This is a genomic window from Polaromonas sp. YR568 (assembly GCF_943369675.1).
In the GTDB taxonomy this organism is placed as follows: domain Bacteria; phylum Pseudomonadota; class Gammaproteobacteria; order Burkholderiales; family Burkholderiaceae_C; genus Polaromonas.
The window spans coordinates 53,921-97,856 of the sequence record NZ_CALROB020000017.1; the positions used below are offsets into that span (position 1 = coordinate 53,921).

Consider the following 43,936-nt stretch of genomic DNA (forward strand, 5'->3'; position numbering starts at 1 on the left):
CGGCGGCACGTGCGAGTGGTAGCACTCCAGGCTGACCTGGCGTATGGTGCTTTTGGCCAGCGCCGGGAACACGGTTTCATACTGCCGCCATTCCTCGCCCAGCGAGGCCTTCCAGTCGGTGTTGGCCTTGATGCCGTAGCCGTAGCAGATGTGCACGGCCGTCGTGCAGGTGAGGTCTTGCGCCGCTCGCTCCAGCGCCTTCACGCCCCAGTCGGCGGCTTCTTTCATGTAGACGTTGAAAGCCGGCTCGTCGAACTGGATGATGTCCACGCCGTCGGCCTGCAGGGCCAGCGCTTCCTGGTTCAGCAGCTCGGCAAAAGCCATGGCCATCTTGAATTTGTCGCCGTAGAACTGGTCCGCCACGGTGTCGACAATGGTCATGGGCCCGGGCAGGGTGAACTTGATTTTTTTGTCGGTGTGCGCGCGCAGCAGGCGCGCCTCGGCCGCATGCACGCGGCCCTTGAGCTTGAGCGCCGACACCACCTGCGGCACCATGGCATCGTAACGGTTGTTGCGTATGCCCATCTTGACCTTGTGCTCGAAGTCTATGCCCTCGACCTGCTCAAGGAAGCCGTGCACAAAATGCTGGCGCGACTGCTCGCCGTCGCCGATCACGTCCAGGCCCGCATCTTCCTGCGCCTTGATCCACAGCAGCGTGGCATCGGCCTTGGCCTGCTTGAGTTCGTCGCCTTCGGCCTTCCACTGCGGCCAGAGCTTGTTGGTTTCGGAGAGCCAGGCGGGTTTGGGCAGGCTGCCGGCGATGGTGGCGCTGAAAAGCGGCCGTGCGGAGGGTGTGGTCATGGATTTGTTCCTTGTCTCAAAGTTTGTTGTTCATCGCGCGGTACTTCAGCAAATTCAGAAAAACTCGCGCGCCAGCAGTTCGTATGAGCGCCGGCGGGCCACCGGGTCGTGCGCCCAGGTGATCACCACCAGCTCTTCAACCTCGAGTGTATTCGCCAGTGTCCGCAGTTTGGCGGCGACCTGCGGGCCGCTGCCGACCAGCGCGCCGGCCCTGAGCTTGGCGGCCTCCACCTGTTCGGCCGGCGTATAGGGCCGCTGCGCCACTTCTTCGGGTGACGGCAAGGCCGCCAGCGCGCCGCGGTTGCGGTCTATCTTCCAGCGCTCGCGGCCCGAAAAATGGTGCCAGGCCTCCGCTTCGGTGTCGGCCGCAAGCGCCCACACACACAGTACGGCCTGCGGCGCGGGGTGCCGCGGGCTGGGGCGGTAATTGGCGCGGTAGAGCTCCAGCGCCTGCTCGGCGCCCTGCCCGTCGGTGATGAAGTAAGCAAACGCATAAGGCAGGCCGTAATGCGCCGCCAGCTGCGCGCCGTAGTCGGAGCTGCCCAACATCCACATCTCGGGTGTGGTCGGCCCCATGGGGTTGGCCGTCACGCCGCGGCCCGGGTGGCCTTCAGGCAGGTCTATGCCGGCCAGCCAGGCCTGCAGCTCGCGCACCTGGATTGGAAAATTTTCCGCGGACTGCCGCGGGTCGCTGCTGAGCAGGCGTGCCGTGCGCATGTCCGAGCCCGGCGCACGGCCCACGCCCAGGTCTATGCGGCCCGGCGCGATGGCTTCGAGCACGCGGAACTGCTCGGCCACCTTGAGCGCCGCATAGTGCGGCAGCATCACGCCGGCGCTGCCCACGCGGATGCGGCTCGTGGTCGCGGCAATCGCGGCCATCAGCACCTCGGGCGCGGAGCCGACGATGCTGGGGTGGCTGTGGTGCTCACTCACCCAGAAACGGCGGTAGCCCAGCGCCTCGCAGTGGCGGGCCAACTGCAGGGTTTCACGGATGGAGGCATCTTCCGTGCGGCCGGTGACGGCGACGGATTGGTCGAGAACGGAGAGCGTGATCATGGTCGGGTGACTATAGCCAGAGAGCCCAAATCCCGCTGGGCCGGGGTTACCTTGGGCGGCTCTGTTCCAATAGAGGCTTCACCACAAGAAACAGATCACGCCCGCTATGGCACTCAAAGCCACCATTTACAAAGCCCAGCTTGCGTTGTCCGACATGGACCGCAACATCTACGCCGACCACAGCGTGACGATTGCGCGCCACCCGTCGGAGGCCGACGAACGCATGATGATCCGCCTGCTGGCCTTCGCGCTCAACGTGCCGGCCGACGACAAAAAGGGCAACCTGGAGTTCGCCAAGGACCTCTGGGACGTGGACGAGGCCGCGCTCTGGCACAAGGACTACACCGAGCAGATCCTGCACTGGATAGACGTGGGCCAGCCTGACGACAAGCGCCTGATGAAAGCCGCCGGCCGGGCCGAGCGCGTCAGCGTCTACAGCTTTGCCAGCAGCACGCCGGTCTGGTGGAAGAACATCGAGACCAAACTCACGCGCGCTTCCAACCTGGTGGTCTGGCAGATTGACGCGGCCGAAAGCCAGGCGCTGGCCAAACTCGCCGAGCGCAGCATGCAGTTGCAGGTGACGGTGCAGGACGGCACGGTGTGGATGAGCACCGCGCTCGGTTCGGTGGAGATCACACCGCGGCGGTTGACGGCCGGCGAATAAAATTACCCGGCCTTAGTCTTCGCTTCCTGGTGCTGGTAAGGCGGCAGCTTCACGCCGCAATGAAAGCAAAAGTCCGCCTCGGGCAGGTGGCCCTCGGTCAGGCATTCGTGGCAGGTACGTGTGGTGGGCAGGGCCAAATGCTGCAGGCGCCGCTCCGCCGCCATTTCGGCGGTGACGATGCCGGTGGGCACGGCCAGGATACCCCAGCCCAGCAGCATCATGAAAGACGAGATCAGCCGGCCCAGGTCGGTCTTGGGCGTGATGTCGCCAAAGCCCACGGTGGTGACGGTGCTGATGGCCCAGTAAACCGAGGTCGGGATGCTGGTAAAGCCGTTCGACGGACCTTCGACCACATACATCACCGTGCCCATGACCAGCACCATCATGACCACGGCCGACAGAAAGACCAGGATTTTGCGCCCGCTGGCGGCCAGCGCCCGGCCCAGCGACTGGTATTCGGCCACATAGGCGGCGAGCTTGAAGATGCGAAACACGCGCAAGAGGCGCAGCACCCGCACGTCGATCAGCGCGTGCAGCTCGGGGAAGAACAGCGCCAGGTAGGTCGGCAGCACGGCGATCAAGTCGATGATGCCGAAAAAGCTGGTGGCGTACTGCAGCGGCCTGCGCACGCACAGCAGGCGCGCGAGGTATTCGGCGGTGAACAGCAGCGTGAAGATCCACTCGACCACCGCGAAGGTGCGCCCGTGCGAGGCGTGGATGGATTGCACGCTGTCGGCCATTACGACAGCGATGCTGACCAGGATGATGGCGATCAGCGCCTTGTCGAACAGCCTTCCGGCGCGCGTGTCGGCCTCGAAGATGATGGTGTACAGGCGCAGGCGCCAGCCGGCCAGCGGCTTGCCGCCGAAGTCTTCGGGTGTGGGTGGGGCGGGTTTTTGGGCCATGGGTGCCGCGCCGCGCTCAGGCCGTGGCCTGGCGGAACTTCGCCCAGGCCGCTTCCGTCGGCGTGGTGCTGGCGCCCGGCTGCTGCGGCAGGCTGAAGTGGCCGTCCACCACCTGGGCGGGCTCCAGGAAGCAGTCCTTGATCCAGGGGATGTATTCCAGCACCGTGCAAGCGGGGTGCGCGTAACTCAGGTGCACGTGCACCTGGCTCATGTCGCCCGCATGCGGCGCCACCGGCAGGCGGTAGGAATGCGCGGTGTCGCAGACCCGCAGCACTTCGGTGATGCCGCCCATGCGCGTCACGTCGGGCTGCACCCAGTGGATGGCCTCCTGGTGGAAGAACTCGGCGAAGGCGTCGTGCGTGTAGAGCTGCTCGCCCAATGCCACCGGGATGCTGGTGCCGCGCGCCAGCTGCGCGTGGCCTTTCACGTCGTCGTGCCAGAGCGGCTCTTCGATCCAAAAAATATCCAGGCATTCCGCCGCGCGGCAAAAGCGCTGGCAGGTGGGCAGGTCCCACTTGCCGTTGCCGTCGGTGGCCATGGTGATGGACGGGCCTATGGCGCGGCGCACCGCCTCCAGCCGCTTGAGGTCGCGGTCCACGCTGGAGCCTATCTTGACCTTGATGCCGGTAAAACCCTCGTCCACCGCGCGCTTCGCGCCGGCCACCAGTTGCTCGTCGGGGATGCTGAGCCAGCCGATGTCGGTGTTGTAGGCCCGCACCTTGTCGCGCACCTGGCCGCCCAGCAACTTCCACAGCGGCACGCCCGCGGCCTTGGCTTTCAAGTCCCATAGCGCGATGTCGATGGCGGCCTGCGACAGCGTGGTGATGCCGGCGCGCCCCACCCACTGCAGGGCAGGGTTGCGAGCGAGCTTGAGCCAGAGGCGGTTGGTGTCCAGCGCGTCCTCCCCTATCAGCAGCGGCGCGTGGCAGGTTTCAATGCAGCGCGTGATCAGGTGGTCGCTGGGCAGGTGCGCATGGGTGCCGGTAAAGCCGAACCCGCTGAGGCCGGTGTCGGTGTCTATCTGCGCGCCCACCACACCCCAGTGCGAGATGGTGTGCGTGCTGTCGGCGATTTGCGAGCCTGTCACGGGCACGTGCAGGATGAAGGGCTTGACCGAAGTGATTTTCAAAACGCTCTCCAGAAACAGGGCACGGAGGCCGGGCTCTCACGACTCGCGCTGCTCGGCTTCCTGCAGCGTGCGCCACATGACTTTGCCCGAGCCGCTTTTGGGCAGCGCATCGACAAACTGCACCACACGCGGGTATTTGTAAGCCGCCATGTTATCCCGGCACCAGCCGATGATGTCTTCCTCGCTGGTTTGCCCTTTTGCGGCGGGGCGCAGCACCACCACGGCCTTGACGGTTTCACCGCGGTAGGCGTCGTGCGTGGAGATGATGCAGGCCTCCTGGATGGCCGGGTGCTTGAACATCAGCGCCTCCACCTCGGCCGGCCAGACCTTGAAGCCCGAGGCGTTGATCATGCGCTTGAGCCTGTCAGTGATGAAGAAGTAGCCCTGCTCGTCCATGCGTCCCAGGTCGCCGGAGCGGAAGAAACGCTTGCCGTCGAGTTCGATGAAGGCGGCGGCCGTGGCGTCGGGCCGCTTCCAGTAGCCCTGGAAGTTCTGCGGCCCGCACATGACGATCTCGCCCTGCTCGCCCTGCGGCATCTCTTTAAGCGTGAGCGGGTCTATCACGCGCGCATCGGTGCTCAGGAAAGGCACGCCCAGGCATTGCTGTTTGGTCGCGTCGGGCGGGTTGCTGTGCGAGGGCGCGGCGGTTTCGGTGAGGCCGTAGCCTTCGGCGAAGCGCAGGCCGTATTGCTCCCACAGGCGCTGGGCCACGGCCTGCGGCATGGCCGCGCCGCCACCGCCTATGTAGACCAGGCTGCTCAAATTGAAATCAGCGAAATTGGGGCTGCCCAGCAGGTCTATGACCATGGTCGGGATGTTGGTCCAGTGCGTCACACGCCAGCGCGAGATCAGCCGCCCGGCCAGTTCGCGGTCCCAGCGCGGCATGATGACCAGCGTCGAACCGCCGTAGATGGACGCGTGCATCACCGACACCATGCCGGTGATGTGGAACATGGGCACCACCGACAGCACCACGTTCTCAAAGGTGCTGTTGCCCCAGAGGCAGCTGCCGACGGCGTTGTGCATCAGGCTGGCGTGGGTGTGCATGCAGCCCTTGGGCAGGCCGGTGGTGCCGCTGGTGTAGGGCAGCACGGCCAGGTCCTGCGGCGTGGCGGTGTGCGGCGGCAACTCGCCGGCATCGTAGGCCGCGCCCGCCGTCGCGTCGGCCCAGTCCATCACCGTGCCGCCTTCCAGCACCGGCGGCGCGTGGCGCGTGCCCAGCCACTCACGCCAGGCCGGCGGCATTGCGGTGTCGCCCGCGCCGGCCCCTTCCAGACTCATGTCGAAGGCATCGCTGTAATGCGTGACCACCATGTGCGCCAGCCGCTCGGCCGGTGCCAGCTGCGCGTTGGCCCTGGCCAGTTCACCCGCCAGGTCGGCCGCGATGATGGCGACTTTCACGTCGGGGTCGGTGATGTAGTGCTTCAGTTCCTCGGCCCGGTTCATGGGGTTGACCGGCACCACCACCGCATTGGCGCGCAGGATGGCAAAGTGCGCGATCACCCACTGCGGGCAGTTCTGCATGTCGAGCAGCACACGGTCGCCGCCGCGCACACCCAGGCGGTGCAGGGTGGCGGCCAGGCGCTCGGCCTGGCGCAGCACCTCGGCGTAATGAAACACACGGTTGAAAAACACCAGCGCGGGCTTGTCGGGAAAGCGCAGCGCGCTGACCGCCAGGTTGTGCCACAGCGAGGTCGCCGGCGGCGTGATGCTGCGCGGCAGGCGCTTGGGCCAGACCTGGTGGTGCAGGTTGTGCGGGGTGGTGACAGGGGCGGCGGGGGCGGCCCGGCCGCTATCGGATTCAGGGGTCAAGAAAGGGCTCCAGGCAAGTGCGGACTTGGGGTCTCAGCCTAACCCGAGTCGGCCTCCCCCACATCCGGGAAGCCCCCGATAAAACACTGTCGCTTGGGCGACCCGCGCTCACTATGATGAAACGGCACCGCCTGCACGCGCAACACACACAACAGGAGACTTCATGAACCGCTTCTTCGCCCTGCCCCGCAAGACCCTCACGCTGCTGGCCTTCACGGCGCTGGCCACTTCCACAGCCTTTGCGGCTTTCCCCGAAAAACCCATCCGCATCGTCATCGGCTTTCCGGCCGGCGGCCCGCTGGACCAGCATGCCCGCCTGCTGACCGAACGCCTGCAGGCCGTGCTGGGCCAGCCCATCGTGATCGACTACAAGTCGGGCGCCGGCGGCACCGTGGGCGCGCAGGACGTGATGAAGGCCGCGCCTGACGGCTACACGCTGATGCTGGCCAACACCGGCGTGATGGTGATCAACCCCGCGCTGTACAGCAAGCTGCCCTACGCCACGCTGAAAGACTTCACGCCGATCGCGCGCACCGCCATGCAGCCGCTGGCCCTGCTGGTCAACCCCAAGCTGCCGGTGAACAACCTGCAGGAATTTGTCGCCTACGCCAAGGCGCGCCCGGGCCAGGTCAACTACGGCTCGGCCGGCAACGGCGGCATCAGCCACCTGGTGCCCGAGATGTTCAAGAACGCCACGGGCTTGTTCATGGTGCACATCCCTTACCGCGGCAGCGCGCCGGCCTTCACCGACCTGATGGCGGGCCAGGTGCAGTTCATGGGCGAATCGATTCCGCAGGCCGCCAGTTACCACAAGCAGGGCAAGGTCCGCGCGCTGGCCGTGACCAGCAAGGAGCGCAACCCGGCCCTGCCCGACATCCCGACCGTCATCGAATCGGGCATTAAAGGTTTTGAGGTGGTCGGTTTTTACGGCTTCCTGGCGCCGGCCGGCCTGCCCAAGGACGTGACCGCCAAACTGAGCGATGCCTTCAAGCAGGTCATGAACAACCCGGACATCCGCAACCGCATGGTCACGCAGGGCGCCGACCCGGCATTCATGGGCAGCGAGGAGTTCACGCAGTTCCTGGCTTCCGAGATGCCGCGCTGGGCTGCGGCGGTGAAGGCTTCGGGCGCCAAGCTGGACTGACGCCGTTTCTACTCACTGCAGAAGAATTCATATCCGCAGATTACGCAGATTTACGCAGATTAAAGGCAATCCTGGTGCCAAGGCGCGTAACCAGCGCATGGACAGCGCATGGAGATGGGGATGAAGCCTCAAGTACAAATGCCTTTTCTTCAATCTGCGGAAATCTGCGTAATCTGCGGATAAATTTCTGCATCCCTTGGCACGCCCCGTCCCGGTGCGCCGGCCACCCAAAAGCCGCGGCCCGGTGCACGGCGCACGCCAGGCAGGTGCGCAAAGCTTGTATACCAGTTGATTAAACCAGTCATATAGGCTGGCACGGGATATGCACTACCGAGTGCATGGCCACCGCCCCCGACATCAGCAAACGCATCATCGAAGCCGTGATGGCGCAAAAGCTCGCGCCCGGCTCGCGCCTGGGCGAGCAGCAGCTGGCCCTGCTGTTCGACTGCAGCCGCACCATCGTCCGCGAAGCCCTGACACGCCTGGCGGTGCGCGGCATCGTCACCGTCAGCAGCCGGCGCGGCTGGTATGTGATCGAGCCCTCGCAGGAAGAAGCGCGCGAGGCCTTTGAGGCGCGCCGTGTGATCGAGATGGGCCTGATCCGCTGCACCACCGACGTCAGCAAGGACGCCATCAAACAACTCAAGAGCCACCTCACGCGCGAGAAAGCCGCCGTCAAGGGCGACGACGTGGGCCTGCGCAGCTTCTTGCTGGGCGACTTCCATGTGTGCCTGGCCGAATGCCTGGGCAACAACCTGCTGGCCGACACCCTGCGCGATTTCACCGCGCGCACCACGCTGATCGCCATGCTCTACCAGTCTTCGCACGATGCGGCGCAGTCCTGCGAAGAGCATGTGCTCATCGTGCAGGCGCTGGAAAAAGGCGACCTGGCGAAGGCCGAAAAACTCATGCAAACCCACATCGGCAGCGTGCAGGCCGCGCTCAAGCTGCAGGCCTCGGGCGGCGACCCGCTGGCGCAGTTGCGCAGCGCGCTGAGCCCGCTCGATGCGCAGGCTCCGGCCACATCCTCTTCGCCTCCCCGTGTTCGCAAGCCCGGCCGTGCTTCGGCCAAATCCACCGACGACTCTTCCACTTACCTAGGAGCCCTGCTATGAAGTCCAGCAAACGTGTTTTTTCTTTCGCCCTCGCCGCAGCCGCCGTGCTGACCGTCTCCGGCGTCCATGCGCAAACCGCGCTGGACGACATCATGAAGGCCAAGGAAATCAAGATCGCCATCCCGACCGACTTCCCGCCTTACGGCATGGTCGGCACCGACCTCAAGCCCCAGGGCCTGGACGTTGAAATGGCCGGCTACATCGCGCAAAAACTCGGCGTCAAGATTGAACTCGTGCCCGTCACCAGCGCCAACCGCATCGCCTACCTGCAAACCAAGAAGGCCGACCTGGTGATCTCCACGCTGGGCAAAAACCCCGACCGCGAAAAAGTCATCGATTTCACCGCCGCTTACTCACCCTTCTTCCAGGCCGTGTTCGGCCCCAAGAGCATGAGCGTGAAGTCATTCGCCGACCTGTCCGGCAAGACCATCAGCGTGACGCGCGCCGCCCTGGAAGACCAGGAACTGACCAAAGTCGCCCCCTCCGGCGCCGACATCAAGCGCTTTGAAGACAACAACACCACCGTGTCGGCCTACACCGCCGGCCAGGTGCAACTGATCGCCACCGGCGCTTCGGTGGCCGGCAACATGATGGCCAAGAACCCGCAGCTCAACACCGAGTACAAGCTGCTGCTCAGTGACAGCCCCAACTTCATCGGCGTCGCCAAGGGTGAAGACAAGCTGCGCCTGAAGGTCAATGAAGTGATCGCCGAAGCCAAGAAAAACGGCGACCTGGACAAGATCGCGATGAAGTGGCTGGGCCGCCCGGCAGGCAACTTGCCTCAGTAAGTTGTTGCACACCCCCGTTGCGCTTCGCTTCGCGTAAGCGCCTCCCCCTTGCAGGGGGCGCCGCTGGTGGCCCGGCAAAGCCGGTTCCACTGCGGCTGCCGGCATGACAGAAACAGGCAGCGTTCTTTCAACAGGAAGTTAACCATGCGTATTGAGCTCGATTTCATGGCCGTGCTGTCGCAATGGCCGCTGCTGGCCATAGGCGTCGCGTGGACGCTGGGCCTGACGGCGATCTCGTCGGTGCTGGGCGTGTTCATGGGCATGGGCTTTGCCTGGGCGCGCGCCAGCGGGCCGAGCTGGCTGCGCTGGGTGGTGGGCACTTACGTCGAACTGATCCGCAACACGCCTTTTATCGTGCAGCTGTTTTTTATCTTCTTCGGCCTGCCGGCCGCGGGCTTCAAGCTCTCGCCGGAAACCGCCTCGGTGCTGGCCATGGTGATCAACCTGTCGGCCTACGCCACCGAGATCATCCGCGCCGGCGTCGAGGCCACACCGCGCGGGCAGGTCGAGGCGGCTGAAAGCCTGGCACTCAACCGCGTGCAGATCTACACCCGCGTGGTGCTGCCGCCGGCGCTCAAGAAAGTCTGGCCCGCCATGGTGAGCCAGATCATCATCGTGATGCTGGGCTCGGCCGTCTGCGGGCAGATCTCGACGCAGGAACTCTCGTATGCCGCCAACCTGATCCAGGGCCGCAACTTCCGCGCGTTTGAGGCCTTCATCATCGCCACGGTGATTTACCTGGCGCTGTCGGTGGTGGTCCGAAAACTTCTCAACTGGATGGGACCCAGGTTCCTGTTCGGTCGATAACCAGGGCCAAGCACCATGATCGAATTCACCGTCTGGGACATCTTCCGCAACCTGCTGCTCGCAGCGCGCTGGACTGTCGTACTCTCGCTGGTCGCCTTTGTGGGCGGCGGCATCGTCGGCGGACTGCTGCTGGTGGGCCGGCTGTCGGCCACGCGCGCGGCGCCGGGCGCGCAAAAGGCCGGGCGCGTCCTGCGCCGCGCGATGGACGGCTATGTGCTGCTGTTCCAGGGCACGCCGCTGCTGATGCAGCTCTTCCTGGCCTACTTCGGCCTGGCGCTCTTCGGCATCAACGTGCCGGCCTGGGTGGCGGCCGCGGTGGCGCTCACGCTGTACACCAGCGCCTACCTGGCCGAGATCTGGCGCGGCTGCGTCGACGCGATTCCCAAGGGCCAGTGGGAGGCCGCGCAAAGCCTGGCGATGAACTTCGGCGAGCAGTTGCGCTACATCGTGCTGCCGCAGGCCGTGCGCATTGGCGTGCCACCCACGGTGGGCTTCCTGGTGCAGGTCATCAAGGGAACGGCGCTGGCCTCGGTGATCGGCTTCATCGAACTGACCAAGGCCGGCACCATGATCACCAACGCCACCTTCAAACCCTTTGTGGTGTACAGCTGCGTCGCGCTGATGTACTTCGCGCTGTGTTTCCCCGTCTCCCTGTATGCCCGCAAGCTTGAGAGGAAAGCCCGAAATGGACGCTAACGCCACCGCCATCGACACCCCATCCCCCGCCGGGTCCGAACGGACCCTGGTGGAAATCAACCAGTTGCGCAAGAGCTTCGGCACCAACGAAGTTCTGAAAGGCATAGACCTTGAAGTCAAGGCCGGCGAGGTGATCGCCATCATCGGCAAAAGCGGCTCGGGAAAAAGCACGCTGCTGCGCTGCATCAACGGGCTGGAAGTTTTTCAAAGCGGCACACTGCGCGTGGACGGCAAACATTTGCTGCACGACAACCCGCAGGTGATGCGCGAGCTGCGCCAGCGCGTGGGCATGATCTTCCAGAGCTTCAACCTCTTCCCGCACCTGACCGTCGGCAAGAACATCATGCTGGCGCCCACGCTGGTCAAGAAGACGGCCGGTGCGCCCGCCGCCGAGCATGCGCGCGCGCTGCTGCAGCGCGTGGGGCTGGCCGAAAAATTCGAGTCATGGCCCGACCAGCTGTCGGGCGGGCAGCAGCAGCGCGTGGCGATTGCGCGCGCACTGGCCATGCAACCCTCGGTGCTGCTGTGCGACGAAATCACCTCGGCGCTGGACCCGGAACTGGTGGGCGAAGTGTTGCAGGTGGTGGAAAGCCTGGCCGCCGAAGGCATGACGCTGCTGATGGTGACGCACGAGATGAACTTCGCGCGCAAGGTCTGCGACCGCGTGGTCTTCATGCACCAGGGCCGCGTGCACGAGATCGGGCCGCCCGACGAGGTGTTCTCCAACCCGCAAACCGCCGAGCTCAAGCAGTTCCTCGGCATGATCCAGTAAGTAAACCCGCCACACATGACCGCATCCACATCGCCCCGCACGCTCAACATTCCCGCCGGCCACGGCAAGGCCGTGCGCCTGCAGGCCGGGCAGGCCGTGAAAGTCATCAACACCCACGGCACCCAGGTGGTCGATTGCTGGGCCTTCAACGCCTATGACCTGAACGAATTCATGTGCATGGAAACCACCCGCGTGTGGAACCAGCGCCTGAACCCCATCGTCGGCGATTCCTTCGTCACCAACCAGCGCCACCCCATACTCACCGTGGTCGAGGACACCTCGCCCGGTGTGCACGACAGCTTCATGGCCGCCTGCGACCGGCGCCGCTATGAGCTGCTGGGCGTGCAGGGCTACCACCGCAACTGCTGCGACAACATGTTCGAAGGCATGTTCGCGCTGGGCCTGACGCCGCCGCGCGCCATCCTGGCTTCGTTCAACATCTTCATGAACATCCGCGTGCAGCCCGACGGCATCACGCTCAAGACCCTGCCCACCGTCACCAAGGCCGGCGACTCGATCACGCTGCGCGCCGAGATGGACTGCTTCGTGGCCTTCTCCGCCTGCCCGCAGGACATCGTGAAAATCCAGGGCGCGGGCGACAACACACCCAAACCGGCCGACCTGGAAATCCTGGCAAGCGCGCCAGGCCTGCCCGTCAACGGCCCCTGGGTTCCGGCGGCCTGAGGTCTCGCCAGGGCCGGCTTTACCTCGGCCCGGCATGGCCGGGCGGCTTCCCGCACAATGGCGGGGATAGACTTGCAGGGCTCCTCACCGGACGGCCACTCGCGTGCGCCGTCCCCGGGCAGCCCGCACTGCCCCCGCCGACCCCGACGCCGCCCTCATGAACACCATGCCGCCCATCCTGTATTTCTTCGCCTTGTGCAACCTGGTGATAGGCAGCGGCGCGTTTGTGCTGGGCGGCATCCTGCAGCCCATGAGCGCGTCGCTGGGCATCAGCGTGGCGGCGGCCGGCCAGGCCATGACGGCGTATGCCATTGCCACCGCGGTGCTGGCGCCGCTGCTGATCGTCCTCACGGCGCGATGGCCGCGCAAGCGCGCCGTGCAACTGGCGCTGGCGCTGTTCACCGCCGGTTGCCTGGTGTGCGCCATCGCCCCCAACCTGCCCCTGCTGCTGCTGGGCCGCGTGCTGATGGGCGCGGGCGCGATGTTCACCGCGGCGGCCTCGGCGCTGGCCGTCAGCATGGTCGTGCCGGCCTTGCGCGGCCGCGCGCTGTCCATCACCTTCCTGGGCATGAGCATCAGCTATGCCGTGGGCCTGCCCATAGGCGCCTGGCTGGGTTTCGAGTTCGGCTGGCGTGTGCCGGTGTGGCTGTCGGCGGCGGCAAGCTTTGCGGCGCTGGTCGCGGCCAGCTGGCTGATCCCGGCCAACATGGCCAGCGCCGGCACCAGCTTCGCGGGCTTCCAGGCGGCCGCGCGCCAGGGCGCGGTGCTGCGCGTCTGGGGCCGCACGCTGCTCTACTTCATCGCCATCTTCAGCGTCTTCGCCTATGTCGGGCCGGTGCTGCAGGCGCTCAACCCGATGAGCTCGACGCAGCTCTCGGCCACGCTGGCCGTCTTCGGCCTGGCGGGCGTGGGCGGCACGCTGATGGGCGGCTGGGCCACCGACCGCTTCGGCGCGCTGCGCACCCTGCGCACGCAGCTGGCGGTGTTGGTCGCGATGATGTGCCTGCTGCCGCTCACGCGCGGCAACGTGCCGGCCACCATGGCCGTGCTGGTGCTGTGGGGCATCGCCGGCTTCGGCCTGATGGCGCCGCAGCAAAGCCGGCTGGCCAGCCTGTCGCCGGCGCAGGCGCCGCTGCTGCTGAGCCTCAACGGCTCCATGCTTTATGTGGGCACGGCGCTGGGTTCGGTGATCAGCGGCACGCTGCTGGAGCAGGTGGGCTTTGCGCACCTGGGCTGGGTGGGCGTGCCTTTCGGCCTGCTCGCCATGCTGACCCTTGTGTTTGACCGCATGCCGGCGCGCGCGCAGGCTTCGGCGGCCGCTTAGCGCTTTCCTACAATCAGGCCATGACCGCTCAAGACCAGCTCGACGCCTTGCAAGCCGCATTGCAGCAACTGCGCAGCGACACGCTGGGCGTGGCCGCTTTTTCGCAACTCGCCATGCAGCAGAACATGCTGGCGGCGGCCCTGCCCGAACGTTTCGGCGAGGTGCTGTCGCAACTGCTGAACCGGCTCGAATCCAGCGCGCTGTTCGCCGAAGAAAGCTGCTCCTTCAGCCGCAAGGATTTGCTGGGCAGCCTGCAGCTGTGGCTGGACAAGGCCGGGCTGCAATTGCGCAAAAGCTGAGCACGCAGAAACTGTCCAAAACCCTCCGTCATTCATTCACCCTGCGCGACACCAAGGACACCATGGCATTTCAATTCCCGTTCAAATTGACTGGCGCCTGCGCCCTCCTGGCAGTGGCCGCGGTAGCCGGCGCGGCCACACCCCATCACGGCGGCGGCCACGCGCACAAACCGCCGGCCGCCGCCCAAAAAGAACAAAAGCCTTGGGGCATTGCCGGCGAGGCCAAATCGGTCACCCGCACCGTGGCGCTGACCATGGACGACAACATGCGCTTCACGCCCGACAAGCTGAGCTTCAAACAAGGCGAGACCGTGCGCTTTGTGATCCGCAACCAGGGAAAACTTCTGCACGAGCTGGTGATAGGCACCAAGGCGGAACTAGAGGCGCATGCCGCGATGATGGCCAAATCCCCCGGCATGGCACATGACCTGCCTGGTATGACGCATGTTCCCGCCGGTAAATCGGGCGAGCTGGTCTGGACCTTTAACCGCCCCGGCGAGTTCGACTTCGCCTGCCTGGTCGCCGGCCACTACCAGGCCGGCATGGTCGGCAAAATCAACGTGACGGCACGCTAAGCCCTGCTTCAACTTCACCCCGCTAATAAATTTATATCCACAGATTACGCAGATTTACGCAGATGAAGAAAGTCCTGATGCGAAGCCGTGTGGCCGGCATTCAGATCGGGGCGAAGCCTTGACGCAAACACCCTCTCTCTAATCTGCGTAATCTGCGGATAAATTCAGATCCAACACGGAGGCGGGGGTGACAGGGCCGCAGCCGCCGCCGCGTGATAAGGTAGCCCGCATGTCCAAAACCATACGCTACACCCTGCTGTCGCTGCGCGATCTGGCCGTCTCCGCCGGCCCTTTCATCCTGCTGGCTGTCGCATTGCTGGTGCTGGCCTACTGGTGGCTGGACCCGAACCCGCCCAAGCGCGTGACCCTGGCCACCGGCCCGGCGCAAAGCGCGTACGAGGAATTCGGCAAACGCTACGCCAGGATCCTGGCCGAAGACGGCATCAAGGTCACGCTGCTGCCCTCGCAGGGTTCGGCCCACAACCTGCAGTTGCTGCGCGAAGGCAAGGCCGACCTCGGCTTTGTGCAGGGCGGCACCAGCGAGGCCCAACCCGAGGACGAGGAAAACCTCGAGTCGCTGGGCAGCCTCTTTGTGGAACCCGTGTGGCTGTTCTACCGGGAAGACGCCGTCAAGAAGATTCCCCCCGCGCTGGTGCAGGCGCCCACCGGGCGCGAGCCGTTGCGCAAGGAGCCCACGCTCAATGCGCTCAGCCAGCTGCAGGGCTGGCGCGTCAACCTGGGCACCGCCGGCAGCGGCATTCCCAACCTGATGAACAAGCTGCTGGCCAGCAACAAGGTGGACCTGGACAGCCTCAAGATCTCGGAGCTGGAACAGACCCCGGCGACGGTGGCCTTCCTGGCCGGTGACCTGGACGCGATCGTGTTCGCGTCCGCGCCCGAGTCGCTGATGGTGCAGATGCTGCTGCAGACGCCTGGCATAGGGCTTATGGACTTTCCGCAGAGCGAAGCCTATTCGCGCCGCTTCGCTTTCTTGAGCCCCGTGGTGCTGCCGCGCGGCGTGGTCGACCTGGCGGCCAACATTCCGCCGCGCGACGTGCGCCTGGTGGCGCCGACGACGGCGCTTGTTACCCGCAAGGGCACGCACCCGGCGCTGCTGCAGCTCTTCGTGCAAGCCGGCAACCAGATCCACGGCGGCGCAGGCTGGTTCAAGCGCACCCGCGAATACCCCAACCTGGCCAACAACGAGCTGCCGATTTCATCCGAAGCCGAGCGCAGCATCAAGAACGACAAGCCGTTCTTGCAACGCTACCTGTCCTTCTGGGTGGCCAACCTGGTCGAGCGCATGTGGCTGGTGATGGGCATCATCCTGGCCATCATGCTGCCGCTGTCGCGCATCATCCCGCCGCTGTATGCCTTCCGTGTGCGCTCGCGCATCTTCCGCTGGTACCGCCAGCTGCGCGACATCGAAACCCGCATGGATGAAAAAGACGCCGGCAACAGCAACGAGGCGCTGCTCAAGGAGCTCAACGAGCTGGAAAGCCGGGCCGAGAAAATCTCGGTGCCGCTGTCCTATACCGATGAGCTGTATGCGCTGCGCAGCAACATCCAGCTGGTGCGCAAGAAGCTGCAGCGCTTGTAGGCTGGTTCACGCCGCAAGGGGTTTCAGCACCGTAAAAGGGCGCCAAACGGCCTGATTTGGGGCAAGAATCCGGATCCTGTTGTTTCTTTAACCCTAAAGTAAACCCGGTGTCGGCACGGCAATTGCTCTGCTAGTATCGCCCGATACTTTTTCCTTGGCCGATGCTTGCATTTATTCTGCGCCGCCTGATCCAGGCCGTGATCGTGATGATCGTGGTCGCCCTGATAGCCTTCATGCTGTTCCAGTATGTCGGTGATCCGGTGGTGTTCCTGCTGGGGCAGGACGCAACGCCTGCGCAGATCACCCAGCTTCGCGCCGACCTGGGCCTGGACCGGCCCTTCGTCGTGCAGTTCTGGCACTTCCTCGTGAACGCCGCGCAGGGCGAATTCGGCCTGAGCCTGCGCCAGGGCGCCAAGGTCTCGCGCCTGATTTCCGAGCGCTTTCCGGCCACGTTTGAACTGGCGCTGGTGGCGGCCTTCATGGCGCTGGTGATCGGCATCCCCATGGGCGTGTATTCGGCGCTGCGCCGCGGCAGCTTGCTGAGCCAGGTGTTCATGACGATCTCGCTGCTGGGCGTGTCGCTGCCGACCTTCCTGATCGGCATCCTGCTGATCCTGGTGTTTGCCGTGGGCCTGGGGTGGTTCCCGAGCTTCGGCCGCGGCGAGACGGTGCAGTTGGGCTGGTGGAGCAGCGGCTTGCTCAAGGCCGACGGCTGGCACCACGTCGTGCTGCCGGCGGTGACGCTGGCGATCTTCCAGCTCACGCTGATCATGCGGCTGGTCCGCGCGGAGATGCTGGAAGTGCTGCGCACCGACTACATCAAGTTCGCGCGCGCCCGCGGCCTGCCCGACCGTGTCATCCACTTCGGCCATGCGCTCAAGAACACGCTGGTGCCGGTGATGACCATCACCGGCCTGCAGCTGGGCGGGCTGATCGCCTTCGCCATCATCACCGAGACCGTGTTCCAGTGGCCCGGCATGGGCCTGCTGTTCATCCAGGCCGTGACCTTCGCCGACATCCCCGTCATGGCCGCTTACCTGTGCCTGATCGCGCTGATTTTTGTCGTCATCAACCTGGTCGTCGACCTGCTGTACTTCGCGGTGGACCCCCGGCTGCGCGTGGGCAACGCCGCGGGCCACTGAGCCCGCGACCCGCCACATCCATCATTGTTTTTTTACCCCGGCAAGCAAGCATCCCTTCCACAAGGAGTTCCCGATGAAATTCAAGTCAAACCTGCTCTCGGTCGCCGTTCTGTGCGCAGTCGCGGCCACGAGCTCCGCCGCATTCGCGCAAACCCTGCGCGTTGCCAACCAGGGCGACGCGCTGTCCATGGACCCGCATTCCCTGAGCGAGTCGCTGCAATTCAGCGTCACGGGCAATGTGTACGAGGGCCTGGTGATGCGCAACAAGGACTTGAGCCTGGCCCCCGGCCTGGCCACCTCGTGGAAGCAGACCTCACCGACCGTGTGGCGTTTTGAGCTGCGCAAGGGCGTGCAGTTTCATGACGGCACCCCCTTCTCGGCGGACGACGTGCTCTTCAGTTTTGCGCGCACCCAGGCCGACGGTTCGGACCTGAAGAGCTATACCAATGACTTCAAGGAAGTGCGCAAGATCAACGACTACACCGTCGAGATTGAAACAAAGACCCCGTTCCCCATCCTGCCGGACGTGATTTCCCTGGTTTACATGATGAGCAAGAAGTGGTGCGAAACCAACCAGGCGACCAAGCCGGTGGATCGCCGCAAGGGCATAGAGAACGCGGCGTCTTTCCGCGCCAACGGAACGGGCCCGTATCGCTTGCGTGAGCGCCAGCCGAATGTACGCACCACCTTCGTCCGCAACGGCAGCTATTGGGGCAAGATTGAAGGCAACGCGCAGGAAGTGATCTTCACCCCGATCGGCAATGACGCCACGCGTGTCGCGGCTTTGCTGTCGGGTGAAGTCGACGTGATGGAGCCGGTGCCGGTGCAGGACATCGACCGCGTCAACGGCAACCCGTCCACTCGCGTCCTCGCAGGCCCGGAGTTGCGCACCATCTTCCTCGGCATGGATCAAAAGCGTGATGAGCTGCTGTACTCCAACGTCAAGGGCAAAAATCCCTTCAAGGACAAGCGCGTGCGCCAGGCCTTCTACCAGGCCATCGATATTGACGGCATCAAGAAAACCGTGATGCGCGGCGCCTCAACCCCGACCGCGCTCATGATTGCTCCCGGCATCAACGGCTTCCAGGCCGAGCAAAACAAGCGCCTGCCGTACGACCCGGAAGCCGCCAAAAAACTCATGGCCGAAGCGGGTTACCCCAACGGTTTTGAAGTGGCCATGAATTGCCCGAATGACCGTTACGTCAACGACAGCAAGATCTGCCAGGCGGTTGCCGCCAACCTGTCGCGAATCAACGTCAAGATCAACCTGCAGGCAGAGACCAAGGGAACCTATTTCCCCAAGATATTGCGTCGTGACACCAGTTTTTACCTGCTGGGCTGGACACCGAGCACCTATGACGCCCACAACGCGCTGAATGCATTGATGGCTTGCGTGGACGACAAGGGCGCCGGCCAGTTCAACCTGGGCGCCTATTGCAACCCCAAGGTCGATGAGCTCACGAAAAAAATCCAGGCCGAGACCGACAAGGCCAAACGCGCCGCGATGATCAAGGAAGTCTTTGACATCCACACCGCCGACGTCGGCCATCTGCCGCTGCACCAGCAGGCACTTGCCTGGGGTACCAGCAAGAAAGTGGAGTTGGTCCAGCTGGCCGACAACTTCATGTTCTTCAAGTGGGTCACCGTGAAAAAGTAAAGAAGCAGGCTGCCCCTGTTGCCTTTTCGCTGCGCGTAACGGCCTCTCCCCTCAGGAGACAACAGCTGCGGCCCGGCAAAGCCGGTTCCGCGCTGTTGCTGGCACAGGTTTCGCTTTGTTAACCGCTTGATAACACGGACTGCAGCATTCTCTCGATGAAAAAAACCCTTGCGCGCTGGTTTGACAGCGATGTGGGCTACAGCTTTCGCAACTCGCCGGTGGCGATAGCGGCAGCCGTGGTCGCATTTGCCTGTGTCTTCAGCTCACTGTTTGCCGGTTGGGTTTCTCCGCATAACCCGTTCGACCTCACGACACTGGTCATGGACCATTCACGGCTGGCGCCTTCTCTGGCCGACCACGCGGTTCCCGAGAGCCAGGGCGGCGGCGTGCGCAAGTACCTGCTGGGCACCGACGACCAGGGCCGCGACATCCTGTCGGCGGTGATCTACGGCGCAAGGATTTCGCTGGTCGTCGGCGTGGTGTCGGTTATTTTCTCCATGCTCATCGGTGTATTGCTGGGTTTGCTGGCGGGCTTTCGCGGCGGCTGGACCGACACGGTGTTGATGCGCCTGTGTGACGTCATGTTGAGCTTCCCGCCCATCCTGGTCGCGCTGCTGATTGCGGGGGTCGGCCGCGCGCTCTTTCCCAATGCGCATGACACGGTCGCCTTTGGTGTGCTGATCGCGTCCATCACGCTCACCGGCTGGGTGCAGTACGCGCGCACGGTGCGCGGCTCCACCATGGTGGAGCGCGGCAAGGAGTACGTGCAGGCCGCGCGCGTCACCGGTGTGGCGCCGCTGCGCATCATGCGCCGCCACGTGCTGCCCAACGTGATGGGGCCGGTGCTGGTGCTGGCGACCATCCAGGTGGCGACCGCCATCATCACCGAAGCCACGCTGTCCTTCCTGGGCGTGGGCGCGCCGCCCACCTCGCCTTCGTTGGGTACCTTGATCCGCGTGGGCAATGACTATTTGTTCTCGGGCGAGTGGTGGATCACCGTGTTCCCGGGCCTGATGCTGGTGTTGATTGCCTTGAGCGTGAACCTGCTCGGCGACTGGCTGCGCGACGCCTTGAATCCACGCCTCAGGTAAGGACGAATTTAAAAAATGAGTCTCTTGCAAATCAAAAACCTGGTGGTCGAATTTCCCGGCCGGCGCGGCACGCTGCGCGCGCTGGACGACATCTCGTTTGACATCGCGCCCGGTGAAATCCTCGGCGTGGTGGGCGAATCGGGTGCGGGCAAATCGCTGACCGGCGCCGCCATCATCGGCCTGCTGGAGCCGCCCGGTCGCGTGGCCGGCGGCCAGATTTTGCTGGAAGGCGAGCGCATCGACAACCTGCCCTACGAGCGCATGCGCCACATACGCGGGCGCAAGATAGGCGCGATCTTCCAGGACCCGCTGACCTCGCTGAACCCGCTTTACACCATAGGCCGGCAGCTGGTGGAAACCATCCAGGCCCACCTGCCGGTAACCGCGCGGGAAGCCCGGGCGCGCGCCATCGAGCTGCTCAACGACACCGGCATCCCGGCCGCCGCGCAGCGCATAGACCACTACCCGCACCAGTTCTCGGGCGGCATGCGCCAGCGCGTGGTGATCGCGCTGGCCCTGGCGGCCGAGCCCAAGCTGATCGTGGCCGACGAGCCGACGACCGCGCTCGACGTGTCCATCCAGGCGCAGATCATCACGCTGCTCAAGAACATCTGCAAACAGCGCGGCGCCGCCGTCATGCTGATCACCCACGACATGGGCGTGATCGCCGAGACCTGCGACCGCGTGGCCGTGATGTATGCCGGGCGCGTCGCCGAAATCGGCCCGGTGCACCAGGTGATCAACCACCCCTCGCACCCCTACACCGCCGGCCTGATGGCCGCGATTCCCGACATCGCGGTGGAGCGCGAGCGCCTCTACCAGATCGACGGCGCCATGCCGCGCCTGAACGCGATCCCGCAAGGCTGCGCCTTCAACCCGCGCTGCCCCAAGGCTTTTGACCGCTGCCGGCAGGAGAGGCCCGACCTGATGCCGGCCGGAGCGACGCGCGCCGCCTGCTGGTTGCACGATGTACACGCGGGAGTGGCGGCATGAGCGCGATCCCCAACACGGAAAGCACCGGCGCCCCATTGGTCCAGGCCCATGACCTGGCCAAGACCTTCGACGTGTCGCCGCCCTGGCTCAACCGTGTGCTGGAGCGCAAGCCCCGCCTGCTGCTCAAAGCCGTCGACGGCGTGAGCTTCGAGATTGAAAAAGGCAAGACGCTGGCGCTGGTCGGCGAGTCGGGTTGCGGCAAAAGCACCGTGGCCCGACTGCTGGTGGGCCTGTATGAACCGACGCGCGGCGGGCTGACTTTCGACGGCCAGGACGCCCATGCCGTGTTCAAGACACCGGCCGGGCAGCAGTTGCGCAGCCGCATCCAGATGATATTCCAGGACCCGTACGCGAGCCTGAACCCGCGCTGGACGGTTGAAAACATCATCGCCGAGCCGCTGCGCGAACACGGTATCCTCAGTGACGGCGCCGCGCTCAAGGAGCGTGTGGGCGAGCTGCTCAAGTCGGTCGGCCTGTCGCCGCTGGACATGCCCAAGTACCCGCACCAGTTTTCGGGCGGGCAGCGCCAGCGCATTTCCATCGCGCGCGCCCTGGCCACCGAGCCCGAATTCCTGGTCTGCGACGAGCCGACTTCGGCGCTCGACGTGAGCGTGCAGGCGCAGGTGCTCAACATCATGAAGGACCTGCAGCGCAAGCAGGGCCTCACTTACCTCTTCATCTCGCACAACCTCGCGGTGGTGCGCCACGTGAGCGACCAGGTCGGCGTGATGTACCTGGGGCGCCTGGTCGAACTGGCCGACAAGCACAGCCTGTTCGACAGGCCGCGCCACCCCTACACACGCATGCTGCTGGACGCCATCCCCAAGATGCACGACACAGGCCGGGCCCGCACGCCGGTTTCGGGCGAGGTGCCCAATCCGCTGAACCCGCCCGGCGGCTGCACCTTCCACCCGCGCTGCCCGCACGCCAACGAGCGTTGCCGCAGCGAACGGCCGGAATTCCTGCAACTTGAGGGCGTGCGCGTGGCCTGCCATGCGGTTGAAGAGGGCCGGATCTAGGAACAAATACCACGATCCGGGCACTGTCATGCAAAGCGGGACTGGCTTGGTTACCATGTACTTTTAGAGGGCATCGCCATGAAAATCATTGAATCCATCCTGGCCGGGGCGGCCGACATCGCGGCCGTGCGCCGCGACATCCACGCCCATCCCGAGCTCTGCTTCAAGGAAGTGCGCACCGCCGACGTGGTGGCGCAAAAACTCGAATCCTGGGGCATCCCGATCCACCGCGGCATGGGCACCACCGGCGTGGTCGGTATCGTGCACGGCCGCGACGGCGGCGCCTGCGGCCGCGCCGTGGGCCTGCGCGCAGACATGGACGCGCTGCCCATGCAGGAGTTCAACACCTTCGCCCATGCCAGCACGCAGCCTGGCAAGATGCACGCCTGCGGCCATGACGGCCACACCGCCATGCTGCTGGCCGCGGCGCGCCACTTCTCTCAGAACCGGGACTTCGACGGCACGGTCTACCTGATCTTCCAGCCGGCAGAAGAAGGCGGCGGCGGCGCGCGCGAGATGATCAAGGACGGCCTGTTTGAAAAATTCCCGGTGGAAGCCGTCTTCGGCATGCACAACTGGCCTGGCGCGGCTGTGGGCACCTTTGCCGTCAGCGCCGGGCCGGTGATGGCCTCCAGCAACGAATTCAAGATCACCATACGCGGCAAGGGCGGCCACGCCGGGATGCCGCATACCGGCATAGACCCGGTGCCGGTGGCCTGCCAGATAGTGCAGGGCTTCCAGACCATCATCAGCCGCAACAAAAAACCCGTGGATGCGGGCGTCATTTCGGTGACCATGATCCACGCCGGCGAAGCCACCAACGTCGTGCCCGATTTCTGCGAGCTGCAGGGCACTGTGCGCACCTTCAGCATCGCGGTGCTGGACCTGATTGAAAAGCGCATGAAGGAAGTCGCCGAGCACACCTGCGCCGCGTTTGGCGCGGACTGCGAGTTCAGCTTCACGCGCAACTACCCGCCCACCATCAACAGCGCCGCCGAGACCGACTTCGCGCGCCGGGTGATGAGCGACATCGTGGGGCCGGCCAACGTGCTGGCGCAGGAGCCCACCATGGGCGCCGAGGATTTCTCCTACATGCTGCAGGCCAAACCCGGCGCCTACTGCTTTATCTCCAACGGCGACGGCGCGCACCGCGAGATGGGCCACGGCGGCGGGCCGTGCATGCTGCACAACCCGAGCTACGACTTCAACGACGACCTGATCCCCCTGGGCGGCACCTACTGGGTGCAACTGGCCACACGCTGGCTGGGCACGGCTGCCAGGGCCTGAATCCTGACCACTCCCACTCCCACTCCCACCACACCATGAACACACACGCGGCTTTTTCGGCCAGCTATGCGGCTGCGCGCGCCAAATTCCTCGAAGCGGCCGGCGCCGCCGGCATGACGATTCGCTCTTACGAACACCCGCTCAAAGGGCGCGACGGCGAAACCCTGGCCATGGACGTGGCCCTGGACGGCCCACCCGATGCCGAGCGGCTCTTCATGGTCAGCAGTGCCTGCCACGGCGTGGAGGGCTTTTGCGGATCGGGTGTGCAGGTCTACGCCGCACAGGACGCCGAATGGCGCGCCAGGGCCCGCGCGGGCGGCGTGGCGGTGCTCTACATCCATGCGCTCAACCCCTATGGCTTCTCGTATGCACGGCGCACCACGCATGAAAACGTGGACCTGAACCGCAACTTCCAGGACTTCACCAGGCCGCTGCCCGTCAACGAAGCCTACCGCGAAGTCCACGACCTGCTGCTGCCCGCGCAGTGGCCGCCCACGGCCGCGAACGAGGCGGCCATCGCGGCCTACATAGACACCCACGGCGTGACGCGCTACCAACAGGCCGTGTCGCAGGGCCAGCATGAATACGCCGACGGCGTGTTCTACGGCGGCATTGCGCCGACCTGGAGCAACCGGACACTGCGCGAGGTGATGCAGACTTTCGGCCAACGCGCCAAACGCATCGCCTGGATGGACCTGCACACGGGCCTGGGCCCCAGCGGCGTGGGCGAGCGTATTTTTGCCTGCAACGACGACGCCAAGGCACTGGCGCGCGCGCGCGCCTGGTGGGACGGCGGCGGCGCCACGCCCGTGACCTCCTTCTACGACGGCTCTTCGACCTCGGCCAAGCTGACGGGCTTGATGTGGGGCGCCGTGTACGACGAATGCCCGCAGGCCGAATACACCGGCATGGCCATGGAATACGGCACGCTGCCCATCCTCGAGATGATAGGCGCGCTGCGCGCCGACCACTGGCTGCACAAGCACCCCGAAGCGCCGCCCGAGCTGCACGCGGCGATCAAGCGCCAGATGATGGACGCGTTTTACGTCGACACCGACGAATGGCGCGCGCAGATCGTGGCGCAGGCGCGCCAGGCCATGTTCCAGACCGTGGACGGACTAGGCGCGCCCTGATGGCGGCACGGCGGCCATCCCCCCAGCCGGGCAAGGAGGCCGCCATGCCGTCCGACGCGGACCTGCATTTCCAGCTCAGGCAGCTGCAGCAGCAACACCAGGCGCTGCAGGCCGACTACCGCGACCTGCAACTCGAAAAGCAGAAGCAGGAAACCTCGGCCACGCTGTGGCTGGAGCAGCGCACACGCGAACTGCAGGCCGAGGCGCTGGAACAGAAAAAAGCCGAAACCCTGCAGCGGGTGTTCTACCGCATCGCCGAGCGCGCCGCAGCCGACCTTTCCTTTTATGACTTCCTGCAGTCGGTGCACGGCCTGCTGGGCGAACTGCTGTATGCGAAGAACTGCTACGTGTGCCTGTACGACGCGCAAAAGCAGCGCAAGGATTTCGCCTACTACGTGGACGAGCGCGACGGCGACACCCTTCAGCGCAGCAACGTCCCCTACCGGCGCGGCCTGACCGAGTTCGTGCTGAGCACCGGCCGGCCGCAGATCATCGACGCCACGCGCCTGAAGGCGCTGGAAGCCGGCGGCCAGGTCACGGAAGGCAGCGGCGACATGACCTTCAGTTCCTGGCTGGGCGTGCCCATGCACATACGCGGCGCCATAGGCGGCGTGCTGGCAGTGCAGGGTTATGAGCCCGGCGTGGCCTACAGCGATTCGGACGCGGACATCCTCTCCTTTGTGGCCAACCACGTCAGCAGCGCCATTGAGCGCTACCAGGCGCTCGACGAGTTGCGCAAATCGGAAGAACGCTACCGCACCGTGATTGAAAACGTCGGCGTCGGCGTGGTGGTGGTGCAGGACGACCGCATGGTGTTCGCCAATCCCAGCCTGGTGCGCATCGTGGGCCACCCGCTGGACTACCTGCTGTCGCGGCCCTTCACGGCCACGCTGCATCCCGACGACGTGCCCGGCATGCTGAACCGCCACGAGCGCCGGCTGCGCGGGGAAGACGTCGAGTCCATGTACAGCTTTCGCGTCATCACGCAGCGCGGCGAGGTCCGTTCGCTGGAGCTGTCGGCCGTGAAGATCGAATGGGGCAAGCGCGAAGCCACCCTGGTGTTTGTGGTGGACGCCACCGCGCGGCTGCAGGCCGAGCAGACCCAGCGCCAGACCCTGCAGCGGCAGACCGAACTCAACGACATGAAGTCGCGCTTCATCTCGGTGGCCTCGCATGAATTTCGCACGCCGCTGGCCTTCATCCTGTCGTCGGCGGAACTTCTCAAGCACTATGGCGACCGCCTGCCTGACACCGAAAAGACCGAGGTCATCAACACCATAGAAACCGGGGTGCAGCGCATGACCCAGATGCTGGACCGTGTGTTGCTGCTGGGCAAGGTCGAGGCGCAGATGCTGGAGTTCCAGCCGGCCGAGGTCAACCTGCAGACACTGTGCCAGAACCTCGTGGAAGACGCCCGCATCCAGCATGCGGAGGCCGGCTGCGAACTCGTCCTGGAATTCGAGGCCAGTCCGGCGGTCGGGCTCTTCGATGAAAAGCTGCTACGCCATATTTTCGGCAACCTGCTGTCGAACGCCATCAAATACTCGCCCCAGGGCGGCAAGGTCCTGTTCCGCGTTTTTTCGTCCGAGGGACGTGTGGTGTTTGAAGTGGCGGACCAGGGCATAGGCATCCCGGCCGAAGAGCTTCCCCACCTCTTCGAATGGTTCCACCGGGCCAGCAATGTCGGCGAGATCCAGGGCACGGGCCTGGGACTGGCCATCGTCAAAAACTCCGTCGACCAGCACGGCGGCAGCATAGACGTGGCCAGCACGGTGGGCCAGGGCACGCGCTTTACCGTCAGGATTTGAACGCCCGCGGGCAACGCTATAAGATGAGCCACCAGGCCGGCGCGAAGGCACAGCCCGCAGCCTGGCGACTCAGGGAATGTCCGCCCCGCCAACCATGACGGCAGGGCCTTCAATGCGAAAGAAACATGGCGCGCATTCTGGTGATTGAAGACGAAACCCACATCCGGGACAACCTGCTGCGTTTTGTCCGGCTGGAAGGCCACGAAGGCCTGTCAGCGGCGGACGGCCACGCCGGCCTGCAACTGGCCCGCGAGCAGGCACCGGACCTGATTTTTTGCGACGTGATGATGCCGCAGATGAACGGCCTGGAAGTGCTGGCCGCGCTGCAGGCCGATGCGGCCCTCCAGCACGTGCCCCTGGTGTTCCTGTCGGCCAGCGCCGAATCGGAAAAGCTGGAAGAAGCCCTGCGCCTGGGCGCCAGCGGCTATGTGACCAAGCCATTCAACTTCGCGCAATTGCAGGCGGTGCTCAAGCAGCATTTGCCCAGGTAGGGCCTCACCCCGCGCGATTACAGGCCCAGCGCCTTCCAGCCCGTGTGGCCGAGTTTTTCGAGCGTCTCTATGTTCTGCTCGAAGATCGCCTCGGCCTCGGGAAAGGCCTCGACGGCGCGTTCCACGCTTTCTTCGCGCAGCAAATGCAGGATGGCGAAAGGCGCGCGGTTGGTGTAGTTGCCGATGTCGTCGGGCTCCGTGCCGTCGAACTGGAACTGCGGGTGGAAGCTGGCCAGCTGGATCACGCCTTCGAGGCCATGCTCGTCCACCACCCCCTCCGCGATTTCGAGGAAGTCGTTGAAGTCCAGGAAGTCGTCGAACAGCGTGGGATGGATCAACAGCGTGGTGTCGACCTCATCGGCCGGCGTGGCCGCCAGCAAATCCAGTTCGCGGTCCAGTTCCTCGAGCAGGCCGTCCGCGTGTCTGGCCTGGCTCACCACCAGGCGCACCTGGTTCTTGACGTAGACCGCCTTGGCGAACGGGCAGAGGTTGAGCCCGATCACGGCTTTTTCGAGCCACAAACGGGTTTTGTCCAGGACCTCCTGGTCTGTCATGGCAGCTCCCAGCCTTAATGCAGGGCTTTAAAGCGAACGCGTTTGGGTTTTGCACCCTCTTCACCCAGGCGCTTCTTCTTGTCGGCCTCGTACTCCTGGTAGTTGCCGTTAAAGAAGGTCCACTGGCTGTCGCCTTCGGCGGCCAGGATGTGGGTGGCGATGCGGTCCAGGAACCAGCGGTCATGGCTGATCACCAGCACCGAGCCGGCGAATTCCAGCAGCGCGTCTTCGAGCGCGCGCAGGGTTTCCACGTCCAGGTCGTTGGAGGGTTCATCGAGCATCAGCACGTTGCCGCCCGCGATCAGGGTCTTGGCCAGGTGCAAGCGCCCGCGCTCGCCGCCCGACAGCATGCCGACGCGTTTTTGCTGGTCGGCGCCGTTGAAGTTGAAGCGGCCGGCATAGGCGCGGCTGGGCATGGTGAACTTGCCGACGGTCAGCATGTCCAGGCCGCCGGAGATGTCTTCCCAGACGGTTTTTTCATTGGCCAGGTCGTCACGGTGCTGGTCGACAAAGGCCATGCGCGCGGTCTTGCCGATGGCGACTTCGCCGCTGTCCGGCTGCTCCTTGCCGGCGATCAGCTTGAACAGCGTGGATTTACCCGCGCCGTTGGGGCCGATGATGCCGACGATGGCGCCCGCGGGCACCTGGAAGCTCAGGTTGTCGATCAGCAGGCGGTCGCCGAAGGACTTGCTGACGTTCTTGAACTCGATGACTTCATTGCCCAGGCGTTCTGCCACGGGGATGAAGATTTCGTTGGTCTCCACGCGCTTCTGGTATTCAAAATCAGACAGTTCCTCGAAGCGGGCCAGGCGCGACTTGCTCTTGGCCTGGCGTGCCTTGGGATTCTGGCGCGACCATTCGAGTTCCTTCTTCAGGGCCTTGGCGCGGGCTTCCTCGCCCTTTTGCTCCTGCGCCAGGCGCTCGCCCTTTTGCTCCAGCCAGGTGCTGTAGTTGCCCTTCCAGGGGATGCCGTGTCCGCGGTCCAATTCCAGAATCCACTCGGCGGCGTTGTCCAGGAAGTAGCGGTCATGGGTGATGGCCACCACGGTGCCCGAAAAGCGCTGCAGGAACTGCTCCAGCCAGTCCACCGATTCGGCGTCCAGGTGATTGGTGGGTTCGTCAAGCAGCAGCATGTCGGGCTTGGACAGCAGCAAGGCGCACAGCGCGACGCGGCGTTTTTCGCCGCCGGACAACACGCCAATCACGGCATCCCAAGGCGGCAGGCGCAGCGCGTCGGCGGCGATTTCAAGCTGGTGCTCGGAATCGGTGCCGGCGGTGGCGATGATGGCTTCCAGGCGGGCCTGCTCGGCGGCCAGTGCGTCGAAGTCCGCGTCGGGCTCGCCGTAGGCGGTGTACACGGCTTCGAGCTGGGCCTTGGCGGCAAACACCGCGCCCATGCCGGCTTCCACGCTTTCGCGCACCGTGTGTTCCGGGTCCAGCTTGGGCTCCTGCGGCAGGTAGCCGATGTTCAGGCCCGGCATAGGGGTGGCTTCACCCTCGATTTCCGTGTCCAGGCCGGCCATGATCTTGAGCAAAGTCGACTTGCCGGAGCCGTTGGTGCCCAGCACGCCGATCTTGGCGCCGGGGAAGAAGCTGAGCGACACCTCTTTGAGGATATGGCGCTTGGGCGGCACGATTTTGCCGACCTTGTTCATAGTAAATACGTACTGAGCCATCAGGATTACTTTGGTAAAAATGAAAAAACAATGCCAGAAAACGGGCTGCCGGCGGTCCATAAAAACTGTTTTACGGGCTGCCCTGCAGGCTTTCTTGCGGGCTGGAACGACACGCCGCGCCTGGGCGCCAACGCCTTTTGGCAAAGCGTGATTTATGCGTGAATGCCCCCATTATCGTTGCTGTGCGACAATACAGGCGTTGCTGGCTCCAGTTGCCTACAACATTTGGGCACATCCGGGTACCGCAACAAGCGGCTGCTTACGATGTTTTCGGCCCACTTTCTGACCCCATCTGCCTTTGACTGGCGGGTTGCCTTCCAACAGGGCACCCAACAGGCCGATCTAAAGCGCCATACAGGCGCAACATCATGACATTTGAAGAATTGAACCTGGCCCCGGCCATTCTGAAGGCCGTGCTCGAGCAGGGCTACGACACCCCCACCCCCATCCAGGCCCAGGCGATCCCCGCCGTGCTCAAGGGTGTGGACCTGCTGGGCGGCGCCCAGACCGGCACCGGCAAGACCGCTGCCTTCACGCTACCCCTGCTGCAGCGCCTGTCCACCGAAGCGCGCCTGACCAACCGCCGCGGCGTCAACGCCGTGCGCGCCCTGATCATGACCCCCACCCGCGAACTCGCGGCCCAGGTCGAGGAAAGCGTGCGCACCTACGGCAAATACACCGACCTCACCTCCATGGTGATGTTCGGCGGCGTCGGCATGGGCGCCCAGATTGAAAAACTGCGCCGCGGCGTCGACATCCTGGTCGCCACCCCCGGCCGCCTGCTGGACCACGCGAGCCAGGGCACGCTGGACCTGAGCCAGGTGCAGATCCTGGTGCTGGACGAAGCCGACCGCATGCTGGACATGGGCTTCATCCATGACATCAAGAAGGTGCTGGCCCTGGTGCCCAAGCAAAAGCAGTCGCTGCTGTTCAGCGCGACCTTCAGCGATGAAATCCGCGAGCTGGCCAACGGCCTGCTCAAGAACCCCGAATCCATCCAGGTCACGCCGCGCAACACCACGGTGCAGCGCATCACGCAGACCATTCACCCCGTCGGGCGAGCCAAGAAAAAAGCGCTGCTGACCCACATCATCAACGAGCACAACTGGAGCCAGGTGCTGGTGTTCACCCGCACCAAGTTCGGCGCCAACAACGTGGCCGAGCACCTGACCAAGAACGGCATCCCCGCGATGGCGCTGCACGGCAACAAGAGCCAGACCGCCCGCACCCAGGCGCTGGCCGACTTCAAGAGCGGCACGATTCGCGCCCTGGTGGCCACCGACATCGCCGCCCGCGGCATCGACATCGACGAGCTGCCGCACGTCGTGAACTACGAAATCCCGAACGTCAGCGAAGACTACGTGCACCGCATCGGCCGCACCGGCCGCGCCGGCAACAGCGGCGAAGCCGTCAGCCTGGTCTGCCTCGATGAAGAAGGCTTCATGCAGGACATCGAGCGTTTCACCAAGCAGAACATCGAAAAAGTCACCGTCCCCGGCTTTGAAGCCGAAGCCGGCGAACGCGCCGAGCCGCTGGCCATGGGCCGCCAGACCATCTGGGGCGGCCTGGGCAAGCCGCCCAGCCGCGACGTGATGCAGGCAGCCGCCAAGGCCGCCCGCACCGAGATGATGCAACGCATCCGCGACACCAAGGGCGCACAGCCCGCGCGTGGCGCAGGCGGCGGCAACGGTGGCGGCAATGGCGGCGCGCGCGGACGCGGCCCCGCCGGTGGCGGCAATGGTGGTGGTAATGGCGGCGGCAGCAGCGGCCGCGGCCCGCGCACCCCCAACCCCGGCCAGCCGCGCCAGGCTTCAGGTTATTCCCAGAACGGGCAGCCCCCACGGCAGGCCCAGGCACCGCGCCAGCGCGACGACCAGCAGCCGCGCGCACCGCGCAACGAGTCAAGGGAGCCACGCAATGACTTCGACAACCAGCAACCCGCCAGCCACGCCTCCTCAGGCTTCCCCTCCTCCGGCCAGCCCACGGGCGGCAACCGCGGCAACTACCGCGGCGGCAACCGCTCCGGCGGCGGCGGCGGTGGCGGCTCGGGTGGCGCTGGTGGCCGGGGCAACGGGCCTCGTCGGCCGGGCGGTCCTGGCTCGTTTACTGGCCGATAAGCGCTATTCGGCGGTCCACTGCGTGGGCCGCCGCGCACCGGCCCAGCACGACCTCAAGCTGGCCGTGCACCTGACCGATTCCTTCAACGAATTCACGGTCCCGCCACCGGTCGATGACGTCTTCATCGCCCTGGGCACTACCATCAAGACTGCCGGCAGCCGCGCGGCCTTCAGGGCCGTCGATTTCGACGCCGTGCTGGCCGTGGCCCGCGCCGGACGCATTGCCGGCGCCACACGTCTCGGCCTGGTCAGCGCCATGGGCGCAGACGCCCATTCCGCCATTTTTTACAGCCGCGTCAAAGGCGAGGCCGAAGAGGCGCTCCTGCACCTGGGCTTCCCCACCCTGGTGGTGGTCCGGCCTTCGGTGCTTGCGGGCGAGCGCGAATCCCTGGGCCAGCCGCCGCGCGCCGGTGAAAAAATCGCGATCGGCCTGAGCCGGCTTTTCGGCGGCCTGATCCCCGCCAACTACCAGGCCATTTCAGCCGACAAGGTCGCGCGCACGCTGGTCGAGGAAGTGGCCACCCGCCAGGGCCACCATGTGATCCTGTCGGGCGAGATGCAGCGGCACGAGGCGCGCTGACAGTCCCTGCCCGGCACGCGCAAGAGCCCTTATCAGGGCCTTGAAATTTTCACGATGGCATCGGCCCGCTTGTGCAGGTCGGGCAACAGCTCCAGGCCCAAGCCCGGCTTGTCGTTCAGGCTGATCATGCCGTCCTTCACGACCGGCAGTTCCGTCACCAGTTCCTTGTACCAACCGGTAAAAAACGCCCGCACGCTTTCCTGGATCAGTGCATTGGGCGCATGCAGCGACAGGTGCGTGGACGCGGCCCAGACCACGGGACCGGTGCAGTCGTGCGGCGCCACGGGCAACTGCCAGGCATCGGCCATGGCCGCGATCTTGCGCGCCTCCGTGAGGCCCCCGCACCAGCTCAGGTCCAGCATGGCGACACCCGCCACTCCGGTCTGCAGGTAGTCCTTGAAGCCCCACTTGTAGCTGAGGGTTTCGCTCGCGCAGATCAGCGCCTCGCAATCCTTCGCGTACTGTTTAAGCAGGTCCAGCGAATCCATGCGGATGGCGTCTTCATGCCAGAAGGTGTTGAAAGGCTTGAGCGCGCGGGCGATCTTCTGCGCCATCGGCAGCCGCCACAGGCTGTGGAACTCGACCATGATGTCCATCTTGTCGCCGACCGCGTTGCGGATCTTGCGAAAAGGCTCCAGCGCGATGTCCAGGTCGCCATTGCTGATGTACTGGCCGTGGCTTTTTTCGGCGGCCGGGTCGAAGGGCCAGATCTTCATCGCCGTGATGCCTTCGGACAGCAGCGACTCGGCCAGCTCGTCGGCATGGTTGAGGAAACCCTGCAGGTCCTCGTACGGCCCGTTGTTGTTGGCCAGTCCCCAGTTCGAACTCGTCTGGTTGGTGGCGCTGCGAATGTACTGGTAGCCCGCGCAGGTGTTGTAGATGCGGATGCTGTCGCGGCTCTTGCCGCCCAGCGCCGTGTGCACCGGCATGTTGGCGGCCTTGCCGAAGATGTCCCACAGCGCGATGTCGACGGCCGAGTTGCCGCGCGTCTCCACGCCGGAGCCGCGCCAGCCCAGGTAGCCGGTGATGTCGCGGTTGCGTGCCTCGATGGCCAGCGGGTCCTGGCCCAGCAGCTTGGGTGCCGCCCATTCATGAAGGTAGGCCTCGACGGCCGCCGCGCCCATAAAGGTTTCGCCCAGCCCCGTGAGGCCCTCGTCGGTGTGGATGCGCATCCAGATGATGTTGGGGAACTCGCCCAGGCGTATGGTTTCGATCTCCGTGATTTTCACTGCGCACTCCAGGATGCAAAGCTAAAAAAAAAGGCCGCCAGGGTCGCCCCTTGCGGCCTTGTCAGGTCAGGCGCCGGGCCCTGCGGCCCGGCCGGCGTTTAGCCGCCGCGCGCCTTCTTCAGCGCTTCCATCACCACATTGACCGGCTCCGCGCCGATCAGCGGCACGTTCTTGTCGTAGACAGGCTTGACCTTGTCGAACATGCGTTTCTGTTCGGCCGGCGTCACTTCGTTGACCACCATGGTCTTCTTCAGGTTGGCAAGCGACTTCTCGTTGAGTTCGCGGTTGGCGGCGCGTTCCACCTTCTGGCCTTCACGCGCGGCTTCGCGCAGCACGGCCTGCTCCTGCGGATTCAGCTGGTCCCAGAGTTTCTTGCTGTACAGGATCAGGAAAGGCGTATAGGCGTGGCGCGTCACGCTCAGGTACTTCTGCACTTCGCTGAACTTGGAGGTCTCGATGGTGACGAAGGGGTTTTCCTGGCCGTCTATGGTCTTGGTTTCCAGGGCCGTGAAGACTTCGCCGAAAGCCATGGGCACGGCGTTGGTGCCCAGCGACTTGAAGGAGTCCAGGAAGATGTTGTTCTGCATCACGCGCACCTTGACGCCTTCGAAGTCCTCGACCTTGGCGACCGGGCGCTTGCTGTTGGTCAGGTTGCGGAAACCGTTTTCCCAATAGGCCAGGTTGACCAGGCCCGCGGCCTCCAGCTTCTTGTTGAAGTATTCGCCGGCCGGGCCGTCGAGCACCGCATCGGCTTCCTTCTCGTTGGCGAACAGGAAAGGCAGGTCGAAGACGCCGAGTTCCTTGACGATGCCCACCAGCGGCGAGCTGGAGGTGCAGACCATCTCCTGGGTGCCGGCGCGCAGCGCCTGCGTGGCCGGCAGGTCGCCGCCCGCGGCGCCGCCCCAGAAGGCGCTGATCTTCATCTTGCCGCCGGTCTTGGCCGCCAGCACTTCCTGCATCTTCTTCACGCCCAGGCCCACGGGGTGGTCTTCGTTCACGCCATTGGTGAACTTGATGGTGCGTTCGGCAAATTGCGCGAACGACGAGGTGGCGACGAGCAAGGCGCCGGCAGCCAGGGCTGCGGCAAGGGTTCTGCGTTTGAACATGGTTGTCTCCTTTATATGAACACGGGGGGGGGGTTGAAAAGCTCTCAGCGCATCAGCCACTGAAGCGGTACGGTCACGATCGACGGGAAAAGCACCAGCAGGAACAGCACGGCCAGCTGCGCCAGCAGGAAGGGAAGCACGCCCTTGAAGGCTTCGTCCATGCTGATTTTGGCAACACCGCACACGACATTGAGCACCGTGCCCACAGGCGGCGTGATCAGGCCGATGGCGTTGTTCATGATGAACATGATGCCGAAATACACCGGGTCTATACCGGCCTTGAGCACCAGCGGCATCAGCACCGGCGTGAGGATCAGCACCGTGGGCGTGAAATCAAGCGCCGTGCCGACCACCACGATCAGCACCATCATGACGAACATCAGCAGCATCTTGTTGCCGATGAAAGGCGCCATCATGTCGGCCACTTCGGTGGGAATGTTGGCCACCGTGATCAGCCAGGCGCTGACCATCGCGGCGGCCACCAGGAACATCACCACGGCGGTGGTCTTGCCCGCGGCCAGGATCAGGCCGTAGATCGCCGACCATTTGAGCTCGCCGTAAATGAACTTGCCGACCACGAAGCTGTACACCGCGGCCACCACGGCGGCTTCGGTCGGCGTGAAGATGCCGAACTTCATGCCGCCGATGATGACGATGGGCAAGGCGAGCGCGAAGCCGCCTTCGGCCGTGATGCGCAGCCGGTCGGGCATGGCGACTTTGGGTGCGGACGGGACGTTCTCTTTTTTCGCCACCCACCACCAGGTCAGGCCTATGGCCGCGCCCATCAGGATGCCCGGCACGATGCCGGCAAGAAACAGCTTGGTGATGGACACGTTGCCGGCCACGCCGAAGATGATCAGGCCTATGGACGGCGGAATGACGGGCGCGATGATACCGCCTGACGCGATGAGGCCCGAAGCCCGGCCCACGTTGTAGCCCGCCGCGCGCATCATGGGGATCAAGAGCGCGGCCAGCGCGGCGGTGTCGGCAATGGCCGAACCCGAAAGCGAGGCCATGATGACGGCGGCGATCACCGTGACGTAACCCAGCCCGCCGCGGAAATGCCCGACCCAGGCCATGGCCAGGTTGACGATGCGCCGGCTCAAGCCGCCCGCGTTCATGAACTCCCCGGCCAGCAGGAAAAACGGCACGGCCAGCAGGGGGAAGTTGTCGGCGCCGTCGACAAAACGCTGGGCGATGATCTGGCTGTCGAAGGTGACGACGTGGCTGGTGGCCGCCAGGTAACCCATCAGGGTCACGCCGCAGGCCAGCAACGAATAGGCGATCGGCATGCCGATGGCCATGAAGAACAGCAGGCTCAGGATGAAAACGCTGACGGTCATGCCCGGCCTCCTTCAATCTGCTTCTCGACGTCAGCCAGGCCTTCGGTTTCCACCACCTGCACCAGTTCGGCTTCGGTGATGGTGCCGCTCAGCAGGCGCCACAGCACATGCAGGTTGAAGATCCCCATCACCACGCTGGTGACGTAGCCGATACCGTAGACCCAGATCATCGAGATACCGACCACGGGCGAAACGTTGCTCGACTGCAGCTCGTGCATCTCGTAAGTTCCCATGAAGAACAGCACGTTGCAGAACAGCATGATGGACTCGCTCAGGAACAGGCAGACCTTTTTGCCGATGACGGGCAGGTGTTTGATCAGCGTGTCCACGCCGAGGTGGCCGCGCTCGTGCATGGCCACCATGGCGCCTATGTAGGTAAGCCAGATGAAGCAGTAGCGCGACATCTCGTCGGACACGGTGATGCCGGAGTTCATGGTGTAGCGCAGCAGCACGTTGCCGAACACCATGACGACCATGGCCACCATGGCCACGACGACGAGGAACTCCAGCGCCTTGAAGAACCAGTGAATGGCGCTTTCGATATTTTTCTGCAAGCTTGTCTCCTGTCTGTTGTTATCTGTTGTTATGTTGTTGTCTGCTGCGGATTCCGTCAGACCATCTTGAGCATGGGCGCCGGCTGGTTGAGCCGCGGCAGGCGCCGGCGCGAGGCCAGCACTTCCTCGATGTCGTTGCGCGCCCCGTCGATGAGCCGCTGGATCGCGCTTTCGGCACGGTCGGCGTCGTGCGCGATCACGGCGTCCAGCACCTCTCGGTGCAGCGGCAGTGAATTGAGCGGGCCGTCCTTGCGGCGCGTTGAAATTTCAAAGCTGGTGCGCAGCAAGGCGCCCAAGGCCTTGCTCATCTGCACCAGCATGCGGTTGCGCGAGGCGCTGAGCAGCCCCTGGTGAAAACGCAGGTCGTGGGTGACGTAGTCGCCGCCCTCCTCCACCGCGCGCTTCATGCCCGCGTAGGAAAGCTCGATGCCGGCAATGTCCTCCGGCGTGGCGCGCTCGGCGGCCAGGCGCATCGCGGCCGGCTCCACCACGCGCCGCAGGTCCTGCAAGTCGCGCAGGAATTCGGGCGTGAGCCCGGCCTTGGACTGCCAGATGATGACATCCGGGTCAAACCAGTTCCAGTGCTCCTCGGACAGCACCCGCGTGCCGACTTTCGGGCCGGTGGTGATCAGGCCCTTGGCGATCAGCGACTTCACGGCCTCGCGCACCACCGTGCGGCTCACGCCGAGCTCTTCGCACAGCATGGGCTCGGGCGGCAGCGAGGCGCCCACCGCATAGCGGCCCGCCACCACGGCTTCGCCGAGGTGGTCTACCGTGTTGCCGTGGACGTTCTTGATCATGGAAGGCCTTGCAGCGTGAGGCTAGCCGCGCACGAAGAGCGTGACGAGCGGGTCGGGCCCGGCCTGCGCGCTCCAGTGGCCGTGCAATTGCGCGTCAAAAGTCGCGCCGGCCGGCAGCACGTCGGCCGAATAAAAGTGCTGGCCCGGGCCGAACACGCGTGACTCGCCGCCCTGCAAGCCGATTTCCATCTGCCCGCCCAGGATGAACACCCACTGGGGCTTGGGTGTGCAATGGAACTGGCTGCGAAAACCCACCGGGCTGTGGCGCAACTGGTAGCCGCCCGAAGCAAACAGTTCGGACAGCATCGCCTGCGGCGAGCCTTCGCCCAGCGGAATGGATTCGCTGCGAAAGCGCGCGCGGCCGTCGGTATCGGTATAGAGGACGACTTTTTCAAAAACTGTCAAAACGGGCTCCGGGCAAACTGGAAAAAGAGGTGGGCGCGGCAAGCTGGCGGTGCCGGTGCATTGTTATCATATGATGATTAGCCCGCGCGCTTTCTATGGAAAACCCGGGGTAGGGCATGGCTTCAGGCACATTCCGGCACCGGCGTCAGCAAAGGCGTGCCGGCAAAATGCGCGCGCAGGTTGTCTGCCGCGAGGTCGGCCATGGCCTGGCGCGTCTGCACCGTCGCGCTGGCCATGTGCGGCGTCAGCACCACGTTGTCCAGCGCCCAGAGCGCCTCCAGCGGATGGGGCTCGTTCTCGAACACGTCCAGCCCCGCGCCGGCGATCACGCCGCGCTGCAGCGCATCGACCAGCGCTGCTTCATCGACCACCGAGCCGCGCGCCACATTGATCAGGTAGCCGCCGGAACCCAGCGCCGCCAGCACTTCGGCATTGATCATGTGCCGCGTGCCCGCGCCGCCCGGCGTGATCACGATGAGGAAATCCACCTCGGCCGCGAGCGCCGCCGCCGTCGGGTAAAACGCATACGGAAGACCAGCTTTGGCGCTGCGTGCCGTGTAGGCAATCGACATGCCGAAAGCCTGGGCCCGGTCGGCGATGGCCTGGCCGATCCGGCCCAGACCCACGATGCCCAGCCGCGCGCCCGAGACCTTGCGCGCCAGCGGCATGGGACCTTCCTTGGCCCAGCGGCCGGCCCGCACGTAACGGTCCGCCAGCGGAATGCGGCGGGCGACCGACAGCATCAGGCCCATGGCCAGGTCGGCAACTTCGTCATTGAGCACATTCGGCGTGTGCGTGACGGGAATGCCGCGCTCGATCGCGGCGGCCACGTCGATGCCGTCATACCCCACACCCATCAGCGAAATGATTTCAAGCGCGGGCAACTGCTGCTGCAGCGCGCGCGGCACTTTCGATTCGCCGCCGCCCGCGATGCCGCGTATCTGCGGCGCAATCTTGGCGAAGGCCGCCGGATCGCTGTCGTGCAGGCGGTCGTGCACTTCAAAAGAAGCCTGCAACTGCGACATGAAAAAGGGCGCGAGCTTGGCGACGGAAAGGATGTGCGGGCGGGAGGAAGGAGCTGAAGAAGAAGAAGAAGAAGAAGAAGAAGGAGCTGCGGTCATGGTTTTTACTAGGGCTGGAATTCAATGGTATGACGATAATATGTTTAAAGACTTAAGGATTTTCCCGCATGAGCACACCTCCGAAGAAAAAACCCGCCCACGAACTTCGCAGCCAGCAATGGTTCGGCCGCCAGGACCGCGACGGCTTTGCCTACCGCAGCTGGGTCAAGGGCAAGGGCGTTCCACACGACCAGTTCGACGGCCGGCCCGTCATCGGCATCTGCAACACCTTCAGCGAACTGACGCCCTGCAACTCGCACTTTCGCACGATTGCCGAGCAGGTCAAGATCGGCGTCTATGAGGCCGGCGGTTTCCCGCTGGAGTTTCCGGTGATGTCGCTGGGCGAAACCCTGCTGCGCCCCACCGCCATGCTGTACCGCAACCTGGCCAGCATGGACGTGGAGGAAAGCATACGCGGCAACCCCATCGACGGCGTGGTGCTGCTGATGGGCTGCGACAAGACCACGCCCTCGCTGGTGATGGGCGCGGCCAGCGTCGACCTGCCCACGGTGGGCGTCAGCGGCGGCCCCATGCTCAGCGGAAAATGGCGCGGCCAGGAACTCGGATCGGGCACCGGGGTATGGAGCATGAGCGAGCAGGTGCGCGCCGGCACGCTCAAGCTGCAGGACTTCTTCGAGGCCGAAAGCTGCATGCACCGCAGCCACGGCCACTGCATGACCATGGGCACGGCTTCGACCATGGCCAGCATGGTCGAGGCGCTCGGCATAGGCCTGCCCGGCAATGCCGCCTACCCGGCGGTGGACGGCCGCCGCAACGTGCTGGCCCGCATGGCCGGCCGCCGCGCCGTCGAGATGGTGCATGAAGATCTCATACTCTCCAAAATCCTCACGCGCGAAGCGTTCGAGAACGCCATCAAGACCCTGGCCGCGATCGGCGGCTCGACCAATGCGGTGATCCACCTGATCGCCATGGCCGGCCGGATCGGCGTAAAACTCACGGTCGACGACTTCGACCGCCTGGCCAGCGAACTGCCCTGCCTGGTCAACCTGCAGCCCTCGGGCAAGTACCTGATGGAAGATTTCTGCTACGCCGGCGGCCTGCCGGTGGTGATGAAGGAGATCGCGCAGCACCTGCACACCGGCGCCATCACCGCCAACGGCAAAACCATCGGTGAAAACATCGCCGATGCGGAAAACTACAACACCGAGGTCATCAAGCCGCTGTCGGCGCCCTTCAAGGACAAGGCCGGCATCGCCGTGCTGCGCGGCAACCTCTCGCCGCGCGGCGCCGTCATCAAGCCCAGCGCCGCCACGCCCGCGCTCATGGTGCACAAGGGCCGTGCCGTGGTGTTTGAAACCATTGAAGACTTCCACGCGCGCATCGACGACGAAAACCTGGACATCGACGAAAACTGCGTGATGGTGCTGAAGAACTGCGGGCCCAAAGGCTACCCCGGCATGGCCGAAGTCGGCAACATGCCGTTGCCGCCCAAGGTGCTGCGCAAGGGCATCACCGACATGGTGCGCATCAGCGATGCGCGCATGAGCGGCACGGCCTACGGCACCGTGGTGCTGCACACGGCGCCCGAAGCGGCGGCCGGCGGCCCGCTGGCCCTGGTGCAAAACGGCGACATCATCGAGCTCGACGTGCCGAACCGCCGCCTGCACCTGCACGTGAGCGACGAGGAACTGGCCAGGCGCATGGCCGGCTGGAAGCCGCCCGAGCCGCCGCTGTCCTCGGGCTACTGGAAGCTTTACATCGACCACGTGCTGCAGGCCGACGAAGGCGTGGACCTGGATTTCCTGGTGGGCAAACGCGGCTCTTTTGTGCCGCGCGACAACCACTGAGCCGGGTACGGCGCGGGTACAGCACGGGTACGAGAGGGCAAGCACGCGGCGGGTACCATTGACGGTTTGAGGCGCGGCGTGTTTTCCCTGGATTTCTTCCTGCGGAAGAGCCCGCGCCGGGATGCCGCAAGCCGCCAGGAAACCCATGCAAGCCAGAAAATTCGATGTCGTCGCGCTAGGCGAAGCCATGGTGGAGTTCAACCAGACCGCCGCCGGCCAGCCCAACTACCTGCAGGGCTTCGGCGGTGACACCAGCAATGCCGTGATCGCCGCGGCGCGCGCCGGCGCCAGCACCGCCTACCTGACCCGCCTGGGCGGCGACACCTTCGGCCAGTCGCTGATGGCCTTGTGGGCCGCCGAGAACGTCTCCACGGCCGCCGTGCAGCAGGACGGCGAAGCCAGCACCGGCCTCTACTTCGTCACCCACGGGCCCAAGGGCCACGAATTCAGCTACCTGCGCGCGGGCTCCGCCGCCAGCCGCATGACGCCGGCCTGGCTGCAGCAGGGTGCGGCCGATGCCGTGCGCCAGGCCCAGGTGCTGCACGTGTCGGGCATCTCGCTGGCGATTTCCGCGAGCGCCTGCGACACGGCTTTTGCCGCGATGAAACTGGCCAGGGAGTCCGGCACGCTGGTGTCTTTTGATTCCAACCTGCGGCTCAAGCTCTGGCCGCTGGATCGGGCGCTGGCCTGCACCCGCCATGCGGTGTCGCTCAGCGACATCTTCCTGCCCAGCCTGGAAGACATCACCGCCCTCAACGGCATGACCGGCCCCGACGCGGTGGTGGACTGGGGCCATTCCCTGGGCGCCAAAACCGTGGTGCTCAAACTCGGTGGCGAAGGCGCATTGGTCAGCGACGGCGCGCGGCGCGAACGCGTGCCGGTGCATCGCGTCAAGCTGGTGGACGCCACCGGCGCGGGCGACTGCTTTTGCGGCAACCTGCTGGCGCGCATCGCGCAGGGCGACACAGTGTTCGAGGCCGCGCGCTATGCCAATGCGGCAGCCGCCCTCACGGTACAGGGCTATGGCGCCGTCGCGCCGCTGCCGCGGCCCGAACAGGTCAGGGCCTTGCTATGAGCCGCCTCCTCGCGGTCGACTGGGGCAGTTCGTCGCTGCGCGGCGCGCTGCTGGATGCGGACGGCGCGGCGCTTGATGAACGCTCCTTCGCGCGCGGCATCCTGACGGTGGAGGCCGGCGGCTTTCCCGCTGTGTTTGAAAGCTGCTTCGGCGACTGGATGACACCCGGCACGCTGTGCCTGATTTCCGGCATGGCCGGCAGCAAGCAAGGCTGGCGCGAAGCGCCCTACTGTGCCTGCCCCGCAGGCTTTGGCGCGATTGCCGCCGCGCTCGAATGGGTGGAGCCCGGCCGCATCGCCATCGTGCCGGGCCTCAGCATCGACAAGGCCGGCGTGCCCGACGTGATGCGCGGAGAGGAAACACAAATCTTCGGCGCCCTGCAACTGCTGGGCTTGAGCGACGCCCGCCTGGTGCTGCCCGGCACACACAGCAAATGGGCGACCGTGACGAACCGCCAGGTGACGGACTTCTCGACCTGGATGACCGGCGAGTTTTATGCGCTGCTGCGCCGCCATTCCATCCTGGCGCGCATGCTGCCCGAGGACGAACCCGCGCTGGACGCCGCAGCCTTCGAGCAGGGCGTGGCCCATGCGCTGGCCGGCCCCGGCCTGCTGAACACCGCCTTCAGCACACGCACGCTGTCGCTGTTCAGCCGCATGGCGACCGAAGCCCTGCCCAGCTACCTGTCCGGACTGGTCATCGGCGAAGAACTCAAATCACAAACACTGCCGCGCGGCGAAGCCGTGGTGGTGATGGGCGCCGAAGCGCTCACGGCCCGCTACGAATTGGCGCTGGCCCAGCTCGGCGTGCCGGTGAAGCGCGTGGGCGCGGGCGCCACCTGGCGCGGCCTGCGCGCCATTGCCGACACGCTGGGCTAACCCGGCCGCACTCCATCGATAGAACACCATGAACAACGCACACCAAAAATTTTCCAAGGCCCTGACCAACCTCCCCCTGGTCGCCATCCTGCGCGGACTCACGACGGCCGAGGCCTTGCCCGTCGGCCAGGCGCTGGTCTCCACCGGCTGGACGCTGATCGAAATCCCGCTTAACTCGCCGCAACCGCTGGACAGCATTGCCGCGATGGCCGGCGCCTACCCGGACGCCCTGATAGGCGCGGGCACCGTGCTGACGCCCGAGGACGTGCGCAATGTGCAGGCTGCCGGCGGCGAACTCATCGTCTCGCCCAACTTCAACCCCGTCGTGGTTCGCGAAGCCGCGCGCCTGGGCATGGTCTGCCTGCCCGGCGTGATGACGGCCAGCGAAGCCTTTGGCGCGCTGGAAGCGGGCGCGACCGGACTCAAAATTTTCCCGGCAGAGATGATCACACCCGCCGTGGTGAAAGCCCTGCGCGCGGTTCTGCCAAAGCAAACTCCCGTGATGCCGGTGGGCGGCGTCACGCCGGACAACATGGGCGCTTACCTCGCGGCCGGCGCCAACGGCTTCGGCATTGGCTCGGCGCTGTACAAGCCCGGCACCACGGCGGCCCAGGTGGGCGAGAACGCCAAGAACTTCATCGCCGCCTACACGGGTACCATGCGGGCATGAACATCACCTCCTCCGCGCCAGCACCCACCATCTCCTTCGGCCTGGCCGGCCGCGTCTGCATCGTCACCGGCGGTGCGCAAGGCATAGGCGAGGCCTGCGCGCGCCGCTTCGCGCGCGAAGCGGCTGTCGTGGTGATCGCCGACATTGATGATGCGCGCGGCGTGGCCCTGGCCAAAGAGCTGGACGGCCTCTATGTGCACTGCGACGTCGGAGACAAAGCCCAGGTCGATGCACTTGTCGCGCAAACCGTGGCCGCGCACGGCCGCATCGACGTGCTGGTCAACAACGCCGGCATCTTCAAGGCCGCCGAATTCCTCGACGTGACCGAAGCCGACTTCGACGCCGTGCTGCGCATCAACCTCAAAGGCTCCTTCCTGGTGGGCCAGGCCGTGGCACGCGTGATGGCGGCCGCCGGCAAAGGCAGCATCGTCAACATGAGCTCGGTCAACGGCGTGCTCGCCATTCCGACCATTGCCAGCTACAACGTCAGCAAGGGCGGCATCAACCAGCTCACGCGCGTGATGGCCCTCTCGCTGGCCGGCCAGGGCGTGCGCGTCAATGCGGTGGCGCCCGGCACCATCGCCACCGAGCTGGCCGCCAAGGCCGTGTTGACCAGCGACGAGGCCAAAGCCAAAATCATGAGCCGCACACCCTTGAAGCGGTTGGGCGAGCCGTCCGAGATCGCCGACACCGTGGCTTACCTGGCCAGTGATGCGGCCAGCTACGTCACCGGCGAAATCGTGGTGGTTGACGGCGGGCGCATGACGCTGAACTACACCGTGCCGGTGTAGGGCGGCTTGGTTCAGAACTGCAGCCGGTTCTTGCCATGCGAGTCCTTGTTTCTTCAGGTATTCGGGGTTCTGTTTTCGGCTGTTGGCTGTTCGGTATTCCTGTCTCCACCCCTTGTGGATGCGCCGAGGAGCGGAGGTCCAGACGGATCAGGGCAAAAACTTGTTTGAGCCGCAGGCGAGTTGTTTTTGACCCCGGCTGGACCGAGCACCGCAGGTTGCCCCGGAGCGCAGCGCAGGGGACGCAGCAACCAGGGTCGCCTTTTCTTTGGTGACTTTCTTTTGGCGAAGCCGGCGTGTGTCAAGGTAGTTGTCGCCTCGGGTGAACTTATGCCGCGAGATTTTGCCTTTGCGCTTGTTCGCGTTCCGGATTGAGGTACACGGCGTCTGCCAGGTGCCAGTTCCTGATCTGTGCGGACCAGCGTTGCGGATGGCGGTCC

Annotated in this window: 42 protein-coding genes (1 of these 42 only partly in view); 28 read left to right on the forward strand and 14 right to left on the reverse strand. The window is 65.0% G+C overall.

From position 1 onward, the window contains the following. Positions 1 to 801 carry the 5' portion of a methionine synthase gene (locus ACLV8F_RS11305; protein WP_411884313.1) on the reverse strand. Its footprint begins 243 nt before the window's first position, so 801 of the gene's 1,044 nt are visible here — the first part of the coding sequence; the start codon lies at positions 799 to 801; its stop codon lies beyond the left edge, outside the window. Between the two features lie 54 nt (positions 802 to 855). Further along, positions 856 to 1,854: an LLM class flavin-dependent oxidoreductase gene (locus ACLV8F_RS11310; protein WP_411884356.1), complete on the reverse strand. Its 999-nt coding sequence runs from the start codon at positions 1,852 to 1,854 to the stop codon at positions 856 to 858. Between the two features lie 109 nt (positions 1,855 to 1,963). Here ACLV8F_RS11310 and ACLV8F_RS11315 point away from each other — a divergent pair, with 109 nt between their 5' ends. Further along, positions 1,964 to 2,521, forward strand: a complete 558-nt coding sequence (locus ACLV8F_RS11315) for a YaeQ family protein (RefSeq protein ID WP_411884314.1) — start codon at positions 1,964 to 1,966, stop codon at positions 2,519 to 2,521. A gap of 2 nt (positions 2,522 to 2,523) precedes the next feature. On the opposite strand, the gene ACLV8F_RS11320 is transcribed toward ACLV8F_RS11315, so the two are convergent. The 3 genes from ACLV8F_RS11320 to ACLV8F_RS11330 are packed head-to-tail and all read right to left on the reverse strand — an operon-like array spanning position 2,524 to position 6,304. Continuing rightward, complete coding sequence (locus ACLV8F_RS11320; RefSeq protein ID WP_411884315.1) at positions 2,524 to 3,426, reverse strand: ion transporter; 903 nt, start codon at positions 3,424 to 3,426, stop codon at positions 2,524 to 2,526. 16 nt (positions 3,427 to 3,442) lie between these two features. Continuing rightward, the gene (locus ACLV8F_RS11325) at positions 3,443 to 4,555 is read right to left on the reverse strand and encodes a mandelate racemase/muconate lactonizing enzyme family protein (protein ID WP_411884316.1); all 1,113 of its coding nucleotides are present in this window, start codon (positions 4,553 to 4,555) and stop codon (positions 3,443 to 3,445) included. 36 nt (positions 4,556 to 4,591) lie between these two features. Continuing rightward, positions 4,592 to 6,304, reverse strand: coding sequence for a long-chain fatty acid--CoA ligase (locus ACLV8F_RS11330; protein WP_411884357.1), 1,713 nt, complete (start codon positions 6,302 to 6,304; stop codon positions 4,592 to 4,594). 226 nt (positions 6,305 to 6,530) lie between these two features. On the opposite strand from ACLV8F_RS11330, the gene ACLV8F_RS11335 reads away from it, so the two are divergent. The 20 genes from ACLV8F_RS11335 to ACLV8F_RS11430 all read left to right on the forward strand — a co-directional run bounded on the left by ACLV8F_RS11335 (position 6,531) and on the right by ACLV8F_RS11430 (position 26,792). Continuing rightward, complete coding sequence (locus tag ACLV8F_RS11335) at positions 6,531 to 7,511, forward strand: Bug family tripartite tricarboxylate transporter substrate binding protein (protein WP_411884317.1); 981 nt, start codon at positions 6,531 to 6,533, stop codon at positions 7,509 to 7,511. A 338-nt stretch (positions 7,512 to 7,849) separates the two neighbouring features. Beyond that, positions 7,850 to 8,626, forward strand: coding sequence for a GntR family transcriptional regulator (locus ACLV8F_RS11340; protein WP_411884318.1), 777 nt, complete (start codon positions 7,850 to 7,852; stop codon positions 8,624 to 8,626). Further along, entirely contained in the window at positions 8,623 to 9,414 is a 792-nt protein-coding gene (locus tag ACLV8F_RS11345; protein ID WP_411884319.1) for a transporter substrate-binding domain-containing protein, read from the forward strand. Before ACLV8F_RS11340 ends, ACLV8F_RS11345 begins: the two co-directional genes overlap by 4 nt. A 144-nt stretch (positions 9,415 to 9,558) precedes the next feature. Continuing rightward, a complete protein-coding gene (locus tag ACLV8F_RS11350; RefSeq protein ID WP_411884320.1) occupies positions 9,559 to 10,221 on the forward strand; it encodes an amino acid ABC transporter permease in 663 nt (220 codons plus the stop codon). 15 nt (positions 10,222 to 10,236) lie between these two features. Then, on the forward strand, positions 10,237 to 10,917 hold the full coding sequence (locus ACLV8F_RS11355; protein ID WP_411884321.1) for an amino acid ABC transporter permease: 681 nt from the start codon (positions 10,237 to 10,239) through the stop codon (positions 10,915 to 10,917). After that, complete coding sequence (locus tag ACLV8F_RS11360; RefSeq protein ID WP_411884322.1) at positions 10,907 to 11,689, forward strand: amino acid ABC transporter ATP-binding protein; 783 nt, start codon at positions 10,907 to 10,909, stop codon at positions 11,687 to 11,689. Before ACLV8F_RS11355 ends, ACLV8F_RS11360 begins: the two co-directional genes overlap by 11 nt. 15 nt (positions 11,690 to 11,704) lie before the next feature. After that, a complete protein-coding gene (locus ACLV8F_RS11365; protein ID WP_411884323.1) occupies positions 11,705 to 12,373 on the forward strand; it encodes a DUF1989 domain-containing protein in 669 nt (222 codons plus the stop codon). A gap of 157 nt (positions 12,374 to 12,530) precedes the next feature. Beyond that, positions 12,531 to 13,697 (forward strand): MFS transporter, encoded by a 1,167-nt coding sequence (locus tag ACLV8F_RS11370; RefSeq protein ID WP_411884324.1) that lies wholly within the window; start codon positions 12,531 to 12,533, stop codon positions 13,695 to 13,697. A gap of 20 nt (positions 13,698 to 13,717) precedes the next feature. Next, positions 13,718 to 13,996 carry a hypothetical protein gene (locus ACLV8F_RS11375; protein ID WP_411884325.1) on the forward strand — a complete coding sequence of 93 codons (279 nt, stop codon included), beginning with the start codon at positions 13,718 to 13,720 and terminating at the stop codon, positions 13,994 to 13,996. 62 nt (positions 13,997 to 14,058) lie between these two features. Further along, complete coding sequence (locus ACLV8F_RS11380; RefSeq protein WP_411884326.1) at positions 14,059 to 14,571, forward strand: plastocyanin/azurin family copper-binding protein; 513 nt, start codon at positions 14,059 to 14,061, stop codon at positions 14,569 to 14,571. A gap of 229 nt (positions 14,572 to 14,800) precedes the next feature. After that, positions 14,801 to 16,171: a TAXI family TRAP transporter solute-binding subunit gene (locus ACLV8F_RS11385; protein ID WP_411884327.1), complete on the forward strand. Its 1,371-nt coding sequence runs from the start codon at positions 14,801 to 14,803 to the stop codon at positions 16,169 to 16,171. 161 nt (positions 16,172 to 16,332) lie between these two features. Continuing rightward, positions 16,333 to 17,313: an ABC transporter permease gene (locus ACLV8F_RS11390; RefSeq protein ID WP_411884328.1), complete on the forward strand. Its 981-nt coding sequence runs from the start codon at positions 16,333 to 16,335 to the stop codon at positions 17,311 to 17,313. Between the two features lie 73 nt (positions 17,314 to 17,386). Beyond that, positions 17,387 to 18,970 carry an ABC transporter substrate-binding protein gene (locus ACLV8F_RS11395; RefSeq protein ID WP_411884329.1) on the forward strand — a complete coding sequence of 528 codons (1,584 nt, stop codon included), beginning with the start codon at positions 17,387 to 17,389 and terminating at the stop codon, positions 18,968 to 18,970. A gap of 155 nt (positions 18,971 to 19,125) precedes the next feature. Then, on the forward strand, positions 19,126 to 20,061 hold the full coding sequence (locus tag ACLV8F_RS11400; RefSeq protein ID WP_411884330.1) for an ABC transporter permease: 936 nt from the start codon (positions 19,126 to 19,128) through the stop codon (positions 20,059 to 20,061). A gap of 15 nt (positions 20,062 to 20,076) precedes the next feature. Then, entirely contained in the window at positions 20,077 to 21,054 is a 978-nt protein-coding gene (locus tag ACLV8F_RS11405; RefSeq protein ID WP_411884331.1) for an ABC transporter ATP-binding protein, read from the forward strand. Further along, the gene (locus ACLV8F_RS11410; protein WP_411884332.1) at positions 21,051 to 22,073 is read left to right on the forward strand and encodes an ABC transporter ATP-binding protein; all 1,023 of its coding nucleotides are present in this window, start codon (positions 21,051 to 21,053) and stop codon (positions 22,071 to 22,073) included. The genes ACLV8F_RS11405 and ACLV8F_RS11410 overlap by 4 nt, the downstream gene beginning before the upstream one ends. A 78-nt stretch (positions 22,074 to 22,151) precedes the next feature. After that, positions 22,152 to 23,360, forward strand: coding sequence for a M20 aminoacylase family protein (locus tag ACLV8F_RS11415; RefSeq protein ID WP_411884333.1), 1,209 nt, complete (start codon positions 22,152 to 22,154; stop codon positions 23,358 to 23,360). 35 nt (positions 23,361 to 23,395) lie between these two features. Continuing rightward, the gene (locus ACLV8F_RS11420) at positions 23,396 to 24,493 is read left to right on the forward strand and encodes a M14 family metallopeptidase (RefSeq protein WP_411884334.1); all 1,098 of its coding nucleotides are present in this window, start codon (positions 23,396 to 23,398) and stop codon (positions 24,491 to 24,493) included. Between the two features lie 44 nt (positions 24,494 to 24,537). Then, a complete protein-coding gene (locus ACLV8F_RS11425; protein WP_411884335.1) occupies positions 24,538 to 26,301 on the forward strand; it encodes an ATP-binding protein in 1,764 nt (587 codons plus the stop codon). 125 nt (positions 26,302 to 26,426) lie between these two features. Then, positions 26,427 to 26,792: a response regulator transcription factor gene (locus ACLV8F_RS11430; RefSeq protein WP_411884336.1), complete on the forward strand. Its 366-nt coding sequence runs from the start codon at positions 26,427 to 26,429 to the stop codon at positions 26,790 to 26,792. A gap of 17 nt (positions 26,793 to 26,809) precedes the next feature. On the opposite strand, the gene ACLV8F_RS11435 is transcribed toward ACLV8F_RS11430, so the two are convergent. Then, on the reverse strand, positions 26,810 to 27,346 hold the full coding sequence (locus ACLV8F_RS11435; RefSeq protein WP_411878798.1) for a DUF1415 domain-containing protein: 537 nt from the start codon (positions 27,344 to 27,346) through the stop codon (positions 26,810 to 26,812). 14 nt (positions 27,347 to 27,360) lie between these two features. Beyond that, positions 27,361 to 29,022: an energy-dependent translational throttle protein EttA gene (gene ettA, locus ACLV8F_RS11440; protein WP_411884337.1), complete on the reverse strand. Its 1,662-nt coding sequence runs from the start codon at positions 29,020 to 29,022 to the stop codon at positions 27,361 to 27,363. Between the two features lie 368 nt (positions 29,023 to 29,390). Between ettA and ACLV8F_RS11445 the strand changes: the two genes are divergently transcribed. After that, a complete protein-coding gene (locus ACLV8F_RS11445) occupies positions 29,391 to 31,139 on the forward strand; it encodes a DEAD/DEAH box helicase (RefSeq protein WP_411884338.1) in 1,749 nt (582 codons plus the stop codon). Then, positions 31,081 to 31,719 (forward strand): epimerase, encoded by a 639-nt coding sequence (locus tag ACLV8F_RS11450; RefSeq protein ID WP_411884339.1) that lies wholly within the window; start codon positions 31,081 to 31,083, stop codon positions 31,717 to 31,719. Before ACLV8F_RS11445 ends, ACLV8F_RS11450 begins: the two co-directional genes overlap by 59 nt. Before the next feature lie 32 nt (positions 31,720 to 31,751). Here ACLV8F_RS11450 and ACLV8F_RS11455 read toward each other — a convergent pair whose 3' ends face one another. The 7 genes from ACLV8F_RS11455 to ACLV8F_RS11485 form a co-directional block, all read right to left on the reverse strand. After that, positions 31,752 to 32,948, reverse strand: coding sequence for a mandelate racemase/muconate lactonizing enzyme family protein (locus tag ACLV8F_RS11455; RefSeq protein ID WP_411884340.1), 1,197 nt, complete (start codon positions 32,946 to 32,948; stop codon positions 31,752 to 31,754). 98 nt (positions 32,949 to 33,046) lie between these two features. After that, a complete protein-coding gene (locus tag ACLV8F_RS11460) occupies positions 33,047 to 34,054 on the reverse strand; it encodes a TRAP transporter substrate-binding protein (protein WP_411884341.1) in 1,008 nt (335 codons plus the stop codon). A 44-nt stretch (positions 34,055 to 34,098) separates the two neighbouring features. After that, the gene (locus tag ACLV8F_RS11465; protein WP_411884342.1) at positions 34,099 to 35,397 is read right to left on the reverse strand and encodes a TRAP transporter large permease subunit; all 1,299 of its coding nucleotides are present in this window, start codon (positions 35,395 to 35,397) and stop codon (positions 34,099 to 34,101) included. After that, positions 35,394 to 35,951 carry a TRAP transporter small permease gene (locus ACLV8F_RS11470; protein WP_411884343.1) on the reverse strand — a complete coding sequence of 186 codons (558 nt, stop codon included), beginning with the start codon at positions 35,949 to 35,951 and terminating at the stop codon, positions 35,394 to 35,396. Before ACLV8F_RS11470 ends, ACLV8F_RS11465 begins: the two co-directional genes overlap by 4 nt. A gap of 56 nt (positions 35,952 to 36,007) precedes the next feature. Continuing rightward, on the reverse strand, positions 36,008 to 36,751 hold the full coding sequence (locus ACLV8F_RS11475) for a FadR/GntR family transcriptional regulator (RefSeq protein ID WP_411884344.1): 744 nt from the start codon (positions 36,749 to 36,751) through the stop codon (positions 36,008 to 36,010). A 21-nt stretch (positions 36,752 to 36,772) separates the two neighbouring features. Then, positions 36,773 to 37,156, reverse strand: coding sequence for a hypothetical protein (locus ACLV8F_RS11480; protein WP_411884345.1), 384 nt, complete (start codon positions 37,154 to 37,156; stop codon positions 36,773 to 36,775). Positions 37,157 to 37,278: 122 nt separating this feature from the next. Next, a complete protein-coding gene (locus tag ACLV8F_RS11485; protein WP_411884346.1) occupies positions 37,279 to 38,277 on the reverse strand; it encodes a 2-hydroxyacid dehydrogenase in 999 nt (332 codons plus the stop codon). A 68-nt stretch (positions 38,278 to 38,345) separates the two neighbouring features. On the opposite strand from ACLV8F_RS11485, the gene ACLV8F_RS11490 reads away from it, so the two are divergent. The 5 genes from ACLV8F_RS11490 (at position 38,346) to ACLV8F_RS11510 (ending at position 43,499) form a co-directional block, all read left to right on the forward strand. Beyond that, complete coding sequence (locus ACLV8F_RS11490) at positions 38,346 to 40,085, forward strand: IlvD/Edd family dehydratase (protein WP_411884347.1); 1,740 nt, start codon at positions 38,346 to 38,348, stop codon at positions 40,083 to 40,085. A gap of 145 nt (positions 40,086 to 40,230) precedes the next feature. Continuing rightward, the gene (locus tag ACLV8F_RS11495; RefSeq protein WP_411884348.1) at positions 40,231 to 41,160 is read left to right on the forward strand and encodes a sugar kinase; all 930 of its coding nucleotides are present in this window, start codon (positions 40,231 to 40,233) and stop codon (positions 41,158 to 41,160) included. Then, complete coding sequence (locus ACLV8F_RS11500; RefSeq protein WP_411884349.1) at positions 41,157 to 42,038, forward strand: 2-dehydro-3-deoxygalactonokinase; 882 nt, start codon at positions 41,157 to 41,159, stop codon at positions 42,036 to 42,038. Before ACLV8F_RS11495 ends, ACLV8F_RS11500 begins: the two co-directional genes overlap by 4 nt. A gap of 28 nt (positions 42,039 to 42,066) precedes the next feature. After that, on the forward strand, positions 42,067 to 42,708 hold the full coding sequence (locus tag ACLV8F_RS11505; protein ID WP_411884350.1) for a 2-dehydro-3-deoxy-6-phosphogalactonate aldolase: 642 nt from the start codon (positions 42,067 to 42,069) through the stop codon (positions 42,706 to 42,708). Next, a complete protein-coding gene (locus ACLV8F_RS11510) occupies positions 42,705 to 43,499 on the forward strand; it encodes an SDR family NAD(P)-dependent oxidoreductase (protein ID WP_411884351.1) in 795 nt (264 codons plus the stop codon). The genes ACLV8F_RS11505 and ACLV8F_RS11510 overlap by 4 nt, the downstream gene beginning before the upstream one ends. The last annotated feature ends 437 nt before the right edge of the window (positions 43,500 to 43,936 follow it).

What these genes read in the sequence shown, in the direction of transcription:
- ACLV8F_RS11365 (WP_411884323.1), top strand. Translation starts at nt 11,705, where the DNA reads ATGACCGCATCCACATCGCCCCGCACGCTCAACATTCCCGCCGGCCAC.
- ACLV8F_RS11505 (WP_411884350.1), top strand. Translation starts at nt 42,067, where the DNA reads ATGAACAACGCACACCAAAAATTTTCCAAGGCCCTGACCAACCTCCCC.
- ACLV8F_RS11510 (WP_411884351.1), top strand. Translation starts at nt 42,705, where the DNA reads ATGAACATCACCTCCTCCGCGCCAGCACCCACCATCTCCTTCGGCCTG.
- ACLV8F_RS11395 (WP_411884329.1), top strand. Translation starts at nt 17,387, where the DNA reads ATGAAATTCAAGTCAAACCTGCTCTCGGTCGCCGTTCTGTGCGCAGTC.
- ACLV8F_RS11430 (WP_411884336.1), top strand. Translation starts at nt 26,427, where the DNA reads ATGGCGCGCATTCTGGTGATTGAAGACGAAACCCACATCCGGGACAAC.
- ACLV8F_RS11345 (WP_411884319.1), top strand. Translation starts at nt 8,623, where the DNA reads ATGAAGTCCAGCAAACGTGTTTTTTCTTTCGCCCTCGCCGCAGCCGCC.
- ACLV8F_RS11385 (WP_411884327.1), top strand. Translation starts at nt 14,801, where the DNA reads ATGTCCAAAACCATACGCTACACCCTGCTGTCGCTGCGCGATCTGGCC.
- ACLV8F_RS11415 (WP_411884333.1), top strand. Translation starts at nt 22,152, where the DNA reads ATGAAAATCATTGAATCCATCCTGGCCGGGGCGGCCGACATCGCGGCC.
- ACLV8F_RS11350 (WP_411884320.1), top strand. Translation starts at nt 9,559, where the DNA reads ATGCGTATTGAGCTCGATTTCATGGCCGTGCTGTCGCAATGGCCGCTG.
- ACLV8F_RS11445 (WP_411884338.1), top strand. Translation starts at nt 29,391, where the DNA reads ATGACATTTGAAGAATTGAACCTGGCCCCGGCCATTCTGAAGGCCGTG.
- ACLV8F_RS11400 (WP_411884330.1), top strand. Translation starts at nt 19,126, where the DNA reads ATGAAAAAAACCCTTGCGCGCTGGTTTGACAGCGATGTGGGCTACAGC.
- ACLV8F_RS11420 (WP_411884334.1), top strand. Translation starts at nt 23,396, where the DNA reads ATGAACACACACGCGGCTTTTTCGGCCAGCTATGCGGCTGCGCGCGCC.
- ACLV8F_RS11335 (WP_411884317.1), top strand. Translation starts at nt 6,531, where the DNA reads ATGAACCGCTTCTTCGCCCTGCCCCGCAAGACCCTCACGCTGCTGGCC.
- ACLV8F_RS11320 (WP_411884315.1), bottom strand. Translation starts at nt 3,426, where the DNA reads ATGGCCCAAAAACCCGCCCCACCCACACCCGAAGACTTCGGCGGCAAG.
- ettA (WP_411884337.1), bottom strand. Translation starts at nt 29,022, where the DNA reads ATGGCTCAGTACGTATTTACTATGAACAAGGTCGGCAAAATCGTGCCG.
- ACLV8F_RS11410 (WP_411884332.1), top strand. Translation starts at nt 21,051, where the DNA reads ATGAGCGCGATCCCCAACACGGAAAGCACCGGCGCCCCATTGGTCCAG.
- ACLV8F_RS11465 (WP_411884342.1), bottom strand. Translation starts at nt 35,397, where the DNA reads ATGACCGTCAGCGTTTTCATCCTGAGCCTGCTGTTCTTCATGGCCATC.
- ACLV8F_RS11485 (WP_411884346.1), bottom strand. Translation starts at nt 38,277, where the DNA reads ATGACCGCAGCTCCTTCTTCTTCTTCTTCTTCTTCTTCTTCAGCTCCT.
- ACLV8F_RS11355 (WP_411884321.1), top strand. Translation starts at nt 10,237, where the DNA reads ATGATCGAATTCACCGTCTGGGACATCTTCCGCAACCTGCTGCTCGCA.
- ACLV8F_RS11375 (WP_411884325.1), top strand. Translation starts at nt 13,718, where the DNA reads ATGACCGCTCAAGACCAGCTCGACGCCTTGCAAGCCGCATTGCAGCAA.
- ACLV8F_RS11340 (WP_411884318.1), top strand. Translation starts at nt 7,850, where the DNA reads ATGGCCACCGCCCCCGACATCAGCAAACGCATCATCGAAGCCGTGATG.
- ACLV8F_RS11405 (WP_411884331.1), top strand. Translation starts at nt 20,077, where the DNA reads ATGAGTCTCTTGCAAATCAAAAACCTGGTGGTCGAATTTCCCGGCCGG.
- ACLV8F_RS11315 (WP_411884314.1), top strand. Translation starts at nt 1,964, where the DNA reads ATGGCACTCAAAGCCACCATTTACAAAGCCCAGCTTGCGTTGTCCGAC.
- ACLV8F_RS11360 (WP_411884322.1), top strand. Translation starts at nt 10,907, where the DNA reads ATGGACGCTAACGCCACCGCCATCGACACCCCATCCCCCGCCGGGTCC.
- ACLV8F_RS11475 (WP_411884344.1), bottom strand. Translation starts at nt 36,751, where the DNA reads ATGATCAAGAACGTCCACGGCAACACGGTAGACCACCTCGGCGAAGCC.
- ACLV8F_RS11370 (WP_411884324.1), top strand. Translation starts at nt 12,531, where the DNA reads ATGAACACCATGCCGCCCATCCTGTATTTCTTCGCCTTGTGCAACCTG.
- ACLV8F_RS11495 (WP_411884348.1), top strand. Translation starts at nt 40,231, where the DNA reads ATGCAAGCCAGAAAATTCGATGTCGTCGCGCTAGGCGAAGCCATGGTG.
- ACLV8F_RS11435 (WP_411878798.1), bottom strand. Translation starts at nt 27,346, where the DNA reads ATGACAGACCAGGAGGTCCTGGACAAAACCCGTTTGTGGCTCGAAAAA.
- ACLV8F_RS11490 (WP_411884347.1), top strand. Translation starts at nt 38,346, where the DNA reads ATGAGCACACCTCCGAAGAAAAAACCCGCCCACGAACTTCGCAGCCAG.
- ACLV8F_RS11380 (WP_411884326.1), top strand. Translation starts at nt 14,059, where the DNA reads ATGGCATTTCAATTCCCGTTCAAATTGACTGGCGCCTGCGCCCTCCTG.
- ACLV8F_RS11500 (WP_411884349.1), top strand. Translation starts at nt 41,157, where the DNA reads ATGAGCCGCCTCCTCGCGGTCGACTGGGGCAGTTCGTCGCTGCGCGGC.
- ACLV8F_RS11425 (WP_411884335.1), top strand. Translation starts at nt 24,538, where the DNA reads ATGCCGTCCGACGCGGACCTGCATTTCCAGCTCAGGCAGCTGCAGCAG.
- ACLV8F_RS11460 (WP_411884341.1), bottom strand. Translation starts at nt 34,054, where the DNA reads ATGTTCAAACGCAGAACCCTTGCCGCAGCCCTGGCTGCCGGCGCCTTG.
- ACLV8F_RS11390 (WP_411884328.1), top strand. Translation starts at nt 16,333, where the DNA reads ATGCTTGCATTTATTCTGCGCCGCCTGATCCAGGCCGTGATCGTGATG.